The sequence below is a fragment of the Haloarcula sp. 1CSR25-25 genome, assembly GCF_032027985.1.
Lineage (GTDB): Archaea > Halobacteriota > Halobacteria > Halobacteriales > Haloarculaceae > Haloarcula.
The window spans coordinates 386,929-444,599 of the sequence record NZ_JAHYBW010000003.1 but is presented as its reverse complement, the minus strand read 5'-3'; the positions used below and the strand labels follow the sequence as shown (position 1 = coordinate 444,599).

Genomic DNA, 57,671 nt, shown 5'->3' with positions numbered 1-57,671 from the left:
TATCACGGCCTCTTAGTCAATTTTGCTGGCTATTCCATGTCTGAACTTACATGGCACTCCCACTGTCTGGCGAGCAATGATACCCCGTCAAATAGCTCTTCCATAGACTTAAAGTGAACTGTAACCAAGAAGGGTTCTATGTGGTGGAAGCTTTGGGACAGACGAACGGATGTTTTTCTTTTATTCGCATCCTCTCTCGCTGTGATTGGTGCGGTAGGACTCTACACACTTAGCCGCAGCTCCCCAAGCTTGGCAATCAATGGCTCATATACTGTTTCTGGAATAGTTATCGGGACTGCATTCTCTTGGGCTTACTCAGTCAAGAAGGAGTCACTAACAAGCGTTGCCGAGGCTGATGTCTCGAAGCAGTTCCCAAAACTAGTTTATATACTTGTGTCAGGTACCATTGTCGGGAGTACATTTGGATCATCTCGATCAGTTCTACTGCTAACCCTGCTACCGATTTGTTCCCTTTTAGTCGTAATTCAGGTCGTTAAGGATGCTCCAATTGCTTGGGTCATTCCACAACTTATGGCACTCTTCATTGTGAATCCACTTACTCGATTTCTGAATACCGGATATTTTTTCGGAAATGGTGATCTGCTTGTCCACACGCCGAATATTCAGAGGGTAATGGAAACTGGCACTACAGGCCAGTATCTCGTGTTATATCAACAATATCCCGGGTATTTTTTTGAAATAGCAACCGTTGGGCATATACTGGGGATAAGTGGATACTCTGCTCTTGAACTAACAGGAGCTATCATTTATACTGTCGGTCTCTTGCTTGTGTACACATTAGCTAATCGCCTATCTCAGAGTCGCCTATTCGGAGTATCGGTCGCGCTTGCATTCTTGGCTATACGACAATTCCACTGGTATGCGAATTACCTTTTCCCTCAAGCATATGTAGTAATATTAATTCTGGTATTTTTGACTGCCGCAAGAATTCAAAACGAGATCCATTTTTCATCTGCTTCCCGTCTTAAAGCAATACTTGGGGGAGCGTTACTGATTGTCACTATAGTTTCTGCAATGTATATTCATCATTTAGGAATCCTTGTTAGTCTATTTGTCCTCTTTTTTCTTGTTATTTCAGAGAAGGTCACGCTCTGGCAAATTCCCAATCACCGCAATATTGGGATCTTGGGTCGGGGGTATGCTGCGTTGCTATTTTTGATTGGACTGTCCAGGTGGACTACTACCGGTTCTGGATTTTTATTCCCTCTTTCGGAATATACTTTCCTCTTGTTCGGAATTGGATCTAGGGTGTCTCTTTTTTTCTCTGATGGGGGAACAGGAGGAAGCGCTCTCACAGAGATAGGTTCTGCATCTCTCTCATCGGGGGTCCTAAATATGATTGTTTATCCGCCATTCATATATTTCATATCTCTCGTCAGTGTGTTGGTAATTGGGGTGTGTGTACTATTAGTCAGTTATCGAGATCTGAGTGATGCACTTCCCTATATTCTCACAGGGGCTATTCTCTCCCCGTTAGTTCTCCCAACACCTATTTCAATCAAGTCGATAAACCGACTGCGATTAGTGTTTTTACTTGCTTTCGTGTTTTTCCTTGGATGTGGAGTCTATGGACTCATTCAGCTCAGCCGTTCAAATCACTCATCATTACGAGTGGCCAGTATTGTGTTACTTGTAGGGTTGATTGTAGCAGGGCCTATCGCGAGTAGCAGTATTACGCTTATGGGGCCAATCCAGTCACAATCCGAATTCAGTACAACAGAATACAAACAAATAGAAGCGACATCAGAATTCGTTGGAGAGACTGATATCCGTACTGACTGGCTCACTGGGGTTACAATAAATCATTTCCGCGAGAGAGACTTGGCATATAGCGGGATCAATGTTAGTGCTGAAGGATTGTCATTCGATTCTGGCACTCTAATATTTCGTGAAACCTGGACAGACTATCGCGTATCATACAGAGATACTAATTCAAAGTTATTTAGTAGATTCGTAATCACAAGGGGATATATACACGAACTTGAACAGAGAAAAAATAAGATCTATTCCTCTGGAGGCGTAGGTGCTCTGAAGAATACAGACGCCAATAATACAAATTCTAGCTAACTGAGCCAATTACGAAGTTAGCTGATATATCGAATAGTGGATTAAGAACTCGGTTAATCCACATATCCTAGATGCTTAAGCCGTGAAGCGACTTTATCATCTTGCCATCCAACGGTATGTTCACCAATTCGCTCATTTTTTATTGAGGGAGAAGAAACAAAAGATTCTACAGCTTTCTCTAACTCTGCTCTTTTTTTGGTATTGGTGGACTCAGATTTCTCCTCAGGATCTTCAGCGATATTATACAATTCTTTGTCATAATCGCCATGTCTCTCATAAGTCTGGATGTATTTCCATTTTTCATCTCTATATCCGATATAGGTCTCATCAATCTGAGGAACATAATTTATAATAAAGGATTTATTTTCTGTTAGTGATCCCCGCCACTCTGATGGTAGCAACTCACCAATTTGGTCCAAAAATAGCAAGGGTATATCCAAATGTCGAATTAGGTTCCCCTCATTATTTTTAAGAGAGCTACTATATAAGAATGGAACTTTCACTACTTCGTCATAGAGCTGAGCATGGCCCCAGACATCATGATTAAATCCTTCTCCATGGTCACCAGTCATAACAATACTGGCGCTGTTTGGAAGGAAATTAAAAAGATCCTCAAGAAAGGAATCGAAGTATGCTACACAGTCATTATATAGGTTGCGATATGTGTCTTGGTATTTTGGAGCGGGTTTCCGAGAATCGGACCAATCATGATTGAGCGTCCGTATCGATTTGATCGGCCCCCTTCGTAAAACACGTCGAATGCCGGGCAGATACGGTGCATGTAAATCCATAAAGTGAAGCCAGAGGAATCTTGGCGACGGAGCTTCATTCCACCATTTTTTTGCTCGACTCAATAGATCTGGTGCTGGCACTCGGCTTTCCATCCGAGACAGTCGAACGAGATTTTCAATTGTCCCACCTTTCTTGAAGTTATCATCAGGAGCTAGTCCATCGTTCCAGAATGTGTCAAATTCATCTCTCCACTTCGACAGATACGGGTTAGAAGCTACAAATCCTCCTGTAGAGTACCCATTATCGCTTAGGATGGAAGGAAGAGTAGGACAGTCAGATTTGACTGCACCAGTTTCATCGTAGACTTCCGGATAATACTGACTGGCCAGAATAGAGGGGAAAACACCGTTAGTCGCTGCTCCCTGAGCAATAGCAAAATCCTGAGATAGACTAGAAGATTGAACAGAGTCCATTCGGTCTACTGTATCCGACCGCCAACAATCAACCGTAATGAGAATGGCATCTTTGCTAGTCATAGAGTCTAGTCTTTCCCCCCGTCTATTAAATTCCGGCTATATTCGAGTATCTCGATTAGTCGGGTGAGTTCAGAAAGCCGCACAGGATGTGAGCCATCAAAGAGCACGGCTTCGAGACCGCGCTCTTCAAACCGACTCAACCAGTTGTAGACTGTCTGGCAATCCCAGCCGTACTTTGCTTCAATCGCATCAGGCGAGAGATCTTCTAAGTGTTCACGAGTAGAAGTAAAGCATTTGATCACCCTCGGATCAGTCTCGTCCGCGAGTTGGTCGCGGACTTGACTCTTGGTGAGGTCGGAGATCCTGTCCCCTTCCTTCGTCATACCAAGTCTCGTCTCTGGACACTAAAAATAGCTGACCGGCATTATAAAATACCGGAGTTGAGGGGCAGTCCGGTTTCATTGAGATAGGTTTTACTGGTCCCATTACGAAGTTGGTAGCATGTCGTCTTGGTTAGAGAGAAAAAAAACCGACATTCAAGAGACAGGGCCAGTTGGTGTGAAACGAGCAATCAATGATTTATGGACATATTTCTTATCTGAAGGGGTCGCCCCTTTTGCCCCAAATGGGAAGCACATATTCGATGAGGAATGGGATCTTCTAATAATTCTAGATGCTTGCAGGTATGATTTAATGGAGGATGTAGAAGATGACTACGAATTTATTGGATCTCTTGAAAAGGTCTGGAGTGTAGCAAGTAGTTCAGTCGGATGGATGACCGAAACCTTCGATAACGCCCATCAAGATAAAATCTCAAAAACCTCAATTATAACGGCGAACCCGTATAGTGACGAACTCATAAACCCGAATGATGTCTTCTACTTAGACGAGGTCTGGACATATGGCTGGGATGATGATATGTCTACGACACCAGCTGATGCCGTTACCGACCGTACAATTGAATTTCTCCGTGGAAACAACTCTAAATATACGATTTCCCATTATATGCAACCACATGCTTCATTTGTAAACTATCCTGATATAAAGCCCGAGAATACTACTACAGAGAGCGTCTGGAAATCGGTTCTGTATGGAGAAAATAGTAAATCAGAGATTTGGGAAGCCTATCAGGATAATCTACATTATGTGTTGGAGTCTATCCAGGTGTTACTTGAGAATGTCGATGCAGAGAAGGTAGTGATAACCGCTGACCACGGAAATGCGCTTGGAGAGTGGTGGACCTATGGACACGATGGGTATGTTCCAATTGACGCGCAAAGGGCAGTTCCATGGATTCAAACACATGCTGAAGACAAAAACACCCATACTCCCGAAACCCGCCACAGTTCTTCCACGGAACCTGAGGTAAACGACCGCCTTAGACAGTTAGGATATGTAGAATGAAGACGATCTCAATCGGCGGTGCCAACCAGGATGAACGGCGTTGTCCTCCCAAACTCCTACGCGACAGGGGTAGGCATAGGCACCGGCCAGTGGCTTGGGGTACTCGGTATAAGTCCCTGACCTACGCTGAAGGCTGAAATCACTCGACTCAACACACTGCTTCACCGTAGAACTCGATCAGCGTGAAGTAACTCCGAAAATATAGCGGTGATCACCAGAGAGTTTTGATTCTGAGATTCGTTAATAACATGATTGGATAGTGCCGAATTTACAGTGGTTACATATCACGAGCAATCCTGTATAGCTTGTTCAAACTGTGCAGTTGCATTTTCCCAAGTGTAGTCTTTGACACTCTCGTAACCTTGTTGTTGTAGATGCGCTCGCTTTTCATCGTCCTCTATTAGCTCACCCACAGCTTCAATCAATGCCCCACTTTTACGGGGTGGAACAATAGATGCTGTCTCCCCATCTTCTGCATAATCTGGCACACCGCCTACATTCGTAGCCACTACTGCACATTTACAAGCCATTGCTTCCAGAGGTGGCAGTTGACAGCCTTCTACCCAACTCGGGAGAACGAAAATATCTGCTTTGGAGTAGAGGTGCCGAAGTTCCTGATCTGAAATATTTGAATGTTGAATAGTACCGTCGATATAGTCCCCTTCTTCTAGATTGTTTCCATACAGATGAATCTCTACATCATATGATGTCCTAATCTCTTTGATGAGTTTTTTTACCTCTCGTTCGCCTTTCCAGGGTATGTTCCTCGACGGGATTAATAGAGAGATCACCTGACTCTCGATTGTATCTTCCGGATAGAAGACTGAATGATTCACACTATTAGTGACTACACCCGCGACAGTTTGATTGAATTTTAATTCCAACAATTTTTTTAGCCAAGATGATATAGTTATCTTAGTCAGAGGCAATTCATAGGCTCGGTCAACTAACTCCTTTTGCCGCTTTGCTTTAGAATCTACAGGAGTGACTTCGTACATCTTTATTGGGTATGACGATGGATCCTCAGCTATTGAGGAAACCTGTGACCAAGCTTCATCACTATTCCAAGTATCCCATATCTCATAGTGCTGAACAAAATGTACTTTCTCACCCTTTGAATCATCAAGAGCAGAGACAGTATATGCAGTTTGCCATGCTGTCGCAATCGTCACATCTGCGTCCGGTATCCCATGTTCGAAATACTTGATGAAATTGGGTGATAACGTGGGGATCTGCTGAACAGGAACATTGAGCTCAAACCAATCAACTTCGTTAGATGTGAATGAGCGACTGAGTGTTTTCGAAACTTGTCTTATCCTTGGTTTTGGTGCTGTCCACTTCTCCGACATCCTAGATGGAATAGTAGGATATATGATATTTATTCTATGACCACGTTTGGTGAGCCGGTTCGCATATTCGAAGACGACACGATTTCCGCCTGTTAACCCGACACCAGGGAGAATGAAATTAACTTTCATTGGTTTGACCTCGTAGAATCCGTTGGCACTGACTAAGAATAGTTGACCGGAGTGAGGGAAATAGAGGTATCGATACTGTATAGATTATAGCCCCAAGACAAATTACGAATAGCAACTCAACGAGTGAATTCACGCTGATTAACCATCTGACTGGGACTAATAAAAGTGTCATACTTACCGCAGCGAGAACACAGGCAAACAATTCACTATATGGTATCTGTACCGAAAGACGTCGTGATAAATATATCCAGTGAAGGAACAAACCACTGATAAAGGAAGCTATCATCGTGGCAATAGCAGCACCAGTAATTCCGAATTCCCACACTAGTACGATATTTAGAATTAAATTCAGCATTACCCCCACTATAGTCGCCCGAGCCGCTAAATCTGGCCGATCAATTGCCTGGAGCGACCGACCGAAAACCACCTGTGGTGCTTCTGTAACCTGATCAAACATTAGTATAATGAGTGCAAGCCACGCCATCGTATACTCAGTTCCAAAGACCAGTCCAAGGATCTCCTTTGAAAACAACAGTGTACCAAAGAAAGCGGGAATCACCAGTATTAAAGATGGGGTGAGAACTTGAGGAATGAGATCCTCAATTCGATCTTTGGCCCCTTCACCACTCCATTCACTAAATTGAGGGAAAACCGCAGTAGCAATTGATCGGCTGAGAAGGATTACAATTGTCGTCACCCGCCATGCGACTTCGTAAGCTCCAACATGTGCTTGTGTGAGAAACAGCCCAATAATCGCTACATCCATCCAGTTATAAAAATATCCGCCGATTGAGGAGACGACATTGTATTTCCCATAATCGTATAATGAACGGGCGTGTTCACGAGAAGGTTTATTTGGAATTACTGATACTTTAAACCAACCCCATATTATTACTAAGAATATTCCAGACAATAGTCCGTAAATCAGGGCAAGTGCTTCAAATCCTTGGCTTACAAATATTCCACCGACACCAAGCCAAGTTGCTTGCCGCGCTACTTGTAGAACTGCAGTTTCACCAACGCGGAGCTCACCCTTCAATACGACAATGGCGAGTTGCGCAGCTTCCTGGAGGATGAGAGCAATTGCAAGAAGGATAGCGATCTCCGCGCCTAAGTAACTATTAATCCAGGACTGTAAGAGAACAATTCCTAGGACTACTGCAGATATCGGTATGAGTTTGAGAGCAAGTGCACTTGATAGAAATTTTCCTTGGGAATCACCTTCACTAATGCGTTTCTCAACAGCACCGCGAATCCCAAAATCAGCTGGAATGGCAAACAAACCTAACATTGCTTGAAATAAGAAAAATGTGCCCATTGGCGAAGGACCCAGTACTCGGGCAAAGTAGACAATTCCGACGAACTGTAGCACTGAACCAGTGATATTCGCAGCAAACAGTTTTAAACTAGATCGAGCTAAATTCATATAATATTGTAGATTTGTGCTCTTCTAACTGTTAGGCTATACGGTAAATAAGTAAATAGCCACAGTTATGAGTGTCGATGGAACCCCGCTATACTTTAGAAAGGGACGAAAGTAACGTTCAACTCAATCTCTATTCGTCAGAAATAAGCGATTCAAAATCAGACACCTAAGCGAATGACTAAGATTCATGATGTAGAGGCCCGCGACCTGCAATCAAATGCCGACGAACGTGGCCACCTCGTAGAAGTTTTCCGGGAAGATTGGGATGAATACGACACTGATCCCGCAATGTCCTATTTTTCCATGACGTATCCAGGCATTATCCGAGCTTGGCACCGCCATCTTAAGGGCCAGATTGACCACTTCGTCTGCCCACAGGGACGAATCAAGGTGGGCATCTATGATGAACGCGAAAGTTCCCCAACTGAGGGTGAATTAAATACGTTTATTATAGGCGAACATAACCAGAAGGTCATCCGCATTCCTGGCGAATGCTGGCACGGATTCAAGGCAATTGGTGATAAGCCCTCAATCTTGATTAACTATCCGACAGAACTTTACGATTATGAGAATCCCGATGAAGAGCGAATCCCGTACGATACTGATCGAATACCTCTCGATTGGGAAGCACCACCACACGAGTAGTTGATTTATTCTGCATAACCAAGATCCGAGAGCCGGTCTTGGACGTCTTGTGAGATATCTACTTTAGAGCCTGTTGTTCGTTCTCGCGGAATGTAGTCTAGTAGTTGCTCTTTTAGTTCTGAATTATTAATGGTCTCACCAGTATTAAAATTTAATAATACAGATTCCTCGCTTACAGGGGTATAAATCAAGTGTTTATTGCCATCAGTGACACTAATTTGGTTCGGCCCGTACGCGATTTCTTGTGAAAGGACCGGTTCTTTGATGGGCTTCTGGAGTGGATACCCGTCGAAATCAAAGGATCGATCTGTCCCCAGCTCATCAAGAATCGTTGGGACAATATCTGTCAAACTCCGTCGAGTTTCAGAGATAGGAGTATTTTCGATATTAGTCACGATAGGGACATCAATAACTGGGGGTACAAGCGCATGGCCATGACCAACGCCGATAATCTCGCGAGGATCCGCAAAATGGGTTTCCTCAAAGTCTCTATACTCCCAAAATTCCTCACCATGATCGCTGGTTACGATAATGATGGTGTCGTTGAGTTCTGCTAACTCATCAAGTGTACGTTCGATTTCTTCATCGATATATCGGACAAGCGTGTCGTATAGGAGTTCCCGAGCGTAGCGGTATTCCTCAAACTTTTGATTGTTGACTCTCCCGGAGGTAAATCGCCATCGGTTAATCCCTTCCACGTCAGGGATGTCGCCGAAATAATTATCATCAGGTTCCTGAAGAGGTTCGTGAAGATCTCCTAGTTGTACGTATCCGAATTTCGGGTCTGATTTGCTATTCCACCACTCCTGTATTTCGGACAGCAGTGTTTCAGCGTCCGCATTGTGGCGTTGCTCCATGGACTTAAATCTCCCTTCAATTGGGACCGCAGCAGTTCCGATGGCTGTTATGAACTTTGTCTCATAGCCGTCGTCATCAAGTAAATCGGCAATCGTGAAGATATCGTCACGAACTCCGTTTGGAGGATTGCTAAGATCCTGATTTCTTGCTGAATCATCTGAATATGCAGCACCATGACTATTGGGGTAAAGTCCAGTTAGAATGGAGGGAACAGAACTGAAAGTCCATGGTGCGGCTGCTATTGCCGGTGTATATGATGCGAGTGTATCAATAAAAGGCGTAGTGTTACGTTGATATCCATTTCTGGAGATCCGATCATTACGAAGGCAGTCAACCGTAATGATAAGAACATTCTTAGAATCCTCTAACGTAATCGACGGCACATCGGTGTCCCCTGTCTCGTATACAATCCGATTCTTGAGTCCATAGAAGGTATCTAGGGTCTGTTTGGCTATTTTCTCAATCATCGTGCAAATGCTGTTGAGGAAGATTAATAACGCTTTGCTATACAGTGTATCATAAGTTCGAACAAATATGAAAGGTGTTCTTCTTTCAGGGGGCACAGGATCCCGCCTCCGTCCTATAACCCATACTGGGCCAAAGCAGCTTGTCCCTGTCGCAAATAAGCCTGTCCTCGAATACGCAATTGAGGATCTCAAGGAAGCCGGAATCACGGAGATTGGGGTTATCCTCGGTAATAAAGGCCGAGATGAGATCCAAGAACTCCTTGGTGACGGCTCAGACTATGACGTGGATATCACGTACATCGTCCAAGGGAACCCACTTGGACTCGCACACGCTGCCGGCTGTGCAAAAGACTTCGTCGGTGACGATGATTTCGTGATGTACCTCGGCGATAACATCCTCAAATCAGGTGTTACCGAACTCGTAGAGAGCTTCAAAGCGGGTGACTACGGCGCAGGTATCGCACTCCAGGAAGTAGACGATCCGCAGGCCTTCGGCATCGCGGATGTCGATGATGAGGGCAACGTCACGGAACTCATTGAGAAACCCGACGAGCCACCGACGAACCTCGCACTCATCGGGATGTACGTCTTCTCACCCGCGGTCTTCGACGCTATCGACGATCTCGAACCGTCGTGGCGTGGCGAACTCGAAATCACGGATGCCATCCAAGATCTTCTCGAAGACGGCTTCGAAATCGACTCCCACGTCGTCACAGGCTGGTGGAAGGACACCGGAAAACCCGAAGACATTCTGGAAGCAAACCGTCTCGTCCTCGAAGACAAGGAACTGAACACAGAAGGTGTCGTTGAGGACGGCGCGGAGACCGACGGCCGCATTGAACTCGCGGACTCTGCAGTTATCGAAGAGGGTGCTGTTGTACGGGGCCCCGTCTCCATCGCGGCGAACACGACTATCAAGAGTGGGACGTACGTTGGTCCATATACGTCAATTGGCGCGAACTCCACACTGGAGGATATCCACATCGAGAATAGCGTCGTCATCGGCGACTCTGAAATAACTGCCAACGGCCGTATCGTCGATAGCTTACTTGGACGCAACGCCAACGTCGAGAGCGCGGACGGCCTCCTTCCGGAGGGCCGCCGACTCGTCGTCGGTGAGAACTCCCAACTCAAACTCTAACGATGCGCATCATCACTCACACCTGTCCGGCCTGTGGCACCGTCGTTGCAGCGAACGAACTCGAAAATGACCGCGTAATGAAGTGTCCGGGACTCGGCTGTCAGGAAGTTCTTCGCTTCGAGCATCTCCCCGAGGACGCACGCGACCACTTCCTCGAAAACCGGGACCGCTACCAAATCTAACGGAGCGCGTCCTGGACAGTTTCGACGTCCTCGCGCAACGGTGGCTGGGGACGACCAAGCTCTGATTCCACCTTTTCAACGTCAAGGCAGCTGTACGTCGGTCGCGTCGCATCTCGTTCGACGTCGTCCATCGATCCCTTACTGAGTAATTCCTCGCTATTGCCGACGTGATCGGCAATCACTTCCCCGAACTCGAAGGGGGTAACACACGATGAACACGTGATATGGAAGAGGCCAGTAGCATCCTGCTCGATCAGATCCAGTAGTGTTTCGGCGGCCTGGCCGGCGCGTGTCGGGGTTACCCATTGATCCGTGAACAAGGGTACGTCTTGGCCTGACTGGAGTTGGCTGCGAACCCACGCCGGGAACCCCGTGAGATCATCGCTACTTCGGTGGATACCCCAGACGAACGAGAGCCGAGCCACGAGCGCGTCCGTGGTTTCTTCGGTGACCGCCTGTTCGCCTGCTAGCTTCGACTCGCCGTACACCTGTACCGGGTTCGTATCCGCCGACTCACTGTAGGGATCACGTTCCGTCCCGTCGAAGACGTAGTCCGTCGAAACGTGGACGAACTCAATACCGTTCGCGTCACATTGAGCGGCCAGCCCACCTGGTGCGTCGCCGTTGAGCACATGGGCTTGTTCCGGATTCGTTTCGCAGTCATTGACATCCGTCATCGCGGCACAATTAACGACCACGTCTGGGTCGTGGTTGCTGAGGACGTCGTCGAACGAGTCGTATTCCCGGAGATCGAATTGCGTGAGTGGAATGTCGAACCCTGGTCGTGTTGAGTGATAAGTTCCAGAGACGTTCCAACCGCGTTGCTGACCTGCACGTACGACGTTGCTACCGAGGAGACCGTTCGCACCGACGACGAGGAGTTGCATACTGTAGTGTTCCGACAGTAATGTAAATAGGTACTGCGAACACGGTCATAACATGCGAATTCTCGTCACTGGCGGTGCTGGATTCATCGGGTCAAACTTCGTCCATTATGTCCTTGACGAACACGAGGACGACGAAGTGATCACACTGGACGCGTTGACGTATGCGGGTTCGAAGGATAACCTCAATGGCGTTCTTGACGACCCACAACACGAGTTCGTCGAAGGTGATATCCGCGACCGCGAACTCGTCACGGACCTCGTTTCCGACGTCGATGCAATCGTCAACTTCGCAGCGGAATCACACGTAGACCGGTCAATCGAGGGTGCGAAACCCTTCGTCACGACGAACGTCCAGGGCACTCAGACCCTCCTCGACGCTGCCAAAGAGGCAAATATCGAGCGCTTCCTCCAGATCTCGACCGATGAGGTGTACGGCCAGATCCTCGACGGGAAGTTCTCCGAGGACGACCCACTCAACCCCCGGAACCCCTATTCGGCGACGAAGGCAGGTGCAGACCTCCTCGCACAGAGCTTTCAGACGACTCACGACCTTCCTGTCCTCATTACGCGGACATGCAATAACTTCGGTCCTCGTCAGCATCCCGAGAAACTCATCCCGAAATTCATCCATAACGCGGCCCACGGCCAGGACCTGCCCGTCTACGGTGACGGGTCGAACGTCCGCGAGTGGATCTACGTAGAGGATAACTGCCGAGCACTCGACGTGGTCCTACGGGAGGGGGAAGTGGGAGAGATCTATAACATTGGGAGTCACGCGGAGAAGACGAACCTCGAAGTCACCGAAGCAATTCTGGATGCTGTCGGGGCAGACGACGACCTGATTAAGTTCGTCGAGGACCGCGCCGGCCACGACCAGCGCTACGCACTCGAAACCGAGAAAATCGAATCCCTCGGCTGGGAACCGGACTACTCATTCGAAGATGGTCTCGAACGAACCGTCGAGTACTACTTGGACTGACGATGCCTGCCGAAAAAAACCGATCCCGCCGCCCGGGTGGCAGGCAATCGTAGAGAACGTTCCACTCGTCTCCGTTGACCTCGTCGTCGAACATGATGCCGTATTCTCTTTAGCAAACGCGAAAACGAGCCCGCCAAAGGAGACTGGTTCGTGCCAGGTGGAACGGTATTGAAGAATGAAGCCCAGACTGAGGCTGTCCACCGCGTCGCCAAGGAAGAACTCGGAGAACCTATCGTCATTGATGAGTGCCTATGCACGTATGAGCACTTCTACGAGGCATATGGGATTATGGGTGTTGACTCAAAACAATATGGGGCAACCGCGTATTGTTGCGATCTTGACCACGACAAGCCCGGTCTCTTTGGAGACGAACAACACAGCGCGCTAAATCTCTTTCATCCGCCGTTAAACAACCTCAATCAAAATATCTTGACCTCTAAGATAGTACTTGGACTGCCAAGCAACATCGCTCACGAACCACCCTCCTAATCTAGTCCCAGTCTATCGAGATGTACCTCATTGTCGCATCCGGCTTCAGATACTCAGAAGCCATCTGAACAGAAATCTCCGTCTCCGTTTAGATTGGCTAGATAGGACGCAAAAGCTGGGCGAGACGCTGCCGAAGTTTGTACACCCATCCATAATCATCATCGTCAGCAACTGCTGCCGGCAGTCACGTTGTCCGTAAATGAGAGTTGCGCTTCAGGTCGGCGACGAGTTCGCGCCGACAGTTCGCCAGAGGCATCCTTTGACCTGACCTACTCCTTCTCGTCAGTCGTATTTTGTCTCCTCTAACCCGCTGCTGCATATGTGTCTTTTCTGTGGTATCCCCCTATCGGCTTAGCTTTGCCGCCAATTAGGGTCCCCAACCCATTGCTTACAGCGCGTCATCGAATGAGTCTCACCCTCTTTTCTCCGCTTCGGGGTTAAGCGCAGCGGTATTCCACCTGTTCAAATGATAAAAGTAGTAAGCGAAACTGTCACCTAACAGATGGGCTGTATACGGCAAGAATCAGTTTGTATGACCGGAAGGGAGTGGAGGTCCGTCAGTACTTGGCCCCGTGACCCACATGCGCGACATAAGCAATTCAGTCGAGTATTGCTCGGCAACGGAACAAACACCCACGTATAGTACCTCTAAGCCAATACACGCAGAGACACTCCTCAAGAGAACACCATCAAGTTCACTGACGAAGCCGGAACCCGCCTCCGTGTCCGCTATTTCTCCTGCAGCTAAGACTGGTTACCCATCGAAAATGAATGGACTGGTTGGATGTGGCGCCTGTCGGCCGCGAACTCATCGATGATCTCCAGCGTTGGTCCCAGCCAGTCGTCGGTACAACGGACAACTAACCCAGCGTATCGTGACCGAAGTCGACCCACACACCCCGTAACGAGTGAAGCATCGTCATGGGTCTCAGCCTTTCGCTGGGCTATCAACGGCTTGGAAGACAACTGCTGGATCCCGAAGCAATCGATGTTTCCAGGTAGCTCCCTTCGCCTTCTCCACCCCCTGTGTGATGTATACACTAACTCCGAATCGGGGGTGTGTCTCATAGTTCAATGGATATGCTTAGCGCAATTCCATCTGAGGAACATCAGTCACTCACTGAGTTCGGAGAATCGAAAGCAAATTCGAAATTCCGGATTAGAGCACCGTCTATGATCGGGGGGAACGGATCTCTCAGGTAGCTCAGCCGCCAATCACCGATGCTTCGTACTCACTGGCGCGAATCCGAATCAGGAACCACCCCTCCTCATCAACCCCAACCAGGGCTTCGGAGTACCCGTCAGCGGCGTTACCAGCTTTCGCAGAGCGGACCCAATCAATTTCGCGGTCACTGAGGTCGAACCAGTCAGCCAGTTCGTCCGACGCTTTGTCAACCCGGTGAACCACCGTCATCGAACAGAGGTTGGCGATCGTCCGCGCCTCCGGTGTGAGTGCGAACTCGCCACCTGTCTGGGTGATGAACTGCAGCGAGATATTGTAGTGACGACTGTGACGCACGGCTGTTTCGAGGAAATCCAGCGACGTCGAGTCATGCAGCAGGTAGTGGGCTTCGTCGATTGCGAACACGACCCGCTGGTCCGTCTGTTTGGCGCGTTCGTACACCGCGTTGAACAACACCTGCATCATCAGACTCGTCTCTGATCGGCCGCGTGTCCCTTCCTCCTGGTGCAAGTCGAGATACACCACATCGTTCGAGATATCGAACTCCGTCGGTTCAGCCAAGTTTTCGAGGTCGCCACCGTCCCGGAACGATGGGCGGAGGTCGATCAACAGTGACTCCGCGTCCGCTCTGACGCTCTCCTGTTCACCCTCGGTGGCGTAGCCGAACCCGTCGGGGTCGTCCAACAACTGCTCGAGCACGTCGATTACATCGCGAACAGTCGGCGACGGATTGTCATGTGTCGCCGGGTCGCGGGTAATGCCCTGCTGTTCGTACGCTTCTTGGACACACCGCCGCAAGGTCTGCTTCCGTTTACCCAGTGGATTCCCCGCAACGTGCTCGAAGAACGTCTCGAAGAACGTGAGCACCCACGCGATCTGCTCGGACCACGGATCCAGATCGGGAACAGCGTCCAGTACCGACGGGGGAGTTGGCTGCATCTCAAGCGGATTGAATGAACGCGACCCGCCAACGGTCACGCGCTCACCACCCAGTGCCTCGTTGAGTGAGGCGAACCCTTCGAGCGGGTCAAGCATTACCAACACCGTATCTTGGTCGTGCATCGCACGCCGGAGAAGTTGCAGTTTCGTCGAGAACGATTTTCCCGCACCGAGCTTTCCGATTACCATTGCACAGTAGCCAGTCTCCCTGGCAAAGCGGTCAAGTAACAGTGGACTCTCGTTGAGCGCGTACGTCCCGTATTCAATGCCGTGTTCGGCCAGGGCACCCGCTACGAAGGGGAACATCGCTCCCAGCGCGCCGCCCAGCATCGGCGTCTGTGTGTCCTGTTCGAGATTCATTTTGTCCATGCCGACCGGGCTCGCCGAAACCAGGGCGTCCAGTTGCGCCCACCGCGGCGTTACCGGTGTCAAATTTGCCGGCGCCCGCCTGGCCGCGTTCGCGACCGCGTCACTCGTCACGTCCTCCCGTGAGTCGCCGTGCTCGGTGAGATACATCGAGACGTCGAACGCTTCCATCGACGTGTTCCGTAGCACGTCGTATAGTTCCTGATAGTCCTGCAGGTCCTTGCTGACGCCACGTGCCCCGGCCCGGCGTTTCTCCGAGAGGTACTCCATCTCCGCTTCCAGATCCTCGATCTGATTCTCCAGGGAGTCAAGCGTCGCCTCCGTATCTCTGGGTGTGATGTGCAGCGAGATATCCGTCGTCCGTGTGTCGGCTGTCGAGTACAGCTTCTCGAAGAGTCCATCCTGCGGTGCATCCGGGAACTGCCCGACCCAGTGCGTGCGCGCCCACCGTTCACCAGTTCGGAGCGCCGTCGGTGTCCGTTCGAGTTCCGACGGCGCGACCAGCGACTTGTGGATCGCTTCCGGTGTGTCCAGCGACTGGTCACTCTCCATCTCGACAACCGTAACGGAAGGATCCTCAGCAGTCGTCGAATCGACTGTTGTGTCCGTCTCGGTGGTACCGACGAACGGCAGCCATTGCCAGGTCATGGCTGGTCCCCCACGAGTGGGCGTGTCCGAAGCGTCCGCTCGAAGTCCCCATACTCCAGCGTCTGGCCGGCCCAGAACTCGCCGATGAGCTGTGTTGCGTCACTTGCATCGACGATCCTGGCCTCACACCCGTCGAGGTCACGGAGGCCGGACTGAACGCGTGACAGTCGGTCGTCGAGTTCTGTGAACAGTTCTCGGCGCTGGACCGCAAGCGGTGGCGCAGTGACCGCCCGAACGAACACACCGAGTACGGGCAAATCGCTGACCTTCGCCAGCACGCTCTCTCGCTCGAACTGGACCTCTTCCGGCGTGACTGTGACGACCACGTAGTGATCGCGGATCGTCATCTGGCGGGCGGCCAGATCCCGCTCGTACCAGTCGATATAGCGTTCGATAAGCGTCCGCAGCTGCGGGTTCGCCTTCACGTCGGGATCGTCCAGTCGGTCACGATAGTGGTCGAGATACGTCTCGACGGGGAACGGCTGGGTCGTCGAGTAAATCTGTATCGGGAACGTCACGGTCGTGTTCAGGAAGTCCTGAAAGCCATCCGCCATCGCTCCCCATTCCTCGTCTGTTGCCAGTGCCATCGACGGCGGCGACACCCGAACGAGACCGATGACTGCGCCGTCCCGCCGCTCGATCGCGTCATGGGTTGGATACACACGCGCAAGCTGGTGGTGTTCCAGCGCCTCCGAATGTGGTTCCTCAGTCGCAGTCGTGTGAAAGCGAACCATCGTCACCAGCCAGTCGAGACTCGACGTGTACGCTGGCGTTACGTACACGAACACCGTGCCAAGGCACGCTGCGACAGCGGCGACTGGGAGCAAGAGCGTCTGTATCGTGTACCCGGCTACCCGTGTCGACGACGGGACGACCAGCTGTGTGAGTAAAACGACAGCAACCGCTGGCAACAGCGCCACGCCGATGTCTCCGAGCGTGTACGAACCCAGGAGTTTCGTTTCCGTGCCGAGCGACTTCGGGATTCGTTTTGCAGGAGTTCTTTCAACCATTGTCAGTAGATGTACCGTGGTGGATCGTCGTCGTCCGAGTCAGCGTCAGTTTCCTCGGACTCGTTCGATTCGTCGTCAGACTCGCGGTCGTCCGATGGCTCCGAATCGGTCGATTCAATCTCGGGCTGGTCGGCCAACGGGTCAGCATCGTCTCGGTCGGCACTGTCTCTCGATTCACCAGATGGAACGCGATCGCCACGCTCGCCGTCTGCTGAGCTCTCAGTCGTCGACGTGTCGAGCCGGGAGCGGAGTGTTCGCTTCGTCTGTGAGGCCCTCCGCCCGACAGCGTGTGCTTTGGACGACCCTGACCCAAGCACTTCCTGGCCACTGGCTCTGATCGCAGACTGGCCTGTGAGTCCACGACGTAGGTTCGTCACGCCCAGTGCACCCTGTTCGCCCGCGTTCTCCACCGTCGCTTTCCGGTCGCGTACACGACGGCGTGACCCGTGCTGTGCCGCCCGGTCGGCCATGAAGAACAGCGCACCGGCCTGCCAGAACAGCACGAACGGGACGATGGCTGCAATCAGTGGCGTCCCGATAGCCAGGAGCCACTGTCCGAATCCGCCAATCGACAGCGTGACTGACTCTCCGAGCAACTCGCCGAGGCGAAACAGCACCGCCACCGGCACGGTCATGAACAGGAACGGGACGTAAAATCCCGCGAGCCGCGACATCAATCGCGCCACTGGGGCGAACGGGCCGACGCCGGGCACCCAGAAGACGATCAACAGCGGCACCAACAGCACGTAGAGGTACAGCACCAGCTGCCGGACGAGGTAGATGAGCGCGAGCACGAGGAAGATCGCTATGTCGAGTGACGCAGCAAGCGTCAGCCCCGCAACCCCCATCGCACCGAACGACACCGTCTCGAACAGTCCGATACTGTCCAGCGACGGCACGAGAAACTCGACCAGGCCGTCGACGAACCGCAACGAGATCGCGGCCAGCCACCACCACGACAGGATGCCCAGCAGGCCGGCAAACGCCCGCTTTTTCAGCTTCGTCCGGTGGTAGCCGCTGAACAGGTGGCTCGTCGATTCCAGGAATATAACCACGCCCAGCGAGAGCCCCCACAGCAGGAGCGACAGCGGGACCATCGTCTCCCAGTAGTACGTGTACAGTGACGGCCAGGCCCCGTTCGCCGGCGCGCTGAACACTGCATCCGGGCGCGGTGTCGTCACGATGAGATCAACCAGCGCCTCGACGTTGTCCCCGACGAAGCCGAAGACTGAGTTGGCCAGCTTCTCGAGAAACCGTTCCAGTGAATCGACGAGAATGTCACCCAGCGTCTGCATCATCTCCTCCGTGAATTCGCAGTGGTTGTCGACCCCGTCCGATCCGCCGACCTGCCATTCACCGTCCGTGCTGACTGGACCTGCTTCATCACAGATCCCTCCACGGTGGCCAGACCCCCCAGCCGGTAATGCGATCGATGAGGAACCCGGCCAGCAGGAGCGTCCCGACCTTGACTCCGAGTGTGAACAGCAAGTGGACGTATCGCAGGACCGTCCCCGCTACGTGGACGGACGACGAATCGCCGACGTATCCAGGTGTATTCCGCCACCAGTCGCCTGGTATGTATTCCGCGGTAACGGCGTCACCCTCCCGCGATATCGTCGCCTGGACAGTCCCGTTGGCGGTTGTGTTGACTCGCTGACCGGCCACTTGTATGTATCCGTCACGTGACGCCGTTTCGATTGGTGCGCCTGTGTTTGCGTCTCTGAGTGTCACCCCGACGGTGACGGTATTCGCGGTCCTGTTCTGGATGGTGAGATCGATTTCGCTGCGATTGACTGTGATGGTCGCCGTCGACTCCGATGGTAGCCGCGTCCCTGACCCCCGAACGAGCCCCGTGGCTCGAAGGGACTGGTCGTTCTCCTCGGCCGGCGCTCTGGCGGCGATCCCGAAGCTCCCGACGTAGGGTCCGGATACGCTATCCAGCGCGATCGCCGAACCGAGATCGGGTGCCTGGAACTCGCGGCCGTACGAATCGAGGATTGTCATCTCCCGATAGCTGTCCTGTGTCGTCCCAGTTCGAACGGGATAGGCGTACACCTGGACCGGATGCACTGGCGAGTGGCGTGTTGTCGTCGTCTCCTCGTCGGTTCTGACGAGTGTATCCCACTGCTGGTCGCGTGCGACGTAGAACCGCCAGATGCCACGGATGTCTCCCGCTGGGAACTCGAGCCCGTACCATGGCTGGCTCCGAAAGACCACGACACCCAGATCCCCGTTCGGGTACGTTGTCCGATAGCCCGAGAGCGTTGGCTCGTACACACTCACCTGCCTCGTTTGTGTGATCGTGACCGTCTCGTTGTGCGTCTTGACGCGTCGTGTCCAGTACTCTCGACAGGTCCTGTTGCCATCGATGGGCTCGCAGACGGTTTTCTCTCTGTAGATCGTTTCAGCCAGTGCAACCGTGACCGTCGCTCGAAGCGTCAGTGACTGGTTCCCGGTGACCTTCCGAGATTGGTTCCGGTAGTCTAGACGGACGACATTGTCCGTCGTCGCGTTCGCGACCGGGTCGCCATCCAGCAGGAGCGTCACAGATTCCATGTCGTGACTGCTCACGCTCCACTCCGTGCGACGCGTCGGTGTGTCCGTCTCGTCCGGGACGGCCACCCGATAGTCGACTGTTCCGAGGACCGTCCCGTTCGGTGCGATGTACAGGGGTTGGTGTCGCTCCGACAACCTGACCTTCGTCGACGGTGTGACTCCGGCAATCGCGACCCCCACGTCCTTGAGATACCTGCCATCGGTCCGAGTCGCCGCAGTCGGATGGATCGCTGTCGACCGGGTCGTCCGTGGCATCTCCTCGATATCGCGTCGGTTCCACGTCTCGGCAGTTTTCGGTGGTGCGTCGAGTGGGACATCGCTCGCGATTCTGAGCGCCTCTCGTGCGGTCGCGTTATCAGCATCCACGACCTGTCGCTCCTCATCGCCACTCCAGAGGTCCCAGAACGACGAGTCGGTCACGCCGTGGTCCGGTTCCGCTGGTGGATGCCCCGCGACCGGAAGGGCCGTCCCGAGGATGGCCCAGAGGCAGACGAGTCCGAACAGCGTGTGTCGAGCCATCTGCTCAGAAGCTGCAACTGGTCCCACCCGAGACGACCGATGACAGCAGGAACTGGATGATTGTCGTCGCCAGCGGGGCGACGATGACTCCCCACACCAATCCCTGTGTTCGGATCTGTTTGAGCTCCATCTTCATGTCGGCCTGTCGCACCATCGGTGTCGCGACTGCGGCTCCGAGTGCGAGCGTCCCGCCAACGAGCGGGCCGCCGAACTGGATCAGCGTGAAGATGTTCTTGATCGTCACCGCCATCTCCGTCTGGCAGAACTCCTCACCGATATCCTGTGCCGCGGCCGGCTCGACGAACAACAGCGCCAGCGCCACCACCCCAACGGATGCCTGCAGGCCGTACTGTTTCACCAGTGCGATGCGACTCCGTGCGTTCGCCGAATCGTCGGCGTTTGACCTGACCCCCATCATGTCTCGATAGTCGTCACTGAAGCAGTGGATCCCCCCCAGGGAACCCCTCTCCTCAGCAACCAATCTATAGTAAAATAGTCATCAATTATAAATTTAATCATTGAATTTACATGAGGCGTACATACTAGTGGTCGGCAAATGTTCGCCGACCCAGCCGGTAGCACTCCCAGCAGGGTACGTCTGGAAGACAGTCCTCACAGTCGTCGGGATCGTCTTTATTTGTATGTTGCTGTAGGTCGCCCGCTACGTCTGCTTGCTCAGTGTCCGAGTCCATCGCGGGGCCACCATCACGACGGATGTTGGGCGTGTCTGTGGGCTGGCACTGTGTCAGGCCACGATCCGGTCGGCGAATAGCGATCGCGACCCGGTGTTTACACGCGCCGTCGAATCGCTCGTCGGCTGGACAGGTACACGCTGTCGGGACCGACCCGTCCATCGTAATCAGATACTCATGTTCGGCCGGATTCGCATGGCTCTCATTGCGAACACGAACCCCGGATTCGACCGGCGTGATATCGAACCGTTCGTACTGTGCGCGCTTTGCGACTCGTGATGAAAACGTGAGTGCTTCGAGTGGGTGCATACTCGATTCCGCGGCGCACCGCAGTGCGCCCGCACGCCTCAGGGCGCACAAAAAACACCATGGAGAGCTTGTATAGGGAAAGTACCTCCGTGGGATATGGAGGTGGTCGTGCTGTCAACATTCTCAACGGATACCGCTTCGAGTACACCGATGAAGTCAGATCGATCCTCAAGCAGTTCGGTACTGACGAAGCGAACGTCGATCGGACGGAGTCGTCGAATACCTTCGATCTCACACCGAGGAAATTGACCTGATGGGCGAGATCGAAGAATGGCGTGACGACTTCATCAGATATGGACTGGACGAACTAACTGATGACTCGTCGGACCCGAATCATTAATCCCGCTCGGCACGACAGTGCACGTATGGCAACCGAAGAAGGTGCAGAGTCCGGTTCTCCGCTCGACGAAGTGATGGAAGACATCCGGAGCGAACTCGTCCGACGAGTTGCGGCGAGCGACCGGGACGCGAACCGAGATGTCTACGACGCTCTCGAAAGCGAGTGACGGTCACGGCTATCTTGATTCAGCGAGAGAGTCCCGCCCTTTCTGTGAGGTGTCATGCATGATAGTCTTTCCACACCGCCGGCACTCCCGATACACTATCTTATCGCGCTTGAACACCCTCCGAAGCCAGTCACCGATCATTCGTCCGCCGCGAGAAACGCCATAACCCGCTCGCGGTGATTGCGCACTGTCGCCGCCGCCACGTCTGCCGCGTCAGCGAGTGCCAGTTGCGTCGGTGGGTCTGCCATGGACGATGCGGCAACCGCGAGACAGGCCGCCGCAAAGCCTGCGGGATGGGTCCCGCTACTCACTCCGTCGTCGTGAGCACGGGCGGCGAACGCCCGTGCTCGCTGTTCCACCTGTGCAGGCAGTTCGAACTCGTCGGCAATCGACGGAATGAACGCGATCGGGGATTGCGGTGGCACGGGAAGTTCGAGTTCCGTGTTGAGCGTTCGATAGCCGTTCTCGACGCACTCCAGGTCAACAGGTGTAACGGCTGCGACCTCCGCCAGGGTTCGTGTCGTTTCGTTCAGTCGGCAGATCGCATACACGCTCGCCGCCGCGATTGATTCGATTGACCGCCCTATGAGCAGACCGTTGTCTTGGGCCGTCCGGAACAGGGAACTGGCCTGTTCGCGAAGTGAGTCTGCTAACTCCAGATCCGAAGCAATCCGTGCGATCTCACTGAGCCCAGTGGCGAGATTCCGTTCGGCTTTCGAGCGCCACCGTGCTCTGGTGTGTTCGCGACGGAGGCGATTGAGTTGGCGTTGTTTCTTCCCCGAGAGGGTGTTCCCGTTGCCGTCCCGCTTGTAGCCGATCTCCGTCGAGAGCCCCCGGTCGTGTCTCGTGTTCGTGAGCGGGGCTCCGGTTCGTGCTTTCGAGGTGTCATCCTCGGAGACTAGCCGCGGGCCACGACGGTCCAAGCGACAACTCTCGAGGACAATACCGCACTCCCGACAAGTGATTTCACCGCCGTCCGTATCGAGGCGACCACTGCACTCCGGGCAGGTGTCTGCCGCAATCGTTCGACCGCTCGATTCGTCGAAACCATGCTCGTAGATATCTCTCGAAGCCATCTGTGAGTACGAGGCCATGTCTGTCTGGCCCCGCACCCTTCAGGGGGTGAAAAAACTCTGCGGTGGCTGTTACCCATCTCGATAGCCAGCAACGGCTGCCATTCGACGGACCGCCGTTTCAGTCACACTTTCTGTAACCCGAGCAACCGATTGTTCGATATTGCTGCTTCTGAGCGAGACGACTGCCCACGGAGCAATGAACGACTCTCGGTCGAGTCGTCCCTCGACGAATGAATCCGCAAGCGGTATCGACTCAGCGTACTCTTTCGTCGAGAGTCCCAGGGCGATGTACTGCTCGCCAGCAAACGGATGGGATTCATCACTCACGACGAGATACGGTCGGTGTGGGGTGTTCCCAAACGGGTCCGACGCGACGACGATGGTGCCTCGTCGACGCATCACTCGTCGGTTTGCTCGGCGTCGAGATCAGGAAGTTCCGAATCCCAATTCGGATTCCGGTCGTAGTAGTCACCCTCGAACTGCTCTGCGACGGCTTGCAGTCCAATCTCACTGGCTGTGTGCGCATCGTATGCCTCGACGTTGATAGCCCAGTACGTGCCTTTGTGCCGGACGAGCCCACGCTGTTCGAGTCTGCGAAGCGTCGTTCCAACGCTCCCACGGGGGATATCCAGTTCCTCAGCGAGTTCACTCGCCCGGAACCCGAGTTCGGGATGGCCCGCGAGAAACTCGAGGATACGACGTCCATTGGTGTCCTCATCCGGCAAATCGTTCGGGTGGTAACTCTCGAAATCGACGGGCATTGTAACGGTATGTAACAGTACGTCACTAAACGTAATAACAGTGCGGGATGATACAACAGAATCGAAGTTTGGGTTCGACACCGATGATGGGTTCCTTTCGATGGGCAGTGCTCACCTGCGTTGACACGCTCTGATTGCTTCGATTATCTCGGTCGCGGTTCGACTGATCCGGTCAAGACGGTCCAGAATCGTGTCAGGTTCGTCGGACTGCCACGCGGCGAGATACAGCGCTGACCCGCTCATGTCTAGGCCGAAGTGACGACCAACGACGTAGGCGACCGCCTCGGCTTCGACTTCCCGTTTCTCCCGTTCCGGGTTGTCGGTGACGCCGCTGTGAAGCAGTGCATGTGCGAACTCGTGGATCAAGACTGCAGCCATCGCGGCAGTGCTTTCCCGAGCTCTGATCTCGATGGCAGTGTCGTACTCGTCTTCATCGTCGACCGGTCGACAGATGCCTTCTGCGGGGCCGTGGTCCCATTCCGCAGGATCAACGACTGCCACTTGCACCCCCAGCGTGTCCGCAGCTCCAGTGACTGCTGGAAACAGGTCGGTGGCATTTCCACGCGCCTCCGTGTCCAGCTCTGGAAGGGGCTCGCCTTCGGTCTGAGAGATATCAAAGACGGGTACCGGTTTGAACGCGACAGGCCCTTCCGACCACTCTTCGGGTGGCATCTCGTCGTAGGCACAGTCACTGTCAGCATGGTAGTTGGGTGAGTTCCCACAGCCCGGACACTGCTTGGCGATGATTGGTGCCCAGATCCAGATGGCCGATTCGCCGTCCTGGACCTGTCTGTCGAACTCTTCTTGCCACGTCCGGTACCCGGCGACTTTCGTCGCTTCTGGACACTGTCTGGCGATCAGCAGTGTGTTCCGATACGAGTAATCGTGGAACCGACTCTGGACGTCGAGCCATGCCTGGAACTGCTCGCTTGTTTTCGCCTCCGCAACGTCGTCGACCAGCTCTTCGGCCCACTGTTCGATTGTGCGATGCATCTCGTCGGTGCGAGTGTCACTGGAGGAAAACTGCACTCGCGAGGTCGTGTTCGAAGCCATCTCGAATCCTGCGAGACACTGTGTGTGGCCCCGCACCCTTCAGGGGGCAAAAAAACAGTCCGCGGGAACGGTTCTACAGGACAGAGTGCTGGACACCAGCACTCCAGTTTCGTTTGCGGCTTCTCGATATCAAAACCCTCCAGCACATATATGCGGGTCAGAAAAATATATCTGTGTCTGCGGCATAGTGTATTGTATGACTGGCGACCCATCTCCCGACGGCCCCGACGAGTTCCCCTCTGAAGAGGAAATCCCGGACGAACCGGTGACAGTGGATGATATTGATCCATTCAGTGTTGATGACGATGACTTTGCGGACATCGATGACTTCGCCGCCGCAGAGTGGAAAACCCAGAGCACTGCGGACGAACGAATTCGCACGGTGATCAACAGAACGACGACTCCGAAATCGGCGTCCGACATCTCAGACACAGCTCTCGTCTCAGAAACAAAAGCCAGAACGACACTCAACAAGCTTGCTGAAGACGGCATCGTTAGAAGTCATCAGACCGACTCTGGAAAGCTATACAGTCGAGATCCAGAGTGGCAGCTTCTCAAACAGATCAGGAAACTCGCCAGCAGTGAAACGCTTGTCAATCAAATCCAGCGAATAAAACAGGAACTCACAGAGTACAAATCCAAATATGACGTGAATGGCCCAGAGGAACTTCTGATTTCAGACACGGAACTCGACCAGAATGAACTCGACGACATCTCTCACTGGCGGACAGCAGAACGAGAATTAAGCCACCTCAGAGCAGCATATCGCTTCAAAGAAGCAAAAGAACAGGCGTCAATCGTAGTTGAACCGGAAGATAGGCGCACGGGTAATCACACAACGACCTCCCGTAACAATCAGACCCCACACGAATAATGGGGATGGGGAACGGCTCTCCAATCGATTCAGCAGCGATTGATGAGAGCGTGACTCAGATGCACCAACAACTCGGGAGAGGAGTTGTTAAAGTGCGATTCCGATACCAGAAAGGGAAACCGTTCGAACCGCGTGACGGAAAGGACGTTAGAACAGCACGAGTCACTATTACCCCTGGAATCCACACGCAGGCTGGATATTTTGATATCCAGTGGTGGGAAAATGGAGACTACAAATACCATTATCGCGAAGAAGGACTCGAATTTAGATTCGGACGCGAGGCAGCGAACAAGAGCACCCAGAAACCAGTACGGCATTTTCACCCACCTAATAATCTCGACGCACACAAGCAATCTTGTATCGGGACTGAACAACCACCAAAACGCGTTACGATTGCTGTACTGAAGACGTGGTGGACAGCGGTCGAGAATAATGATGAGAGCTTGTTGAACGCGCAGAATGACTTGCCGTAGTCTCGAAAGCCCACGCCCTCTGTGGAATTCTATACATACGCACGCGTACTGACTGGGTAATCCAATCCGCTCTCGGTGAAACAAATTTCGTGAGGAAGTTTCTATGACAGACTCAACAGGAGCAGATATTGGGTGTCGTCCCTGTCTTGGCATAATATGATACTTTGAAGTATCATACTCTAAAGTACGATTATCAGAAGCATCTGCGGGGACGCCACAGCGGCAAGACGTCCATATTTGCGGATGTCTTTTGAAACACACCGATGGGTTCCTGAATAGTCTCTTGTTTGCATTTAGACCCACTAGATTCAATTATATGAGAGTGGATATCGTTTTTTTTTTATCAAAGGCGTTGCGCAACAAATCGAGGAATCTGTTGATCGGATGCTAGCACTGGATGCACTACGGCGCCAGTACGAACGTGAGTACGGCGATGCCCAGTATGCGAAAAACCGGTTAGCATGTACACTCTTCGAACAACCCTACGTGACGACCAAGGCAGTTGCAACCCTGCTCAACGTTGAGCGGTCAACCGCGTATCGCGCAATTGACACACTGGAAGACGAAGGCGTTCTGGAGGAAGTCACGGGGAACCAGCGCAACAAGGAGTATCGTGCGAAGGAGATATTCGAGATTCTCGAACGGCCGCCCCAGACGTATTGAGTCCTGTTTTCGACTCGCTTCATCATTGCCGACACAGGAACCATCTTGTGGAGCATTCATATTTTGGTCGTGGCTGCGGGCGCAGCGTAGCGAGCACGGAGCGGAGGGTGGGGCGGTGGGCTGAGGGTGGTTGGTTGTGTAAAAAAGAAAGCGAGTGCATTACTGCCTTATTCGGACCACCACTGGCCGCGTTCGGGGAACTCGATCCGGCTCCAAGACGTCACCGCGACCGAACAGCGTCCGTCGTACCAGTTCTTGGCCACGGTCCGCAACACGATGTGGTCCCCTTCTTCGACAAGCGGGGCTTCGCTTTTCGCCCAGACCGTGAACTTCGTCCGGCCGCTTTCGTCTTCGATCAACCCGACATTCTGGATGGCACTACTCCGTGGGTCCCACAACTGGACGACTGTTCCCTCGATGCTCACTTCGCCGCGATTGACATTCTCAATCTTTTCAATGGGGATGACCGTCCCGGCCGCCCGATCTAGTTCGTCATAGACATCGACGACCGCATCCGTTATTTCACGGCCGTCTGCAACCCGCTCGGCCAGCCGCCGGCTGATCGCTGCCCGCGTCCAGCCATCGAGTTGCTCTTCCAACCGTGCCGCCTGCCTGTTGACCGTTGCGAGTTCTGACTGTGAGAGCAGCGCTCGTGGATCGTCTTTGTCTGGATCCCGCCATCGGTCCACGCTCGCGGCCCGCTCGTCGAACCGCGCCCGTGCCTGCTGCCTCGCCTCCTGCACTGCCTGTCGCGACCCGGCTTCCCGCGTTTCAATCTGCTCGCCAACTCGGACCCGAGTTCGTGCAATCTCGATGTCCCGCGCTATCGCTTCTTCTTCCTGTTCTAGGGTCATACTCGCCCGGCAACTGTCCGGGTGATTCGTATCGACCTTTCCCTGGATCTCCTGGTCGACCGACCGCCGCAGCTCGGGTGTCTCGTTGACGACCCACCCGCGCTTCTCGTCTGTTCGCTTCTGTGCGACCGTACGCTTATCACGAATGACCTTCTTACCTGACATTGGAACTCACAGGTTCCTGAAGGCGCTCACGCGCCGACACCGCGATGCTCCACCATCGCGGTTTTCACGACGACAACTGCCCGACAGTCCCGACTGCGCTCTCGCTCGCGCCTTCGCGAGCGCCCCTGTGGGCGCGAGTGAGAGCGCTTTCGTGGGCTTACAAAACCAGCCACGCGCGCCGATCCGGCCGTCGCAAACGTCCAGCAGAGAAAGCGTGATGGGGTGAGCAGCGACGGCAGCGCAACCCCTCGCGCTTTCCTGCTGGCGGCAAACCGGACGCCCGGCAGGACCCGCACCCACTGGAGCGGAAGCCCGCCCGGAACGGTCGGTGCCGAGTGCTGCAACGGCCGGTAAGCGGCGAGCGGGGCGGGCGGAAGAACGGCTGCTGACACACCCGACATGGGTGGGATTGTAAGGGGCCGTGGGCTCGACAGCCGAGACGATGCAAGCACCAACGGCGCGCAGCGAGTCGCAGGCGGCGAGCCCACGGGGGCTTTCACTGTGACTCAACGGTCGGCGCAGGTCCCACAGCAATCGGGGATGGAACGGCCAGTCTCAACGGAGCGACCATGCCAGGTGGGGACGATATCGAGTTCCAGCCAGGGAGTCTCTCACAGCCACCAGTCACCTCGCCACTGCATCAGGCCTGGGATCAATAGACGAGCAAGACAGATCTCCAAACGAGCGTTCGTGCTGTCCTCAGCGATCCGACGAGCCCTTGGACGGCAGTCGCTGTGTAAGCAGGTACCCAGCCCCGCCGAGACCGCTTAGCGCACCGAGGAGACCGAAACTAGGACCAGCAGCACTGGCCCCTCTATGCGCTGTCGAGCTGTCGCCAGCAGATGACTCGGTGCAAACCAAGTCGTCAGTCTATTCAGCTGCCGTTCAGTACGTCTTCAAAACACGTCGGGCACTGGTTGACCAGTCCTGGCAAGCGTTGTATCTCGCGGTACGGGTCGCCACACTGAACGCAGTACTTCGGACGGCCGTCGCCGGTCCGAGTATGCTCGTCATCACCCATCGTCCCTGCTATGTGCTGAGGACATAAATCACTGTGTTAACCGATCCCAACCGGCTGAGGATCGAAGCGGTGGTGGATGCTAGAAACGACCTTGCAGCACGAATGAGCCTGCAGACTGGTGAGAGCTGAAATCATGTAACCTGAGTTGCCTGCGCACTCTAACCGGTGATACCAATTTTACCTGAATTTAGGTGCTAAGGCCCCTTCCTCCATCCGTATTCGGTTAACACTGCCAGTAATATTCCGGAGGGAGTCGCATTCCCGGGGCTACTGCTGATGGCCCAATCTCGGCCTTTTGAGCCAATAGAGCTAATTCCTGATGCTCGAAAATTCGGCACTTATAGCCTTAACCGAACACCGATGCCCCTCCCTCAAGGAGCGATCGACAGGAGCGAGTAGGGAGGGATACAGCGCCGCACAGTTCTCACACACTGCTCGGTAGCAGTCCCACAGGCCCATCGCCACTTTTATGTTTCAACATTGTATATACAGGAGTGATGGATAGGCACAAAATAGAAGGCCACGAAGTCATCACCGGGACAGCCAAAGCAACCGGTAACGGCGCTCACGTTCTCGTCCCGAAGGACTGGCGTGGTGCAGACGTGAAAATCGTCCGAACAAGCGAACCCACCGACGAATAGCCCGATACATGAACTACAATTACAGGTATCGTCTCCGACCATCCGACGCTCTTGAAGACCAGTTAGCGTGGACTGTCGATACCTGTAGACAGGTCTACAACCACTTCCTCCACCGACTCAACCGAAGCGACGACACATCGGCCTACTCCGAACAGAAGCTCCTGCCAAGCCTCAAGAAGTGGTGGACCGATCTGAAACAAGTTCACTCGAAGGTTCTTCAGAAAGTCGTTCAACGGCTGTACGACAACCTCTCGACGCTTCGTGGTCGCAAAGAGAATGAGCACCACGTCGGCACTCTCAACTGGAAGGCACCGGACGAGTACCGCAGTTTCACCTACAGTCAATCCGGCTTCAAGCTCAAAAACACGAGCGGTCGGACGCGGCTGTGGCTCTCGAAACTCGGTGAAATTCCGCTTACCTTCCACCGTGACCTCCCCGACAACGCCGAAATCAAGACGGTCACAATCAAGAAGGAACCGACCGGGAAGTGGTATGCCATCCTCGGTATCGAGACACCGGACGACCCACCCACGAAGCCTGAGAATCCCGAGAAGTGCATCGGTATCGACGTAGGGATTCTCAAGTACGCTCACGACACGGAAGGCACCGCCGTCGAATCACCCGACCTCTCAGACGAGCGCGAGCGACTGGAGCGCGCACAGCGCGACCTCTCGCAGAAAGAACACGGGTCTGCAAATTGGGAGAAACAGCGTCGTGTAGTGGCCGAACGCCACGCTGATCTCAAGCGAAAGCGCCGGGACTTTCTCCACAAGTTGGCGAACTACTATGCCACCGAGTATGACTTGGTAGCTGTAGAGGACTTGGACGCGAAGGGCTTGGTAGAACTACCGGGCAACTCACGGAACCGAGCAGGCGCGGCGTGGGGGACGTTCCTGCGAATGCTTGAGTACAAGTGCGAACGAGAAGGAACGCACTTTGTCGCTGTTGACCCGAAAGACACGACGAAGGAGTGCGCGTCCTGCGGTGTCAAAACGGACAAACCGTTGTGGGTTCGTGAACACTCTTGTCCAGCGTGTGGGTTCGAGGCAGACAGAGACGCGAACGCGGCGTGGAATATCCTTTCTCGCGGTATCAAGAAGCGGTTAGGAGCGGGACACTCCGAATCAACGCCTGTGGAGACTGCACTCCCTACGGACACCGATTCGGTGTCTGCAAAGTGCGTCATGGAAGCAGGAAGCCCCACCCCTCAAGCGTGAGCTGTCAGGCGAGCGATAGGGTGGGGTAGTTCACAATCGTGATTCTGGCCAGGGGAACGGACAGGGAAAGAGTGACTCCGATAACTTCTCTCTCGAAGTGCTGCCATACCGGCCGTTTGATTACTCTTATCAGATCGATCCGGCCCATGTCGAGCGTGCTCTCTCTCTCGCCGAAACTGCAACCTTGGCTGATTCCGAGCAGGCTAAACAGTACCGTCAAAACTACACGGAAGAGGCTGCACAGCGGACGCCCTTTGTTGACATCGGCACGACAATCACCGGCGACGAGTACTGGCACGGTGAAACCTTCTCGAATCAGGCACAATACATCTGTGACCAGTACGACGCAGGCACATATGCGACGACAGAACAGGAGGATTTCGGCACGGCCAGTGCGCTGAGACGGCACGGCCACTTCGACCGGTACCTGTCTCTCCGTAGCGTATCGAACTTTGATCAGCCGTATCCCGGGCAGACGGTTCGAGAGAGTCTTTTTGAAGCAGACTCGGGTGGCTATATTCCAAGCATTACGAATGTCTTCCGTGTCGGTTCAGCGATCGTTGACGATATCCTCGAGCAGCCGGGCAAATGGTGAAATAACCGTCTGACACCCTCAAACAAATACAGTTCTGGACTGTTATTCGACTCTCCTCATGTTTTCGAGGATCCAGTCCAGGCTAAGCGGCAGAGTTCAGGTAGCCCAACGGGCGTTTCAACTGCGTCAAGCCAACACACCTCTGTCAATGAGTATGGCGACCGGCAGAGAGCACGTTGGAATATGAGCCCCGAGATAGGAGACAGACGCGTCCCACTCGCCGGCACAGGAGCTTTTTTCCAGTCAGTCCAAGCTCAGGCATGGAATACGTCACCACAGGGCAGGCAGAGATTCCGGCACTCGGGTTGGGAACCTATCGCCTGCGTGGCCAGGCCTGCACCGAGACAGTCAGACAGGCACTGGAACTGGGTTATCGCCATATCGACACGGCCGAGTACTACGAGAACCAGGCTGCGATCGGGCAGGCACTCACAGATACGGCTGTCAGCAGGGACGACCTGTTCATCACGACCAAGGTCTGGCGAACGAACCTCAGCTACGAGGAGACCAAACGGGTCGCCAGAGAGAGCCGGGAGAAGCTGGGTCTCGAGACAATCGATCTCCTCTTGATTCACTGGCCGAGTCGCTCCGTCCCGATTGAAGAGACGATCGAGGCGATGAACGAACTCCAGAGCGATGGCGTGGTTCGACACATCGGTGTGAGTAACTTCTCGGTCAAGCAGCTTGCAAACGCACGCGACGCCTCTGCGACACCGATCTGTACGAACCAGGTCGAATACAATCCCTACACCGACCAGTCTGACGTCCTCGAGTACTGCATCGAACACGACATTATGCTCACGGCGTACAGTCCGCTGGCGAAAGGCCGCATCGATGACGACACCACACTGGCGACGATCGGCGACCGGTATGGGAAGTCACCAGCACAGGTGGCGCTTCGCTGGCTCGTCCAGCAACCACAGGTCGCCGCGATCCCGAAGGCATCCAGCCAGGCCCATCTAAAGACCAACCTCTCGATTTTCGATTTCGAGTTGACCGACGAGGAGATGGCACAGATCTTCGATCGACAGGGTGGGCTGTTAGAACGGGTTCGGTCGATGTTGGGATTATAGCGTTCGTGGTCGCAATGCTCCAGAACTCGTGGATTATAGCGACGACGAGCACGTGTACTCGAGCGAGCGAACTCTACCCGGAGAGAACGGAACTGATCGCAGAATTCGAATTCTCTGCCGACTATTGGATTGAGAGAGACTCGGTGATGGTACTGTGTATTGCCGATTCAGCGTTATCGCGCAGGCTACAAGCCGAGTTCTCGACTGGGCTCTCATGGTTTCGAAGGTGATACGCTATGATCGTCCTGGAAGATTGTGGTCACGCACTCGGTGCCTGGTGAGTCTCTACCTGCAGGTATGGTCGAGGTTGGGGGGTAGACGTTTTAGACCCAACGTGTATATGTAATTGGTAAGTAAACGACAGTAGATGCATAAAGGACGGCTGCTCGTTATCGGCGTCAGCCTCGTGGCGTTAGCGAGCGGCGTCACTGACCTCCTGAACGGAAACATCAGCCAGGGCGTGTTCGCGGTTGGCCTGTGTGTCGTACTCGGGTACTCGTTGAAGATCTCGACGGCCGAAGACCCGGTCGCTGGTGGGATCGTGTTCGTCGTGCTCCTGGTCGTACTGGGCGGCATTGTCGGCGCTATCGGCCTTGTGCCTCCACTGGACACCGGCGACGTCTTCGGATCTGACGACACAGAAACGAGTCTGACACCTGAACCGAGTGCTATCAAGACAGACACCAGTGCTAAGTCGTCCGGATACAGCGGGGACTACGATTGCGACGATTTCTCCTCACAGTCGGCTGCCCAGGACGTGTACGAGGAGTCTGGTGGTGCCCATGGGCTAGACGGTGACGATGACGGGAAAGCGTGTGAGCATCTGCCCTGACACCGAGTAGATTTCAGCATCGCTCACCGACGTTACTGTGGCGAAAACATCCACAGGAGAAGGATGGACTGGTCGTCGTCAGGCCCGACGCGTGGCTACGAGGAGAGCGAGCGCGACGCCGAGTATGGTGACGCTCGCACCGAAGCCGGGGCTATCCTCTCCCGTTGTCTCGGTCACCTCGGTACTGGCAGTCGGCGAATCCGTGATTGCAGTGGTCGGAGATTCCGAGGCCACGTTCGTCTGAGAAGCGGTTGTGGTCCGCGGTGCGGTAGTTGGCGGTGCAGTAGTCGTTGCCGTCGACCTGTCTCGGAGTTCATCGGCTCCGTCTATCGAGAGGCGGGCGAACAGTTGGTCGCTCGTCCCGCGAGGAACGTTTGCCGATGTCACGAACCGCGGGTCCTCCTGGAACACGAGCCGCCCGTCGCCCGCTCGGTCCCAGTGGGTTTCGAGTTCTATCGGGCCGTCCGGCAGACTCGAGACGTTTCGAATGTAGACAGACTGCGAGCTCTGTCCGTCTGGTACTGAAGCCTCCTGCGTCACGAGGCCCCCATCCGTTCGCAGTTTGACCTCCAGGATTCCAGGGTCGGGGAGGCGGAATGACACGGTAACGCGGAGCGTCCAGTCTTCACCGTCCGTCCCGAGTGCCGTCGCAGACAGGTTCGACCAGCGCGGCTCGGGACCAACGATGACGTCCCGCTCCCAGACCGTCCGGTCCTGTCCTGTCGCCCGGAGCCTGAACCACTCGTACTCGTCGCTCGGCACGTCACGGAGTGTGGCAGAAAACGCCGATTGGACGGCTTCCCGGTTGGCACCTTCCGAGCGAGTCTCGCTCGTCGTCACCACTGCTGTGGCAATGGTTGCTCCGCTCGGGTCAACTGCCTCGACAGTTATCGTCGTTCCGGGACGGAGATTCGTCTGCCCCGACAGATCGAGTGTCGTCGTATTGGCGTCCACCCGGGCAGGGCCATTCCCGCCGAACCTGAGGTCAGCGGTGGTCGAGTCGACAGTTGCATCCGGGAAGTAGAACGTGAACTTGTCTTCGAAGGCGTCCGTCCGGGAGTTAGTGTGCGTCTCGACTTCGACGACGAACTCGTCGACCGATGGCTCGAACGCGATGGGGTCGCGAGTGTCGCGTTCGACAAGCGCGAGGGTTCTTGAATCGACGACGACCGAGAGCGTCGCGTTCGCGCGGTCGTGAACGACGTGGGTATCACTCTCGTTGAGAGCGATATCGTACGGCTGTCGATTCGGGCCGACGAGCGCCCGGACCGTCATGTTCGTGTCACTCTCGTCGAGCATCCGGTAGAACCGGTCGGTCGTGTTCGTGCCGGTGGTCGCCGTGAAGGTCGCATTCACTTGCTCGGAGTGGATCTGGAGGACTATCGTATCGCCTGTGACGACCGGTTCACCCTCGTCGACCACTTCGAGCGTCCCGTCACCACGCAAGGCACGGACATCGCTGTCGTCGGTGATGTCATCGGCGACGACACCCTGGGCGGCTAGTACGGTGAGGTTCCCGCTCGACGTGGTGCCGTCTGTCGGTGTCTGTCCGCTGACGGCGGCGACTGTCGCTACCCCTGTCAGGCACAGGACGAGTAGTGTCGCGACCCTGTATCTACTGGTGTGGAGAGCCATCGATTCGTAATCTTATCCGAGAGAAAAATGCCTTCTGACGGATCGGTCCGCTTGCATATTGATCCCTGGGGCTACACCAGAATCCGCCTTCTCACAGGTCCTTTACAGGCTGTCGAGGCGAATGCCCCGGGCTTGACCCCGGGGTTGAAACCGACACTCTGTAATACTAACAAATAAGTAGCAACAAACCGATAATTAAGGTATAGCGATGTGGTACGACTACCGTTTCCGCGCCTATCCTGACCGAACAGGCGTGACTGCGGAAGCGGAACGCCACATCGACATCCATCGCCAAGCCTACAATAACACCCGCTACGAATACAACACCCTCAACACCGACAAGGACAATATCGGGTCGGCGTACCAGCACCAGAAGCGCCTCACCGAGTGGAAAGACGAGTGGGCCGTGTTCTCGGAAGTCCACTCGAAGGCGTTGCAGAAAACCGTCGAACGCTTCTACGACAACCTCAGCAATCTCTCCGAAAAGAAGCAGAACGGACACAAGGTCGGGTGGCTCAAGTGGAAGTCACCGCGAGAGTACCAGAGCGTGACCTACTCGCAGTCTGGCTTCAAACTCAAAGACACGAGTGGTCGGACTGCCACACTCTGGCTCTCCAAAATCGGTGACATCCCTATCCGATACCACCGACCTATCCCCGACAACGCCACAGTCAAAGAAGTCACGTTAAAAAAGGAGACGACTGGTGAGTGGTACCTCACGTTCGGTATCGAAGTCGAGGACACCGCACTCCCCGAGAAACCCAACGTGGACGATTTAGATGCTGAGGACTGCGTTGGGGTTGACCTCGGCATCAGCAACTACATCTATACGAGTGATGGCGACAGCGTGGACTGGCTCAACCTCTCCGACGAGTACGACCGCTTGCGCCGGGAACAGCGCAGTCTCTCCCGCAAAGAACACGGAAGCAACAACTGGGAGAAACAACGCCGAGAGGTCGCCACGGTCAAGCGTCGAATCAAGCGAAAGGTCGAGGACTTCCAGCACAAACTCACGACGTGGCTCGTCTCGACGTATGACGCCGTGTTCGTAGAAGACTTGAACGTCTCAGGGATGCTTCAACAGCGCGGGAACGCTCGGAACAAGCAGGATGCGGCGTGGCGTGGGTTCATCGAGATGCTGGAGTACAAGGCTGAGTTGTACGGGACGCACGTCGTTCAAGTGGACTCTGCGGGGACGACCAAAGAGTGCGCCGAGTGTGGTGTGGCGACGGAGAAGCCGTTGTGGGTTCGTGAACACAGTTGCCCGAGTTGTGGGTTCGAGGCGGACAGAGACGCGAATGCGTCGTACAACGTGCTTTCTCGTGGTCTTCAGGAGTTAGGTCTGGGACTGGCCGAAGTCACGCCCGCGGAGACTGCGGCCGCTGTAGAAACCGACGGGGGTCAGTCTTCGTCGATTCCTGCAAGTCGCGTCATTGAAACGGGAAGCCTCGGGGCTTGACCCCGAGGCGGTTCACGAGAATAAGCTCCGTTACATCCTGCCCAGCGAGTTCAGCAATCCGTCTTTCGTGAATCTCGAAAGCGTGTTTCGCATAAAACGCTCTTCCAACGTCGTTATCCGCCATAACTGACAACCAAACGGAGTCGTGTCCGTCTGTTCGGAGCGCAGTACAGAGCCGTTCCAGAAGTGTCGTCCCGACTCCGTCTCCCCAGTTGGCCGGCGAGATATAGATCCGACTCAGGACTGCGTCGGCGGGACCGTCTTCACTCGGCCCGCCTTGCACAAATCCGACCAGATCGGCACTGATAGCGACGAACATCGGGTTCTCCGGTCGCTCGATAGACTTCTTCAGTGTGCCTACATCGTACCACTCGTCAATCATTTCATCCACGGCTTCCTCTCCGATAATCCCGTCATAGGTTTCGTGCCACGATCGGCGTGCAACCCGGCGGACTGCTGGAGCATCGTCCGGTATCGCCTCACGAATATCCATCCGTGATTGCCCACTCCATCCTCGAATTCACATAACTGTCGGCTCGATACTGCAGTGAACGGTGTGAAATAAAGTCGGCTCTCGTGCTGGACTCACGCTCTCTCTACGGCACGTCGGTTGTCTCAACTGCGGAGTTTCAACAGGACCGATTCAACTGGGCCTGTCGCATTGGTCGGACGCTGCTTCCGAGCCCACAACGGCCTTTCAATCACATCTGTCGCCACCTGCCCATCCGAATCGGGCGGGACTAAAAAGGGCCGGTCGCTCCGGGACGACGGGCGACGCAAGCACCGACTGGCGCGCAGCGAGTGTGCGGCGCCCCGCGCCGCAACCACTCGAACGGTGAGCGAAGCGAGCCGTGAGAGCCCCTCGACTGGAGCGACCGGGGGCGTTCTCAAGCAATCCGACCGCTCACCCATACATTTATAACAAATAATATATATGAAAATTGTAATGGCAGCGGAGAACAATTTACCGGTCTTGATCGAGGAGACCCGGCAGTACATTCGGATCACACCGACGGACGAACCAGTGGATCCAGACACCGTCGAGGCACAGTTCGAACGCCTCCACCAGCTGGACTCCCGCGACACCGCCACTGGCCTCCTAGACCGGGTCACCGAGTCCCCACCAACAGTCGAAGTGTATCTGGTTGCCCCGCCTGCGAACTCTCAGACGATCCAGTACTACGTGGGCGTCGACGCCGACGACCTCCATGACCCACTGGAACGCATCCTCCGGGCACTGTTCCCGGACAGCTACGAGTTCAGCACGGTCCAGTGGGCACCGACACTCCTCCCTGAGGAGCCCGCAGCGGGCGTGGGATTCGAGGGCCGACCCGACCGTCGCAGGGACTGGCAGACGCGACTCACGCCGTTACACGAGTTCCAGAACGACGGCGAGCACGTCCGCACGCCACTGGCCAGTATCGTCGAGGCGATGGCTGCCACCGAAGGCCCAGCCCTCTTGCAGATACTCATCCAACCGAAGGCAGACTGGTCGACCGACAGAGACCTCCAGCGACGCGAACTCGAAGCGGGCCGGGAATCGTGGACCGGACAGGTTATCACCGCGCTGATCGCACCGGCCGAGCCAACCCACACCGACACGCCAATCCCCGTCGAAGATCGGGCACGCCTTGAGGAACTCGCCGAGCGCGACCCCCGACGGTCCTTCGAGGTCAACGTCCGTGCCGTCCTGTGCGACGACGTCGATCAACACGTCGCCGACGACCTCGCAACGGCCTTCGCCGAGGTGAGCCACACCTGTTACGAGATTACCGGCACCGTCTGTACAGGAACGGATGCAGCCGACCTCCGAACCCGGATCTGTGACCGGATGTTCCGGCCCGCTGACTACGACCGACTGCAACACCGCCTTCCGTTCACCCGCCCGTCCAGTCCGGCGATCGTTGCCGACGCGAGCGAACTCGGGGGCCTCTGTCTCCTGGACGGCAGCGCCCTTACAGCGGAGGCCCGACGGCGGCTAAACTCGACACCTGGAGAGCGGAGAGCCTTGCCAGCGCCACCGCCGGCACAGCTCCAGACCTATCGGACGGCGGGCTTCCCCCTTGGGCAGCCACTCTCACAGGATAACACCGCCGACCTCGAGCCGATTGCACTGGCACCGTCACTCCAGCCGTTGCATCTGGGCTGGTTCGGGAAAACGGGGTCGGGGAAATCGGTCGGGCTGGTCAACGCGATTCACCGAAATTGCGACGCTACAGACGGCGCTGACATCCTCATCGACCCGAAAGGGGATGGCATGGCTCGTGCGTATCTCAGAGCCCACTACGCCGCACACGGCACGCTTGAAAACGTTCTGTACTTCGACTGCGCGAAAACCGTGCCCGCGATGTCTTTTTTCGACATTCGTGACGAACTCGCGGCTGGCGTGCCACGAACGACAGCCGTCGAGGAGACGGCTGACCACTACCTCGAAATCCTCGCCGGAATCATGGGGACCGAGCGGTTCGAACAGGCCGTCCGGTCACCCGATATCATCCGCTATCTGGTGAAAGCGCTGTTCGACCCGGTCAACGGCGACGATGCGTTCTCCCACCGTGACCTGCATTCGGCCGTCCGCCAGATGCACGAACGCCAGTCTGCTCCGGCTGTCTCGGATGACGACCTGGAACAGATGCTCGCCGGCGTCGTCGCCAACAGCGCCCGTTCCTTCGACGAGATCATGCAGGGGGTGGCCAATCGGATCGAGAAGATCCCGATGGACCGCCGCCTCGCTCGTGTGTTCAACCACGTTCCGCAGGCGGATGACCCCCACTTCGACCTGGCTGACTATCTCGATGACGACGTCGTTATCATCCTCGATATGGGCGGATTACGGCGTGATGCCCGCCAGGCGCTAACGCTCGTAATCCTCTCGAATCTCTGGACTGCGCTCCGGCGACGCGCAAAGCGAGCACCCGGTGCCGACTCCTATCAGCTTGTCAATGTATATCTCGAGGAAGCTGCAACTATCGCATCATCAAATATCTTGCAGAACCTCCTTGCACAGTCCCGAAGTTTTGGCTGTTCGGTGACGCTGGCGATGCAGTTTCCCGAGCAACTCAGAGCCGTTGACGAAGGGGCGTACCGGGAACTGCTGAACAACGTGTCGACGTACCTGATAGGGAACGTTCCGATCGACCGTCGGCTGGCCGAACGGCTTGCAACCGCCGACCTGTCTGGGACAGACATTGGTGCAGTGCTGCGAGCGATCCGGCGAGGGGAGTGGCTTGTACGCCTCCCAGCCCCCTTCGGCGAGCCCGAGCCACGACCGTTTCGGGTGGCGTCACTCCCACTGCCACCAGGCCATCCTGACGGGACTGGCGAGACGATTTCGACTGAGACGGTCGATGACCTCGTACAGACTGTGACCCAGCGGACGCGTGACGGGGCCGGACTCAGACTCGAGTCGCCCAGTACACCTGCCGACACCGATGGGGAAGCCGACACACAGCGGCCAGCCATCGATCGCCTCGACAGTGTCCTGCCGTTCACGAACCGGCTGCCACCGACCGTGGGGTATGCCGGCGATGTCCATGCCCTCTACTGCCAGTCCTGTGAGAACCGGTATGACACGCATATCGAGGGAATGAAGCGTGCGATCTCCTGTTGTTCGTCGCTTGACGCAGTCGACCGTGACGATATCCCCGTCTGTTCGGTCCAGCTCAAACTCACAGCTGAGGAACGCGAGGCATCCGACTGGTCGGACCAGAGGCTTCTGTTCCTGCAGGCGGTATACAACGCCCAGCAACTCCGGTACGATCCGATAGAGTACGACCTGTTGTCCGACTCCATGCTCCGGTTACAGGAATATGCCGGTCTCGACAGCGAAGCGGTCCAGGATCTGCTGGATGCGGATCTCTTGCGCCATGATACGGACCATCCACATCGCCTCTATACCGTGACACCGACCGGTCGGTCGGAGATCGGCGAACACTACCGCCGCGGCGTTGAGTACGGCCACGGCAAAGGCGACCTCGAAGAGTCCAGTGAACACGTCCTCGCTGTCGAGGTTGGCCGTCGCTATCTTGAAACTGCGTATCGCGAGGCTGACGATTCGCCGGTCGTCGAGGTCGTCCCGTATTACGAACCCGCAGACGAGGAGACTACCACTGTGTCCGCCGCCACTGCGATGGGCGGGGATCCAGAGGAAATCGCCGACGCGGTCGATGCGTCCGAGCGCCGGCGTCTCGACGTTGCTGGACTGGATGCCGATGGCTCGGTTGTTGTCGCTGTCGAGGCCGAACGCATGAACAACGACGTGCACCGAGCGGCCCCCGAAGATTTCGACAAGATGGCCGATTGTGACGTTGAGGAGGCGATCTGGATCGTCATGTCCCAGTCCGCCGGCCACAACCTGCTCGAGGTGCTCCGGTCCCCGGCAGATGGGACGCCTCGCATCCAAAAGAGCTACGCCGACTCGACGCCACCCCAGCAGTTCCGCCTCGACACGCCCGGGTGTACCGCGATCTATCCGGCCTCCTGGGTGCAGAAACAGCTCCCTGACCGATGATAGCGAGACGAGCGCATACCCCCGCTTTCCCGTGAACGAGGTGTGTTCCGACAGCAGTCAGAATCGAGGAGTGAACAGGCAAAGGTTGAGCGACCACTCGGGGACGGAAAACCACTAGACGTGGCAGAGCTGGATGACTGATCGATTCTTTTTGTTGTAGCCCGACATGCTGGGACCGCTATGGAATCGGTGAGCTGACGGCCCCAATAGACAAGCGGCAGTGACGGACGGGGTCTGTTCGTCACACGGCAATGACTTCGATTCCGATGGGCCCCTGCGTGACCGGGGCCCAGTCCTGCAGACGAGGGGAACAGGGCACCCTCCCCAGTGTGTCGCTGTTTCCCGCTGAATGCGGGTCGGCACCGGAACCGTCGATCACAGCATACCGGGTAGCCGGATGCTACGGCCTGCAAGCCATGGAGGAAGTCACTGCCTTCCCGTTCAGGATATGCTTCCGTTCGCCATGTGTCATAACTATCGTCGTCGCTTCTCCAGCCAGTATATGAGTGTCTCGGTGCGCTCTGGTTGTCCCTGGCTGTTCATAATCGGCACTCACGGCCGCAAGAACTGTTGTGCGTGTCGTCTTGGGTGGCACTAGGACCGATTCGCGACTGGCTGTCGATTCAGCTGTCGCCCGGTGGGACCCATATCGTCGCTAACGGGCCTGACAACCGGGTTCTGCATGCCCGGCCCCAGCCCGATTAGACGTGCCTGTTCATACCGTCTAATCGCCAGACTGAACCCGATTATGACTCTCACAGAGGGCTGGTTTTCGGGGTATGTCTCCCAGTCTTGGGGCCTGGCCATGAACCACACATCGCTACTTCAGGCCCGCTACAGCCCGGTTGACAGCCGTTCAGGATATCAGCATCGATGTTCCTAGTTGCGAGCTAACCAGAAGATATACCGGTTCTTGCGGCCGTTGAAGCCGATTATGATGATTAGATGAGTGGTGGAGCGGAGTGTTTCGCGCCGCTCAGATTCACTCTGGCAGTGATTCCGGGTATGAAGCAAGTGTACGGCGATATTGCACTCACCACTCCGTGTGTCAGGGGTTGACCTCCTCCGCGTGACGCGGAGGAATCCCGAACGGTAGGAGTTTCAGGTTTGCAATCCAGTCATCGGACTACCCGACAAGCCACTGTGGGTACGTGAACACTCCTGTCCGGCCTGTGGTTCGAGGCGGACAGAGACGCAAACGCGGCGTGGAACATTCTTTCTCGTGGACTCACCGGACTAGAAGTGGGTCACTCCGAATGAACGCCTGTCGAGACTGCGCTCCCTGCGGTAACCACCCCAGTTCCTGCAAAGCGCGTCATGGAAGCAGGAAGGCCCTGCCTCAAGGAACGAGCGGCCACGCCGCGAGTGAGTAGGCAGGGGTAGTTCACGTGTATCATTTGAGTTGGTGGTCTGGCGGCGATACGCCGAGCGGCTACTGCCACCCCCGACCTACTCCACACAAAGCACCGATGCGTTTGTATACATTGCATGCGAAGTAAACAACATGGGAACAATCTCGACACGGGTGCCTGACGAGCTGGAAGCCGAACTCGAGGCGTATCTTGAGGACGAGAAACTCGACAAGAGCACGGCCGTCCGGAAACTCCTCTCCGAAGGACTCGAGGACTGGCGTCGCGAGCAGGCACTCAATCAGCTCGCGGCAGGTACCGTCACGTTCACCAAGGCGGCTGAGATAGCGGGGATGTCCATTTGGGACTTTGCGCAACTCGCCAAACAACGTGATATCACCTGGGTGGCGGACGATCATCTCGACGCAGATCTCGAGGCTCTGTGAATGTGGGTCTTTGACGCCACGCCGCTCATCTACCTCGCGAAAGTCGACCGTCTCACGCTCGTCCAGCAGCTAGATGCACCATGTGTCATCCCCGAGCGTGTTTACGAGGAGGTTGTCGCCACCGGCCTTGAAGAGGACTATCCGGACGCCCGTCGAGTTGAGCGTCAGGTTGATGCTGGCCATTTCGAAGTCATCTCAGTATCGCCCTCTGAACTCTACTCGCGGCTCCAGGAAAATAGTAATCTCAGTGACGCTGATGTCGCTGTCCTCGCCTGTGCAAACACTCACGACGCCGTTGCTGTGATGGACGAAACATATGGGCGTGATGTCGCTGCTGTCGAGGGAATCACTACCCGGGGCACAGCATTTCTCATCTTGACATCCACGAAAGAGGGCGTAATTAGTAGCGACGAGGCACACACTACTATTGACGCGATGATCGATGCCGGATGGTACTGTTCGCCCAGCGTGTACATGAAGATCGTACAGAAGCTTGAGACATTTTCCGAGTGACATCCCACCGCACTGAAGCACGAAGATTCCTCCGTGGGTAGAACAGGCAGCACCTCCATCCTACACAAGGAATTTACTCGCACACCCTCTTGTCCTCACTACCAAGCCAGAGCATGGTCCTCCCAATCGAACATTTCATCATCGCCCTCCTCCCCGTCGCAGTATACGCTCTGCTCCGGGACCAACAACTCCCATCACTCCAGTTAGTCGCAGTCACGTTCTTCGGCAGTCAGTTCCCGGACCTGGTGGACAAGCCCCTGGCCCACGAACTGTTTCTCATCCCGTCCGGGCGAGTGTTCATGCATTCGCTCCCGTTCGCAATCCCGCTCTCGATTATTGTCATCGCCTACGGAATCCGGACAGAGCGGGTCAGACTCGCCGCAGCGTTCGTCTTCGCCCATCTCTCACATTTGGTCGCCGATAATCAACAGCTTCTGCCGCCGGACCCACAGGTTTCTCCGGACCTGCTCTGGCCGCTCCAGCCCCCCGTCGCTCGGTCGGTCGTCCCACACTGGGCCGGGGAGGGGTCGGTGAACCTCCACCTCTGGACCGCCTTTTCAGTCGTCGTTCTCACACTGGTGGCGTACATACTGGTCGTGGACCTGAAAACCCAGTTTGATGTGTGACTGAGACGGTCTGGTCCGCAGCTCAGAGCCGGGGCAGTCGGTACTACAAGAGAGTGGCTCTGTTGAAACCCTCAATCAGTGATATGTTTCACCGGTTGTGCTGAATACAGAGCGCGTATGCAGCACTGGAGCCACTGGACACACCAGATTTATTCCGTTCCCGGACCTCCCTCGTGATATGAGTACAGATATTAACGGCCCCGGCGACGAGGAGTTCACACCGCCGGTCAACATTTCACTGTCTCTTGGCGAGAGCGGCGATATGTGGGTGGCACGTGACAAGGACACTGGTGTCACGTCACAAGGCCAGACCCGAGAAGCCGCACTCGAAAACCTTGATGAGGCCGTCGCCGGCTATCACGGTGCCGGAGAATCACCAAGCGACGAGGTCCTCCGTGAAATGGGAATCGACCCGGAACAGAACACCTCTCGGTCGCTGGATGAGTCTGACGTGTTCCAGTGACTATATGCCTCGTGGACCGTTTTCTGGCAGAGATATTGTGAAGGTAATGGTGAACAGCGGTATCTACGAGTGGGACCGGACGAACGGTGACCATGCGATCCTCCGCTGGGAACCGCCCGCAAACCACGATTCGGACGCGCGAACTGTCCCGGTGCCGCTGCATGATGAGGTTGATATGGGGACGTTGCGGAGCATTGCCGAGCAGGCTGGCGCGAAGGATTTTGACGAATTCTGCGCGTGGATTGAACGCAACAGTTAGCACATATTGGTCCATCCAGTGGTTCGGTCGGACACGGTCTGGTGATGACTAACTGCTGAACGCAGCCTCTGTATATAGCGCGCAGTTCCTATCAGTTTCTGAGGGTTTCAACAGAGCCAAGAGAGACTACCACTCGGACTCGAGCAGGACAGGAGACAAACCATCACCTCAACAGAGCTATTCTCGGGTTCTGCACAACCTGAGTGACCCACTCAGTAGCGGCCCATCTCATCGGTCCGCTTGCCGACTCAGTGGAGCATATCGAGGAGGAAGATAGCGAGGAACCCGACGAAAAAGAGGGTCGTCGACACCGGTGTCTCGGGGACCTTCCCGGCCTTCACGAGCAGTTCCTCGGTGACGAGGTACAGGAGGGCGGCAGAGCCAAAGGCGAGGATAATCGCGATGGGCGCGCCGGTCACCCCTTCCAGTGCAAGCACGCCGCCGGTCACCCCCGACGCGAGCAACAGCCCGAAGACTGTCGGGACTGCGAGTTTCCGGAGCATGCCCATATCGCGTGGCAGTGCGACGACGCCGGCGACGCCGAGAAACAGCACCTCGATGGCCAGCGCCACGGCGATGATGACGCCGGTGTCTGGATTGTCGAGAAACGTCACTCCGATGAGGACGCCGTCGATGAGCATATCGATACTGACAGTGATGAGCAGGCCGGCCGCTCCTGCGAACTGGCCCCCGATGTCGCGCTTCTCGATGGTTTTGCTCAGTTGGTGGATGCCGAGCATCGTCACGACCCCGACTGCGAACCCGAAGACGACGACCCGGGGCGCCCGACCGTGAATGTCCGGCAGCAGTTCAGCGGCGACGGCGGCCGTCACGACACCGGCCGCGAAGTGTTGGATGTTGCTTTCCATCTGAGGGCCCGGGGGGCGGTAGACGGCAATCACGCCACCGACCAGGGCAGCCACGACAGCGAGCGCCGTGTACGACAGCGCCTGAACGAGCACCATGGGGTTCCATCCCGACCGGAGCGCAAAGAATCTTGAGTGAGCCCCGGGCTACAGCCAGATTGCACGACCGGACGGAGATCCGGGGTCCCGGCATCACCATCCTACATTTTTAAACATGAAACATATGTTCCCGGCGCGTTTCGGGCTGTCAGTCCGGGTTCTCGTAGTTCGTGGTAACGATTAACCTACAATGGTCAATTGAGCATCGTGATGGCAAGTTCAGAAGACGACCCCTCGGCCCACCACAACGCAGAGATACTGTCGATCGACGCTGGCGGGACGATGACAGATACCTTCCTCATGGACTCAAACGGGGAGTTCACTGTCGGGAAGGCCAAGACCACACCGGACGACGAGTCCCGGGGGTTCATCAAGTCCTCACAGGACGCCCTCGAGGACTGGGACCTGACCGTCGAGGAGGGGTTCCCGAACCTCGTCTCGACGGTGTATTCGGGCACCGCGATGTTGAACCGGCTCGTCGAACGCGAGAGCGAGGTCGACGTGGGGATTCTCATCACCGGCGGGATGGAAGACACGCTCCGGATGGGGCGTGGCCGGCAGTCCTACACCGGCTACTCCTACTCGGACAGGCTCCACGTCAACACCCACAAACACCCCGAGCCGCTGATTCCGCGGAACCAGATCCGCGGCGTCAGAGAGCGCATTGACGTCAAGGGGAACACACTGGTTCCGTTGTACGAAGACGACGTTCGGGAGGGGGTCAACGACCTGCTCGACCAGGACGTCGACCACATCGTCGTGATGTATCTCCACTCCTACAAGAACGGCGACCACGAACACCGGACCCAGGAGATCGCCGAGGAGATAATCGACGAACGGGGGATGGACACGACGGTGATGCTGTCGAGCGAATACTACCCGACACTGAAAGAGTCCGAGCGGCTGAACACGGTCACCGCGGAGGCGTTCGCCGCCGAGCCGTCCAGAGACCAGCTCACGAACATCCAAGACTCCGTCGACGAGCAGGGCGGAAACGTCGGCGTTCGCGTGATGGCGAGTCACGGCGGGACCATCGACATCCACGCGAACGAACTGGCCCGGACGCTCATCTCGGGCCCGATCGGCGGGATGATCGGTGCCAACTATTTCGGGGAGAAACTCGACTACGAGAACCTGGTCTGTACCGACATCGGCGGGACCAGCTTCGACATGGGCATCATCATCGGGAACGACTGGCAGATCGACTACAGCCCGGAGATGGCCCGCCTCCTGCTGTCCCTGCCGATGGTCAACATGGAGAGTGTCGGCGCGGGAACGGGCAGCTACGTGCGGGTCAATCCGACCTTCGACAAGATCGAACTGGGCCCCGAAAGCGCCGGCGACCAGGTCGGCGTCAGCGCGGTCGAAACGGACGTCGAGACGGTCACCGTGACGGACTGTCACGTCGCGATGGGCTGGATCAACCCCGAGAACTTCCTCGGCGGGGACATGCCCATCGACCGCGAGGTGGCCGAGCGGGAGATCAAAGAGCAGATCGCCGACCCGCTCGGGATGGGGGTCTACGAAGCCGCACAGGGAGTCATCGACATCCTGGAGAGCAAGCTCCGGAACGACCTCGAAGCGGTCGTGACCGGCGAGGGGTACGCCCCGTCGAACTTCAAGTGCCTCTCGTACGGCGGGGGCGGCCCCGTCCACACCGCCGGCTACACCAAGGACCTGGGTTTCGACGAAGTGCTCATCCCCGAGTGGGCGGCCGGCTTCTCGGCGTTTGGCTGTGGCGCCGCCGACTACGAGTACCGCTACGACCAGACGACGAGTATCGACATCGACCCCGACCTCTCGATGGAGGACGCGGCCGAAACCGCCGGCCAGGAACTCACCGAGGTCTGGAAGAACCTCGAACAGAAGGTCGAAGACGAGTTCGAGAACAGCAACATCGGCCGGAGCGAGATCGAGTTCCAGTACAACATTCTCGGCCAGTACCAGGGACAGCTCAACAGCATCGACATCGAGTCACCGGTCAGCCGCGTCGACACGCCCGAGAAGCTCGAACGGCTGCTCGACACCTTCGAGGAGGAGTACCGGCGCACCTACTCCGAGGAGGCCCGGTCTCCGGAGCTCGGACACACTGTGACGCAGGCGTCGGTCCGCGGCGTCCGGGACGTCGTCAAGCCGGAGATACCGACCGAGGAGACCCAGGGTCCGGAGCCGCCCGAGGGGGCGTTCAAGGAGACCCGGGAGGCGTACTGGGACGGCGAGTGGATGGAGACGGAGATCTACGACCTCCACGCGCTCCAGCCCGGGAACGAACTCACTGGTCCGGCCGTGATGGAGGGCGCCGCGACGACCTACGCGCTCCCGCCGGACTGTGAGACCTACCTCGACGAGCACCGTGTCCACCACCTGACCAGAACCGAGTGAGAGCGGGATTCCGCTCTTGTACAGCGATGCATCTATCCCGCCGTTCGGACTCCGGCGGTGAGGTAGGTGCACTGTACGAGCCCGCATCTGGCTCCGAACAGATGCCCGCAGTACAACACCACATCATGAGCTCAGAACACGACTCCGGGGAGAGCTTCCCCCGCATGCGACGCGAGAAAGAGAAGGTTCACGAGAAACAGGCACAGGGCGACGGAATCGGCTGGGACGGCAAGACGCTCCGAGAACAGTTCGAAGAACTCGAACGGAAGACGGAGGAGACGGACCACTACGCCGGCTTCGAGAGACTCGAGTTCAAAAACGAGGAACCGATAAAGTATGAACAGATGTTCGCCCAGTTGCGGGGCGACCTCGTGACTGCACGCGAGACCTCGAAAGAGGTGGCCGCGACACCGATTGTCGAGCAGGAGGGTGAGCTCTGTTATGGCCTGTTCACCCCGGAAGGCGACTCTATCGCCGTCTCGACGGGTATCATCGTGCACATCCACACGATGAGCGAGGCCATCAAATACATGATCAACCACGATTACGAGGAGAGCCCCGGTATCGAACCGGGAGACATCTTCGTCAACAACGACACGCACGTCGGGGACGTGCATCCGTGCGACATCATGACGTTGATCCCCATTTTCCACGACGGCGAACTCGTCGCCTGGGCCGGCGGCGTCAACCACGTCATCGACGCCGGAGCCATCGGTCCCGGCAGCATGAACGTCTCCCAGGCCTCCCGCTTCGGCGACGGCGCTTACTACACGGCCCGCAAAATCGGCGAGGACCTCGAGATATACAACTCCTGGAAGAACGACTTCCCGGACAAGACCCGGACGCCGGACTTCCTGAAACTCGACGAGAAGACCCGGATGACCGGCTGTCTGATGATTCGGAACGCGGTCAACGACATCATCGACGAGTACGGTATCGACCGGTTCAAACAGCTCTCCCGGGAGGCAGTCGAAGACGGGCGCCGGGGCTTCCGAAACCGCATCAGGAAGACGATGTTGCCCGGCACCTACCGCGGCGCATCGTTCGTCGACGCGCTCTACGAGGGTCAGGGGAACCTCACCCGCGAGTACGCGAACGAGAACCACATCATGCACGCCCCCTCGGAGCTGCACGTCCGCGAAGACGGGTCGTTCCAGGTCTCCTTCGAGGGCGCAAACAAGTGGGGCTGGCACCCCTACAACTGTACCCCGGCCGCAATCCAGGGCGGTATCTGGGTGATGCTCACCCAAACTGTCATCCCCAACTCGAACGTCAACGACGGCGCGTACTACAGCTGTGACTTCCACCTGCCGGTCGGGTCGTGGGCGAACACGCAGAACACCGAGACTGCCCACGCCTACGCCTGGCACTTCCTGGTCTCGGCCTGGGCCCCGCTCTGGCAGCACCTGTCCAGAGGCTACTACTCGCGTGGCTTCTGGGAGGAGATCAACGCCGGCAACGCGAACACGTCGAACTGGCTGCAGGGCGGCGGTATCGACCAGTTCGACAAGCTCCACGCCGTCAACTCCTTCGAGTCGGCCTGTGAGGGCGTGGGCGCCCGGTACGTCGAGGACGGCGAACCCCACGCGGCCGCCATCTGGAACCCCGAAGGTGACATGGGCGACGCCGAAGTCTGGGAGATGACGGAGCCGCTGCCGTTCCTCGGTCGAGCCGTGAAACCGAACACCGGCGGCGCTGGGCGCCGTGCCGGCGGCGCGGGCTTCGAGTCGATGCGGACGATCAAGGACGTGAGCCGGTGGCTGCTGTACGAGATGGGCAACGGCTACATGACCAGCGACGGCGGCCTCTTCGGCGGCTACCCCGCGGCGTCAGGGTACATCCTGAACGCACAGGACACGGATCTGGAGGACCGCTTCGAGAACGGCGAGGACTACCCGCAGCACGACCTCGACCCTGAGAGCGGCGAGTTCGAGTCCAAGATCGACGGCGAGATCACCCGCCGCCCCGAAGGCATCAGCACGCCCAAGCAGTTCGACGACTACGACCTGTACCTGAACTACCTCCGCGGTGGGTCGGGACTCGGCGACCCGCTCGAACGTGACCCAGAGGACGTCCTTTCTGACATCCACGACGGGTACGTCCTCCCCCGCCACGCCAAAGACGCCTACGCTGTCGTGGTCAACAAGGTCAACGACGAGGCAAAGCACAACTCCGCCGTCCAGGGCGAGTGGGAACTCGACGAAGCGGCGACTGAAGAGCTCCGCGAGAAACGAATGGAGGAGCGCGCCGAGAAAGCCCAACCGGTGTCGGAGTGGTACGAACAGCAGCGTGACCGCATCCAGAACGAGGAGAACCTCATCGACGACGTCAAGAAGACCTACGAGAGCAGCATGCGGATGAGCAAGCAGTTCGCCGAGTTCTACCACGAGTTCTGGGACCTCCCGGACGATTTCGAGTTCGACCTCAGCGAGAAGGCGGAGCGCTCTCTGGACGGGCGCTTCAAATCCGGGACGAAAAAGAAATGGAAGAACCCGACGAAAGGCCACGAGACGTGGCTCGGCGTCGGGCGCGACGACGAACCGGAGGTGCCGTACACGTGGACGGCCGAACGGTCGATTCGCGACCTGCCGACCCCGAAAGCCTCGTTCGGCGACGGGGCGGTCGGCAAAGCAATGGACGACGACTGACACAGAGGTGACCACACATGCCAGAATCCTACCCACGCGAACACATCGAAGACCTCGTCGACGACAACCTGGAGTGGAATCAGCTGCACAACATGATGAGCGATTTCAAGGACGCCGACCGGTTCCAGCAGGTCCGTGACGTCCTGCAGGAGCGGGTCGACTGGGACGACCCCATCGTCATCCCGTACGCGGACCACCTGTACGTCGTCGCCAAATCCGAGGACCGGTGGGTCATCAAGTGCGACTGCGGCCACGAGTTCTGCGAGCACGACCAGAACTGGAAGGCGGACGCGCTCATCAACGTCCGGGACTCCGAGGAGGCGTACCTCGAGATCTACCCCGCGGACATGCACCCACACCCCGATTACATGGAGCTACGCGAGTTCTTCTGTCCGGGCTGCAAGACGCTGCTTGAAGTGACCAACGTTATGCCGGGGTACCCGCTCATCCACGAGTTCGAGCCGGACATCGAGACGTTCTACGAGGACTGGATCGACGAGCCGATCCCGACGCCAGAGGGGCAGTCGGCGTAACGCCTTGAGGAACTTCTTCGGTTCGTATTCGACCGCGAACACCCATGCTACGACAGAGTCCGCCGACGCTGAAACACCTCTACGAGTCAGTTCTCCGTCGGTACGAGCGCGCACCCGCGGTCACGTTCGGCGACGAGACGCTGACCTACGCCGACCTCGACACGGACTCCGCGCGTCTCGCCAACGCACCGCTGGAGCGTGGCCTCGAACCGGAGGACCGCGTCGGGATCCTGCTATCGAACCGTCCGGAGTACGCCGTCGCCGATATCGCACTCGCCCGTGCGGGCCTGGCGAAAGTCCCGCTGAACGACATGCTCTCGGCGGCGGACATCGAGTATATGCTGGACAACAGCGACGCCAGCGCGCTCATCGTTGGCCCGTCGTTCACCGAGACAGTCGAGACAGTCGCTCCGAACGTGCCGACGCTGGACCGGGTCGTCTCGATAGGCGCGCCGGTCAGTCCGACACTGGAGCGCACCCACCACGTCGACTCCTTTGCGGGGCTACTCGAAACGGCCGACCCGGTGGCCCCGGACGTTTCGGTCTCGAAATCCGCCCTCGCCGGCGTCTTCCACACCGGCGGGACGACCGGCGACCCGAAGGGGGTAAAACACACCCAGGAGACCCTCGCGCTGAACGCACTCGCACACGCCGTCGAACTCGACATCCAGCCCCGGGACACGCTATTGCTGATGACACCGCTCCCGCACTCGGCTGGTCTCATCATGGCCGGCGGGTTAGCACAGGGGAGCCACCACGTCGTCACGCAGGGGTTCGACGCCGAACGCGCCCTCGAACTCGTCGAGCAAGAGGACATCTCGTGGACGTTCATGGTTCCAACGATGGTGTACCGCGTCCTCGACGCACTCGAAGAGGAGACACACGACACCTCGACGCTGGAGACGCTCGTGTACGGCGCGGCACCGATGAAGCCGGACCGACTGCGCGAGGGGCTGGACAAGCTCGGACCCGTGTTCCTCCAGTTGTACGGGCAGTACGAGACGCCGGACCTCATCACCGTCCTGCCGAAGGCCGCTCACGACCCCGACGACGAGGAGCGACTGTCCTCGTGTGGCCTCCCGACCACGATGTGTGAGGTGAAAGTCGTCGACGAGAGCGGCGAGACGGTCCCGCCCGGCCAGCCGGGCGAGATTCTGGCACGCGCCGCCTACTCCATGGCGGGGTACTACGAGATGCCCGAAAAGACCGCAGCGACGGTCGAAGACGGCTGGATCCACACCGGTGACATCGGGAAGACGGACGAAGACGGCTACCTCTACATCGTCGACCGGGACTCGGACGTCATCGTCAGCGGCGGGATGAACGTCTACTCCGTCGCCGTCGAGGAAGTCGTCCAGGGACACGACCAGGTGGCGAACGTCGCCGTCATCGGCGTCCCCGACGACGAGTGGGGCGAGGCGGTAAAGGCCGTCGTCGTCCCGGAGAGCGACACCGTCGACCCGGCGGATATCAGGTCGTTCTGTCGGGACCGTCTGGCCGACTACGAAGTGCCGAAATCCGTCGACGTCGTCGACACGCTCCCGACGACGCCCTACGGCAAGCTCGACAAGAAGCGACTCCGGGAACCGTACTGGCAGGACCAGTCACGCCGGATCAACTGAGCCATGATCTCGAAGATCGACCACATCGGTATCCTCGTCGACGACATCGAAACCAACAGGGAACTGTTCGAACTGCTCGGCCTCGGGGTCGGGAACGTGGAACACGTCCCGGCGTTCGGGGTCGACATCGCGTTCATCCGCGTCGGTGAGAGTCTGATCGAACTCGTCGAACCAGTCGACCGGGATTCGGGGCTCGCTGCCACCCTCGACGCAACGCAGCAGTCGGCACTGATACACCACGTCGCGTTCCGCGTCGACGATATCGAGACGGAACTACAGCACCTCCGGGACGCCGGCGTGCCACTCGCGGACGAGGAATCCCGCCCGGGCGCTGGTGATGCCTGCGTCGCGTTTCTCGACCGACGGGCCGGCAACGGCGTTCGCATCGAACTCGTCGAGCGGGAGACAGACGTAGTCTTCGGCTAACAACTGGCACGAAGCCAATCACGTTATAAGAGCAAAACATATGCCAGTATCGTTCGTGACAATTCTTAATGAGGGGAGCAACCTCGGGTACCGGTACTAGTCACCGAGCGGACAGGTGACGCTGGCTGTCACGGGCTTTCACACGGCAGCGCTTCCACAACGGCGGATATCAGCGGAGAACGACACGGTATGATACCAGGCTGGACACACAGACCGACACGCTGAACTGATGCTCAGAATCGAATTTCAGATACGCCTGGCCGGGATTCCATCGCGGATAGCCGACATCGACAGTCAGGTCAGTAGCGTCGAGATAGACAACGCTCTGCCAGTTGCCGGAGATTCGGTCTTTCTCTCCCTGACTGCCCAGTTCGGCTCCGACATCTCGCAGGACACGCTCGCGGAGAAGTTGCCCGGTGTACAGATCATAGATATGTCGAAGGCGGACGTGAACCAGCATACGTACTATCTCGGCGTGATTGCAGCGCTTTCGGACGCATCCGTCCTCTCTCTCCTGACGGAAAACCAGGCGATTCCACACAGAATCGTCGGGCGGAACGCGCACCTCAACGTGGTCGCATCCGTCCGCGACTGGAACCATCTCAAGGAAGTGGCAAGCACTGTCGAGGACGAACACGGCTCACTGGAGCTGGTCGGGACGACACAGACCGAGACCATCGGGTTCCCGCTCGGCGGCAACAAAATAAAACAGAGCATGACGGGCAAACTGTCCGACAAACAACTCGAGGTGCTGGAGACGGCCTACAAGATGGGCTATTTCAAGGTCCCACAGGAGGTGACAGCCGAGGAGATCGCGAGCGAACTGGACATCAGCAGGTCGACGCTGAGCGAACGGCTCCGCCGGGTCGAGCACAACTTCTGTGAGTTGCTTTTCGGGCCACAAGAATGACGACGATCATCATCATCAACTCGGTCGAGCAACAGCCCACTGTCAGGGAGGTCCTGAGCTCAGTCGTCGAGGCGGGCGAGACGATCTACTTCCTCCGATTGCCGACCGTTCGCTGTCTCGGCCCGCTCATTCAGGACATCAATCCCATGATCGAGTACGACGTCGAGTACACGATTAGCTACCTCCCGGAGGGGTACGACGTCGCCGACCTCGTCGAGTTCGCGGTCGAAACCGACGCCGACCGGATCTGCATCGGGATCTCCGAACGGACAGTGACCGGCAAAGCTCGAATCGACGACCTGACGGAGTCAGTGCTGCTCCACGACCGAATCTCCGGCGACTTCGTCGTCGGCGAGCACGTCATCATCCTGGAGGAACTCGACTATGCGGAGTAACGCCTCAGTCGACAGCTGCGGCCACCTGTCAGGACCACACCCACCGAAAGAGGAGACCAGCGATGAGTCAAACTGACCAGAACAAGACCGAAGAACGCCGGCAGGAAGCGAAACGACAGAAAGATATCGTTCGAGAGAAACGGCAGCGAAACGAGGGTATCGGCTGGGACGGCAGGACGCTCCGCGAGCAATTGGCCGAGCTCGAGGACAAGACGGAGGCGACGGGCCACTACTCCGGAATCACAGAGCTCTCACTCAAAGAAGGCGACCCGATACGGTTCGAACAGCTCTATTCGCGGCTCCGTGGCGACCTCGTAACTGCACGCGAAATCTCGAAAGAAGTCTCCGCGACCCCCATCGTCGAGCAGGAAGGGGAACTCTGCTACGGCCTGTTCACCCCCGAGGGCGACTCTATCGCCGTTTCGACGGGCATCATCGTCCATGTCCACACGATGAGCGAAGCTATCAAGTTCATGATCAACCACGATTACGAGGAAAGTCCCGGTATCGAACCGGGGGACATCTTCGTCAACAACGACCCCCATGTCGGGGACGTCCACCCGTGTGACCTGATGACGCTCATCCCAATCTTCCACGACGGCGAACTCGTCGCCTGGGCCGGCGGCGTCAACCACGTCATCGATACCGGTGCGATCGGTCCCGGCAGCATGAACGTCTCACAGGCCTCCCGCTTCGGCGACGGCGCCTACTACACGGCCCGCAAAATCGGTGAAGAGTTTCAATTGTACAACTCCTGGAAAAAGGAGTATCCCGCCAAGACGCGGACGCCGAACTTCCTGAAGCTCGACGAACGAACCCGTATTACCGGCTGTCTCATGATCCGGGACTCGGTCAAGGAGATGATCGAGCGAACGGGGGTCGAGACGTTCAAACAGCTCTCCCGGGAAGCGATCGAGTACGGCCGACGCGGCTTTCGCAACAGGATCAAGAAGACGATGCTGCCCGGCACCTACCGCGGTGCATCGTTCGTCGACGCGCTCTACGAGGGGCAACAGAACGTCACACGCGAATACGCAAACGAAAATCATCTTATGCACGCCCCGTCGGAGCTCCACATCCGCGACGACGGGTCGTTCCAGGTCTCCTTCGAGGGCGCGAACAAGTGGGGCTGGCATCCCTACAACTGTACCCCAGCCGCCATTCAGGGCGGCATCTGGGTGATGCTCACCCAAACTGTGATACCGAATGAGCTGGTCAACGACGGCGCATACTACGCCTGTGATTTCCATCTCCCTGTCGGGTCGTGGGCGAACACGCAGAACACGGAAACTGCCCACGCCTACGCCTGGCACTTCCTGGTCTCGGCCTGGGCCCCGCTCTGGCAGCATCTCTCTCGGGGTTACTACGCACGCGGCTTCTGGGAGGAGATCAACGCCGGCAACGCGAACACGTCGAACTGGCTCCAGGGCGGCGGCATCGACCAGTTCGACAAACTCCACGCCGTCAACTCGTTTGAAGCCGCCTGTGAAGGGGTCGGTGCCCGCTACGTCGCGGACGGTGAGCCCCATGCATCAGCTATCTGGAACCCCGAAGGCGACATGGGCGACGCCGAGGCGTGGGAACAGGTCGAACCGCTCCCGTTCCTTGGACGCGCAGTCAAGCCCAATACGGGTGGTGCTGGACGCCGTGCCGGCGGGGCGGGCTTCGAGTCGATGCGAACGATCAAGGACGTGAGCCGGTGGCTGCTGTACGAGATGGGTAACGGCTACATGACAAGTGACGGCGGTCTCTTCGGCGGTTATCCCGCTGCCTCGGGGTATATTCTGAACGCCCAGGAGACGGACCTGGAAGAACGCTTCGAGAACGGCGAGGACTACCCACAGCACGACCTCGACCCGGAAAGCGGTGAGTTCGAGTCCAAGATAGACGGCGACGTGACACGGCGGCCAGAGGGTATCAGCACGCCCAAAGAGTTCGACGACTACGACATGTACCTGAACTACCTCCGCGGTGGGTCGGGACTGGGGGACCCGCTCGAGCGTGATCCAGAAGACGTCCTTTCTGACATCCACGACGGGTACGTCCTCCCCCGACACGCCGAAGACGCGTATGCGGTTGTGGTCGACAAAGTCAACGACGAGGCAAAGCACAACTCAGCCGTTCAGGGCGAATGGGAACTCCACGAGGAAGCGACCGAACAACTCCGCGAGGAGCGCATGGACGAACGCGCCGAGAAAGCACAACCGGTGTCGGAGTGGTACGACCAGCAACGCGACCGTATTCGGAACGAGGAGGACCTCATCGACGACGTGAAGAAGACCTACGAGAGCAGCATGCGGATGAGCGAACAGTTCGCGAGGTTCTTCCGTAACTTCTGGGACCTCCCGGAGGACTTCGCGTTCGATCTCAGCTATCAGGCCGAGCAGTCGCTGGATAACCGGTTCGACTCCGGGCTCCGGCCGATGTGGGACAACTACACGCGGCGACACAAAACCTGGCTCGACGTGGACGACGAGCCGTACGTCCCGTACACGTGGACCGACCGGTCGCTTCAGGACCTCCCGGACTCGGTGTCGACGTTCAAGCACATAGAGCAAACAGGTGACGACGATTGAGACAAGCGGCTCTGTTGAAACCCTCCAGAACTGATAGAACCGGCGTGCGAGATACAGAGGGTCTAGTCAATAGGGGTCTATCGAAAAGCTGCTACTATTCACGTCTCGTGATCAGATACCTCCCGGATCAGACAGATCAGCGTTCCGTCCTCGGTATAGGTAAGAGCGTGATCTACCTGAATTCGGTCGCCGTCCTTCCGAACGTACGTCGTGACACCTGACCAGCGCCCCTCTACAGGAACCGTTGGCAAAATCTCGTCGTAGATGATATCGACGTCGTCCTCCGGATATAGGAATTCCCAGTGGTTGTCCAAGAGGTCATCCCGTGAATATCCCGCTGTTTTAGCGAAGGCTTCGTTGACGTAGAGAAAGTATCCGTCTTCATCGAGGAGACTGATGCCTTCACGGGCGGTTTCAATTGCCTTGAACGCGTGAACCATCTGCTGATTTGCGTGATACCGATCGATTGCATTCAGTAGCCGATTTGCAAGGAGCGAATAGCAATCAGAACTCCCACGTTTCTGTAGGTAGTCAGTCACGCCCGCAGAAATCGCCTCACTCGCGATCTCTTCGCTCCCCTTCCCTGTGAAGAGGATGAACGGAAGATCAGGGTACTGTTTGCGTACGTCACTCAGGAACTCTAATCCATCAACCTCCGGCATCTCGTAGTCACTGA

51 protein-coding genes and 2 pseudogenes (1 of these 53 running past the window's edge) are annotated in these 57,671 nt (G+C 56.7%); 31 read left to right on the top strand and 22 right to left on the bottom strand.

The genetic code is table 11. The features are described 5' to 3' along the window. Positions 1 to 201 precede the first annotated feature (201 nt). On the top strand, positions 202 to 2,088 hold the full coding sequence (locus KZ498_RS12005) for a hypothetical protein (protein ID WP_312619102.1): 1,887 nt from the start codon (positions 202 to 204) through the stop codon (positions 2,086 to 2,088). 53 nt (positions 2,089 to 2,141) lie between these two features. Here the strand turns inward: KZ498_RS12005 and KZ498_RS12000 are convergent, their stop codons facing one another. Both KZ498_RS12000 and KZ498_RS11995 read right to left on the bottom strand, forming a co-directional pair. After that, positions 2,142 to 3,356: a sulfatase-like hydrolase/transferase gene (locus KZ498_RS12000; protein WP_312619100.1), complete on the bottom strand. Its 1,215-nt coding sequence runs from the start codon at positions 3,354 to 3,356 to the stop codon at positions 2,142 to 2,144. Positions 3,357 to 3,361: 5 nt separating this feature from the next. Then, positions 3,362 to 3,679 (bottom strand): hypothetical protein, encoded by a 318-nt coding sequence (locus tag KZ498_RS11995; protein WP_312619098.1) that lies wholly within the window; start codon positions 3,677 to 3,679, stop codon positions 3,362 to 3,364. 118 nt (positions 3,680 to 3,797) lie between these two features. On the opposite strand from KZ498_RS11995, the gene KZ498_RS11990 reads away from it, so the two are divergent. Then, a complete protein-coding gene (locus KZ498_RS11990; RefSeq protein WP_312619096.1) occupies positions 3,798 to 4,700 on the top strand; it encodes a sulfatase-like hydrolase/transferase in 903 nt (300 codons plus the stop codon). A 284-nt stretch (positions 4,701 to 4,984) separates the two neighbouring features. On the opposite strand, the gene KZ498_RS11985 is transcribed toward KZ498_RS11990, so the two are convergent. Both KZ498_RS11985 and KZ498_RS11980 read right to left on the bottom strand, forming a co-directional pair. Next, a complete protein-coding gene (locus tag KZ498_RS11985; RefSeq protein ID WP_312619094.1) occupies positions 4,985 to 6,178 on the bottom strand; it encodes a glycosyltransferase family 4 protein in 1,194 nt (397 codons plus the stop codon). Further along, positions 6,168 to 7,604 (bottom strand): flippase, encoded by a 1,437-nt coding sequence (locus KZ498_RS11980; protein WP_312619092.1) that lies wholly within the window; start codon positions 7,602 to 7,604, stop codon positions 6,168 to 6,170. Before KZ498_RS11980 ends, KZ498_RS11985 begins: the two co-directional genes overlap by 11 nt. Before the next feature lie 174 nt (positions 7,605 to 7,778). Here KZ498_RS11980 and KZ498_RS11975 point away from each other — a divergent pair, with 174 nt between their 5' ends. After that, the gene (locus KZ498_RS11975) at positions 7,779 to 8,249 is read left to right on the top strand and encodes a dTDP-4-dehydrorhamnose 3,5-epimerase family protein (protein WP_312619090.1); all 471 of its coding nucleotides are present in this window, start codon (positions 7,779 to 7,781) and stop codon (positions 8,247 to 8,249) included. Positions 8,250 to 8,254: 5 nt separating this feature from the next. On the opposite strand, the gene KZ498_RS11970 is transcribed toward KZ498_RS11975, so the two are convergent. Continuing rightward, positions 8,255 to 9,574: a sulfatase-like hydrolase/transferase gene (locus KZ498_RS11970; RefSeq protein WP_312619088.1), complete on the bottom strand. Its 1,320-nt coding sequence runs from the start codon at positions 9,572 to 9,574 to the stop codon at positions 8,255 to 8,257. A gap of 67 nt (positions 9,575 to 9,641) precedes the next feature. On the opposite strand from KZ498_RS11970, the gene KZ498_RS11965 reads away from it, so the two are divergent. Further along, a complete protein-coding gene (locus tag KZ498_RS11965) occupies positions 9,642 to 10,715 on the top strand; it encodes a glucose-1-phosphate thymidylyltransferase (protein WP_312619086.1) in 1,074 nt (357 codons plus the stop codon). A 2-nt stretch (positions 10,716 to 10,717) separates the two neighbouring features. After that, positions 10,718 to 10,897 (top strand): hypothetical protein, encoded by a 180-nt coding sequence (locus KZ498_RS11960; RefSeq protein ID WP_312619084.1) that lies wholly within the window; start codon positions 10,718 to 10,720, stop codon positions 10,895 to 10,897. Here KZ498_RS11960 and rfbD read toward each other — a convergent pair. Beyond that, the gene (gene rfbD, locus KZ498_RS11955) at positions 10,894 to 11,784 is read right to left on the bottom strand and encodes a dTDP-4-dehydrorhamnose reductase (RefSeq protein WP_312619083.1); all 891 of its coding nucleotides are present in this window, start codon (positions 11,782 to 11,784) and stop codon (positions 10,894 to 10,896) included. The genes KZ498_RS11960 and rfbD overlap by 4 nt on opposite strands. Positions 11,785 to 11,836: 52 nt before the next feature. Between rfbD and rfbB the strand changes: the two genes are divergently transcribed. Further along, complete coding sequence (gene rfbB, locus KZ498_RS11950) at positions 11,837 to 12,763, top strand: dTDP-glucose 4,6-dehydratase (RefSeq protein WP_312619081.1); 927 nt, start codon at positions 11,837 to 11,839, stop codon at positions 12,761 to 12,763. Between the two features lie 150 nt (positions 12,764 to 12,913). After that, positions 12,914 to 13,252 (top strand): hypothetical protein, encoded by a 339-nt coding sequence (locus KZ498_RS11945; protein ID WP_312619079.1) that lies wholly within the window; start codon positions 12,914 to 12,916, stop codon positions 13,250 to 13,252. Positions 13,253 to 14,456: 1,204 nt separating this feature from the next. On the opposite strand, the gene KZ498_RS11940 is transcribed toward KZ498_RS11945, so the two are convergent. The 6 genes from KZ498_RS11940 to KZ498_RS11915 form a co-directional block, all read right to left on the bottom strand. Continuing rightward, positions 14,457 to 16,388: a transfer complex protein gene (locus tag KZ498_RS11940; RefSeq protein ID WP_312619077.1), complete on the bottom strand. Its 1,932-nt coding sequence runs from the start codon at positions 16,386 to 16,388 to the stop codon at positions 14,457 to 14,459. Further along, positions 16,385 to 17,398, bottom strand: coding sequence for a hypothetical protein (locus KZ498_RS11935; protein ID WP_312619075.1), 1,014 nt, complete (start codon positions 17,396 to 17,398; stop codon positions 16,385 to 16,387). Before KZ498_RS11935 ends, KZ498_RS11940 begins: the two co-directional genes overlap by 4 nt. A 2-nt stretch (positions 17,399 to 17,400) precedes the next feature. Further along, positions 17,401 to 18,693 (bottom strand): hypothetical protein, encoded by a 1,293-nt coding sequence (locus KZ498_RS11930; RefSeq protein WP_312619073.1) that lies wholly within the window; start codon positions 18,691 to 18,693, stop codon positions 17,401 to 17,403. 88 nt (positions 18,694 to 18,781) lie between these two features. Next, entirely contained in the window at positions 18,782 to 20,473 is a 1,692-nt protein-coding gene (locus KZ498_RS11925) for a hypothetical protein (RefSeq protein WP_312619071.1), read from the bottom strand. A gap of 4 nt (positions 20,474 to 20,477) precedes the next feature. Then, the gene (locus KZ498_RS11920) at positions 20,478 to 20,888 is read right to left on the bottom strand and encodes a hypothetical protein (protein WP_312615808.1); all 411 of its coding nucleotides are present in this window, start codon (positions 20,886 to 20,888) and stop codon (positions 20,478 to 20,480) included. Between the two features lie 127 nt (positions 20,889 to 21,015). Next, positions 21,016 to 21,474 (bottom strand): SWIM zinc finger family protein, encoded by a 459-nt coding sequence (locus KZ498_RS11915; protein WP_312619069.1) that lies wholly within the window; start codon positions 21,472 to 21,474, stop codon positions 21,016 to 21,018. Between the two features lie 365 nt (positions 21,475 to 21,839). On the opposite strand from KZ498_RS11915, the gene KZ498_RS11910 reads away from it, so the two are divergent. Then, complete coding sequence (locus KZ498_RS11910; RefSeq protein WP_312619067.1) at positions 21,840 to 21,980, top strand: hypothetical protein; 141 nt, start codon at positions 21,840 to 21,842, stop codon at positions 21,978 to 21,980. Positions 21,981 to 22,117: 137 nt separating this feature from the next. Here the strand turns inward: KZ498_RS11910 and KZ498_RS11905 are convergent, their stop codons facing one another. From KZ498_RS11905 to KZ498_RS11890, 4 genes are all read right to left on the bottom strand, one after another. Next, a complete protein-coding gene (locus tag KZ498_RS11905) occupies positions 22,118 to 23,056 on the bottom strand; it encodes a transcription initiation factor IIB family protein (RefSeq protein WP_396276124.1) in 939 nt (312 codons plus the stop codon). A 69-nt stretch (positions 23,057 to 23,125) separates the two neighbouring features. After that, complete coding sequence (locus KZ498_RS11900; RefSeq protein ID WP_312619064.1) at positions 23,126 to 23,455, bottom strand: hypothetical protein; 330 nt, start codon at positions 23,453 to 23,455, stop codon at positions 23,126 to 23,128. Continuing rightward, on the bottom strand, positions 23,455 to 23,817 hold the full coding sequence (locus tag KZ498_RS11895) for a helix-turn-helix domain-containing protein (protein ID WP_312619063.1): 363 nt from the start codon (positions 23,815 to 23,817) through the stop codon (positions 23,455 to 23,457). Before KZ498_RS11895 ends, KZ498_RS11900 begins: the two co-directional genes overlap by 1 nt. Before the next feature lie 111 nt (positions 23,818 to 23,928). Beyond that, complete coding sequence (locus tag KZ498_RS11890) at positions 23,929 to 24,870, bottom strand: ImmA/IrrE family metallo-endopeptidase (protein ID WP_312619062.1); 942 nt, start codon at positions 24,868 to 24,870, stop codon at positions 23,929 to 23,931. A 196-nt stretch (positions 24,871 to 25,066) separates the two neighbouring features. Here KZ498_RS11890 and KZ498_RS11885 point away from each other — a divergent pair, with 196 nt between their 5' ends. Then, positions 25,067 to 25,744: a winged helix-turn-helix domain-containing protein gene (locus tag KZ498_RS11885; RefSeq protein ID WP_312619061.1), complete on the top strand. Its 678-nt coding sequence runs from the start codon at positions 25,067 to 25,069 to the stop codon at positions 25,742 to 25,744. A gap of 857 nt (positions 25,745 to 26,601) precedes the next feature. Then, on the top strand, positions 26,602 to 26,880 hold the full coding sequence (locus tag KZ498_RS11880) for a helix-turn-helix domain-containing protein (protein ID WP_312619060.1): 279 nt from the start codon (positions 26,602 to 26,604) through the stop codon (positions 26,878 to 26,880). Positions 26,881 to 27,047: 167 nt separating this feature from the next. Here the strand turns inward: KZ498_RS11880 and KZ498_RS11875 are convergent, their stop codons facing one another. Both KZ498_RS11875 and KZ498_RS11870 read right to left on the bottom strand, forming a co-directional pair. After that, positions 27,048 to 27,899: a DNA-binding protein gene (locus KZ498_RS11875; protein WP_312619059.1), complete on the bottom strand. Its 852-nt coding sequence runs from the start codon at positions 27,897 to 27,899 to the stop codon at positions 27,048 to 27,050. Positions 27,900 to 28,773: 874 nt separating this feature from the next. Further along, positions 28,774 to 28,920: a hypothetical protein gene (locus KZ498_RS11870; protein WP_312619058.1), complete on the bottom strand. Its 147-nt coding sequence runs from the start codon at positions 28,918 to 28,920 to the stop codon at positions 28,774 to 28,776. Between the two features lie 497 nt (positions 28,921 to 29,417). On the opposite strand from KZ498_RS11870, the gene KZ498_RS11865 reads away from it, so the two are divergent. The 5 genes and pseudogenes from KZ498_RS11865 (at position 29,418) to KZ498_RS11845 (ending at position 33,278) form a co-directional block, all read left to right on the top strand. Beyond that, the gene (locus tag KZ498_RS11865; protein ID WP_396276120.1) at positions 29,418 to 29,561 is read left to right on the top strand and encodes a DUF2080 family transposase-associated protein; all 144 of its coding nucleotides are present in this window, start codon (positions 29,418 to 29,420) and stop codon (positions 29,559 to 29,561) included. Positions 29,562 to 29,569: 8 nt separating this feature from the next. After that, positions 29,570 to 30,797, top strand: a pseudogene (locus KZ498_RS11860) (RNA-guided endonuclease InsQ/TnpB family protein). Positions 30,798 to 30,875: 78 nt separating this feature from the next. Further along, the gene (locus KZ498_RS11855) at positions 30,876 to 31,373 is read left to right on the top strand and encodes a hypothetical protein (protein WP_312619054.1); all 498 of its coding nucleotides are present in this window, start codon (positions 30,876 to 30,878) and stop codon (positions 31,371 to 31,373) included. Between the two features lie 260 nt (positions 31,374 to 31,633). Next, the gene (locus tag KZ498_RS11850) at positions 31,634 to 32,446 is read left to right on the top strand and encodes an aldo/keto reductase (protein WP_312619053.1); all 813 of its coding nucleotides are present in this window, start codon (positions 31,634 to 31,636) and stop codon (positions 32,444 to 32,446) included. A gap of 367 nt (positions 32,447 to 32,813) precedes the next feature. Continuing rightward, positions 32,814 to 33,278, top strand: coding sequence for an excalibur calcium-binding domain-containing protein (locus KZ498_RS11845; protein WP_312619052.1), 465 nt, complete (start codon positions 32,814 to 32,816; stop codon positions 33,276 to 33,278). Positions 33,279 to 33,356: 78 nt separating this feature from the next. Here KZ498_RS11845 and KZ498_RS11840 read toward each other — a convergent pair whose 3' ends face one another. After that, a complete protein-coding gene (locus tag KZ498_RS11840) occupies positions 33,357 to 34,913 on the bottom strand; it encodes a PGF-CTERM sorting domain-containing protein (RefSeq protein ID WP_312619051.1) in 1,557 nt (518 codons plus the stop codon). Positions 34,914 to 35,121: 208 nt separating this feature from the next. On the opposite strand from KZ498_RS11840, the gene KZ498_RS11835 reads away from it, so the two are divergent. Beyond that, on the top strand, positions 35,122 to 36,372 hold the full coding sequence (locus KZ498_RS11835) for a transposase (protein WP_312619050.1): 1,251 nt from the start codon (positions 35,122 to 35,124) through the stop codon (positions 36,370 to 36,372). On the opposite strand, the gene KZ498_RS11830 is transcribed toward KZ498_RS11835, so the two are convergent. Next, positions 36,344 to 36,865, bottom strand: a complete 522-nt coding sequence (locus KZ498_RS11830; protein ID WP_312619048.1) for a GNAT family N-acetyltransferase — start codon at positions 36,863 to 36,865, stop codon at positions 36,344 to 36,346. The two genes, KZ498_RS11835 and KZ498_RS11830, sit on opposite strands and share 29 nt — an antisense overlap. Before the next feature lie 453 nt (positions 36,866 to 37,318). Here KZ498_RS11830 and KZ498_RS11825 point away from each other — a divergent pair, with 453 nt between their 5' ends. From KZ498_RS11825 to KZ498_RS11795, 7 genes and pseudogenes are all read left to right on the top strand, one after another. Next, positions 37,319 to 40,882, top strand: coding sequence for a TraM recognition domain-containing protein (locus KZ498_RS11825; RefSeq protein WP_312619046.1), 3,564 nt, complete (start codon positions 37,319 to 37,321; stop codon positions 40,880 to 40,882). A gap of 1,132 nt (positions 40,883 to 42,014) precedes the next feature. Beyond that, a pseudogene (locus tag KZ498_RS11820) lies at positions 42,015 to 42,265 on the top strand (zinc ribbon domain-containing protein); the annotation flags it as partial. Positions 42,266 to 42,386: 121 nt separating this feature from the next. Beyond that, positions 42,387 to 42,677, top strand: coding sequence for a UPF0175 family protein (locus KZ498_RS11815; RefSeq protein WP_312619045.1), 291 nt, complete (start codon positions 42,387 to 42,389; stop codon positions 42,675 to 42,677). Continuing rightward, positions 42,678 to 43,190, top strand: a complete 513-nt coding sequence (locus tag KZ498_RS11810) for a DUF3368 domain-containing protein (protein ID WP_312619044.1) — start codon at positions 42,678 to 42,680, stop codon at positions 43,188 to 43,190. A 113-nt stretch (positions 43,191 to 43,303) separates the two neighbouring features. After that, positions 43,304 to 43,816 (top strand): metal-dependent hydrolase, encoded by a 513-nt coding sequence (locus KZ498_RS11805; RefSeq protein ID WP_312619042.1) that lies wholly within the window; start codon positions 43,304 to 43,306, stop codon positions 43,814 to 43,816. A 178-nt stretch (positions 43,817 to 43,994) separates the two neighbouring features. Further along, positions 43,995 to 44,279: a type II toxin-antitoxin system HicB family antitoxin gene (locus tag KZ498_RS11800; protein ID WP_312619040.1), complete on the top strand. Its 285-nt coding sequence runs from the start codon at positions 43,995 to 43,997 to the stop codon at positions 44,277 to 44,279. Positions 44,280 to 44,283: 4 nt separating this feature from the next. Next, positions 44,284 to 44,538 carry a type II toxin-antitoxin system HicA family toxin gene (locus KZ498_RS11795; RefSeq protein WP_312619038.1) on the top strand — a complete coding sequence of 85 codons (255 nt, stop codon included), beginning with the start codon at positions 44,284 to 44,286 and terminating at the stop codon, positions 44,536 to 44,538. Positions 44,539 to 44,786: 248 nt separating this feature from the next. Here the strand turns inward: KZ498_RS11795 and KZ498_RS11790 are convergent, their stop codons facing one another. Next, complete coding sequence (locus tag KZ498_RS11790) at positions 44,787 to 45,503, bottom strand: hypothetical protein (protein ID WP_312619036.1); 717 nt, start codon at positions 45,501 to 45,503, stop codon at positions 44,787 to 44,789. A gap of 210 nt (positions 45,504 to 45,713) precedes the next feature. Here KZ498_RS11790 and KZ498_RS11785 point away from each other — a divergent pair, with 210 nt between their 5' ends. The 8 genes from KZ498_RS11785 to KZ498_RS11750 all read left to right on the top strand — a co-directional run bounded on the left by KZ498_RS11785 (position 45,714) and on the right by KZ498_RS11750 (position 56,995). Further along, a complete protein-coding gene (locus KZ498_RS11785; protein WP_312619034.1) occupies positions 45,714 to 47,885 on the top strand; it encodes a hydantoinase/oxoprolinase family protein in 2,172 nt (723 codons plus the stop codon). Between the two features lie 125 nt (positions 47,886 to 48,010). Beyond that, complete coding sequence (locus KZ498_RS11780) at positions 48,011 to 50,533, top strand: hydantoinase B/oxoprolinase family protein (RefSeq protein WP_312619032.1); 2,523 nt, start codon at positions 48,011 to 48,013, stop codon at positions 50,531 to 50,533. Between the two features lie 17 nt (positions 50,534 to 50,550). Next, complete coding sequence (locus tag KZ498_RS11775; protein WP_312619030.1) at positions 50,551 to 51,066, top strand: acetone carboxylase subunit gamma; 516 nt, start codon at positions 50,551 to 50,553, stop codon at positions 51,064 to 51,066. Positions 51,067 to 51,110: 44 nt separating this feature from the next. Next, the gene (locus KZ498_RS11770) at positions 51,111 to 52,688 is read left to right on the top strand and encodes an AMP-binding protein (protein WP_312619028.1); all 1,578 of its coding nucleotides are present in this window, start codon (positions 51,111 to 51,113) and stop codon (positions 52,686 to 52,688) included. 3 nt (positions 52,689 to 52,691) lie between these two features. Further along, positions 52,692 to 53,114, top strand: a complete 423-nt coding sequence (locus KZ498_RS11765) for a VOC family protein (RefSeq protein WP_312619026.1) — start codon at positions 52,692 to 52,694, stop codon at positions 53,112 to 53,114. Positions 53,115 to 53,343: 229 nt separating this feature from the next. Further along, complete coding sequence (locus tag KZ498_RS11760; RefSeq protein ID WP_312619025.1) at positions 53,344 to 54,024, top strand: helix-turn-helix domain-containing protein; 681 nt, start codon at positions 53,344 to 53,346, stop codon at positions 54,022 to 54,024. Next, on the top strand, positions 54,021 to 54,419 hold the full coding sequence (locus tag KZ498_RS11755) for a hypothetical protein (RefSeq protein WP_312619024.1): 399 nt from the start codon (positions 54,021 to 54,023) through the stop codon (positions 54,417 to 54,419). The genes KZ498_RS11760 and KZ498_RS11755 overlap by 4 nt, the downstream gene beginning before the upstream one ends. A gap of 62 nt (positions 54,420 to 54,481) precedes the next feature. Continuing rightward, positions 54,482 to 56,995 carry a hydantoinase B/oxoprolinase family protein gene (locus KZ498_RS11750; RefSeq protein ID WP_312619022.1) on the top strand — a complete coding sequence of 838 codons (2,514 nt, stop codon included), beginning with the start codon at positions 54,482 to 54,484 and terminating at the stop codon, positions 56,993 to 56,995. A 98-nt stretch (positions 56,996 to 57,093) separates the two neighbouring features. On the opposite strand, the gene KZ498_RS11745 is transcribed toward KZ498_RS11750, so the two are convergent. Further along, positions 57,094 to 57,671, bottom strand: the 3' portion of a protein-coding gene (locus tag KZ498_RS11745) for a response regulator (protein WP_312619020.1). 217 nt of this gene lie beyond the right edge of the window; the window shows 578 of its 795 coding nt (coding positions 218–795); its start codon lies beyond the right edge, outside the window — the gene reads right to left on this strand; the stop codon is at positions 57,094 to 57,096.

Bases quoted from the DNA above. Each gene is read 5' to 3' on its own strand.
- KZ498_RS11990 (WP_312619096.1), top strand. From the start codon at position 3,798: ATGTCGTCTTGGTTAGAGAGAAAAAAAACCGACATTCAAGAGACAGGG.
- KZ498_RS11810 (WP_312619044.1), top strand. From the start codon at position 42,678: ATGTGGGTCTTTGACGCCACGCCGCTCATCTACCTCGCGAAAGTCGAC.
- KZ498_RS11800 (WP_312619040.1), top strand. From the start codon at position 43,995: ATGAGTACAGATATTAACGGCCCCGGCGACGAGGAGTTCACACCGCCG.
- rfbB (WP_312619081.1), top strand. From the start codon at position 11,837: ATGCGAATTCTCGTCACTGGCGGTGCTGGATTCATCGGGTCAAACTTC.
- KZ498_RS11765 (WP_312619026.1), top strand. From the start codon at position 52,692: ATGATCTCGAAGATCGACCACATCGGTATCCTCGTCGACGACATCGAA.
- KZ498_RS11920 (WP_312615808.1), bottom strand. From the start codon at position 20,888: ATGGGGGTCAGGTCAAACGCCGACGATTCGGCGAACGCACGGAGTCGC.
- KZ498_RS11940 (WP_312619077.1), bottom strand. From the start codon at position 16,388: ATGACCTGGCAATGGCTGCCGTTCGTCGGTACCACCGAGACGGACACA.
- KZ498_RS11895 (WP_312619063.1), bottom strand. From the start codon at position 23,817: ATGCCCGTCGATTTCGAGAGTTACCACCCGAACGATTTGCCGGATGAG.
- KZ498_RS11995 (WP_312619098.1), bottom strand. From the start codon at position 3,679: ATGACGAAGGAAGGGGACAGGATCTCCGACCTCACCAAGAGTCAAGTC.
- KZ498_RS11870 (WP_312619058.1), bottom strand. From the start codon at position 28,920: ATGGGTGATGACGAGCATACTCGGACCGGCGACGGCCGTCCGAAGTAC.
- KZ498_RS11980 (WP_312619092.1), bottom strand. From the start codon at position 7,604: ATGAATTTAGCTCGATCTAGTTTAAAACTGTTTGCTGCGAATATCACT.
- KZ498_RS11910 (WP_312619067.1), top strand. From the start codon at position 21,840: ATGGCAACCGAAGAAGGTGCAGAGTCCGGTTCTCCGCTCGACGAAGTG.
- KZ498_RS11775 (WP_312619030.1), top strand. From the start codon at position 50,551: ATGCCAGAATCCTACCCACGCGAACACATCGAAGACCTCGTCGACGAC.
- KZ498_RS11915 (WP_312619069.1), bottom strand. From the start codon at position 21,474: ATGCACCCACTCGAAGCACTCACGTTTTCATCACGAGTCGCAAAGCGC.
- rfbD (WP_312619083.1), bottom strand. From the start codon at position 11,784: ATGCAACTCCTCGTCGTCGGTGCGAACGGTCTCCTCGGTAGCAACGTC.
- KZ498_RS11790 (WP_312619036.1), bottom strand. From the start codon at position 45,503: ATGGTGCTCGTTCAGGCGCTGTCGTACACGGCGCTCGCTGTCGTGGCT.
- KZ498_RS11840 (WP_312619051.1), bottom strand. From the start codon at position 34,913: ATGGCTCTCCACACCAGTAGATACAGGGTCGCGACACTACTCGTCCTG.
- KZ498_RS11795 (WP_312619038.1), top strand. From the start codon at position 44,284: ATGCCTCGTGGACCGTTTTCTGGCAGAGATATTGTGAAGGTAATGGTG.
- KZ498_RS11750 (WP_312619022.1), top strand. From the start codon at position 54,482: ATGAGTCAAACTGACCAGAACAAGACCGAAGAACGCCGGCAGGAAGCG.
- KZ498_RS11985 (WP_312619094.1), bottom strand. From the start codon at position 6,178: ATGAAAGTTAATTTCATTCTCCCTGGTGTCGGGTTAACAGGCGGAAAT.
- KZ498_RS11755 (WP_312619024.1), top strand. From the start codon at position 54,021: ATGACGACGATCATCATCATCAACTCGGTCGAGCAACAGCCCACTGTC.
- KZ498_RS11890 (WP_312619062.1), bottom strand. From the start codon at position 24,870: ATGGCTTCGAACACGACCTCGCGAGTGCAGTTTTCCTCCAGTGACACT.
- KZ498_RS11875 (WP_312619059.1), bottom strand. From the start codon at position 27,899: ATGTCAGGTAAGAAGGTCATTCGTGATAAGCGTACGGTCGCACAGAAG.
- KZ498_RS11785 (WP_312619034.1), top strand. From the start codon at position 45,714: ATGGCAAGTTCAGAAGACGACCCCTCGGCCCACCACAACGCAGAGATA.
- KZ498_RS11975 (WP_312619090.1), top strand. From the start codon at position 7,779: ATGACTAAGATTCATGATGTAGAGGCCCGCGACCTGCAATCAAATGCC.
- KZ498_RS11760 (WP_312619025.1), top strand. From the start codon at position 53,344: ATGCTCAGAATCGAATTTCAGATACGCCTGGCCGGGATTCCATCGCGG.
- KZ498_RS11845 (WP_312619052.1), top strand. From the start codon at position 32,814: ATGCATAAAGGACGGCTGCTCGTTATCGGCGTCAGCCTCGTGGCGTTA.
- KZ498_RS11780 (WP_312619032.1), top strand. From the start codon at position 48,011: ATGAGCTCAGAACACGACTCCGGGGAGAGCTTCCCCCGCATGCGACGC.
- KZ498_RS11865 (WP_396276120.1), top strand. From the start codon at position 29,418: ATGGATAGGCACAAAATAGAAGGCCACGAAGTCATCACCGGGACAGCC.
- KZ498_RS11925 (WP_312619071.1), bottom strand. From the start codon at position 20,473: ATGGCTCGACACACGCTGTTCGGACTCGTCTGCCTCTGGGCCATCCTC.
- KZ498_RS11850 (WP_312619053.1), top strand. From the start codon at position 31,634: ATGGAATACGTCACCACAGGGCAGGCAGAGATTCCGGCACTCGGGTTG.
- KZ498_RS11905 (WP_396276124.1), bottom strand. From the start codon at position 23,056: ATGGCTTCGAGAGATATCTACGAGCATGGTTTCGACGAATCGAGCGGT.
- KZ498_RS12000 (WP_312619100.1), bottom strand. From the start codon at position 3,356: ATGACTAGCAAAGATGCCATTCTCATTACGGTTGATTGTTGGCGGTCG.
- KZ498_RS11885 (WP_312619061.1), top strand. From the start codon at position 25,067: ATGACTGGCGACCCATCTCCCGACGGCCCCGACGAGTTCCCCTCTGAA.
- KZ498_RS11825 (WP_312619046.1), top strand. From the start codon at position 37,319: ATGGCAGCGGAGAACAATTTACCGGTCTTGATCGAGGAGACCCGGCAG.
- KZ498_RS11880 (WP_312619060.1), top strand. From the start codon at position 26,602: ATGCTAGCACTGGATGCACTACGGCGCCAGTACGAACGTGAGTACGGC.
- KZ498_RS11960 (WP_312619084.1), top strand. From the start codon at position 10,718: ATGCGCATCATCACTCACACCTGTCCGGCCTGTGGCACCGTCGTTGCA.
- KZ498_RS11900 (WP_312619064.1), bottom strand. From the start codon at position 23,455: ATGCGTCGACGAGGCACCATCGTCGTCGCGTCGGACCCGTTTGGGAAC.
- KZ498_RS11805 (WP_312619042.1), top strand. From the start codon at position 43,304: ATGGTCCTCCCAATCGAACATTTCATCATCGCCCTCCTCCCCGTCGCA.
- KZ498_RS11830 (WP_312619048.1), bottom strand. From the start codon at position 36,865: ATGGATATTCGTGAGGCGATACCGGACGATGCTCCAGCAGTCCGCCGG.
- KZ498_RS11835 (WP_312619050.1), top strand. From the start codon at position 35,122: ATGTGGTACGACTACCGTTTCCGCGCCTATCCTGACCGAACAGGCGTG.
- KZ498_RS11970 (WP_312619088.1), bottom strand. From the start codon at position 9,574: ATGATTGAGAAAATAGCCAAACAGACCCTAGATACCTTCTATGGACTC.
- KZ498_RS11815 (WP_312619045.1), top strand. From the start codon at position 42,387: ATGGGAACAATCTCGACACGGGTGCCTGACGAGCTGGAAGCCGAACTC.
- KZ498_RS11770 (WP_312619028.1), top strand. From the start codon at position 51,111: ATGCTACGACAGAGTCCGCCGACGCTGAAACACCTCTACGAGTCAGTT.
- KZ498_RS11935 (WP_312619075.1), bottom strand. From the start codon at position 17,398: ATGGTTGAAAGAACTCCTGCAAAACGAATCCCGAAGTCGCTCGGCACG.
- KZ498_RS11930 (WP_312619073.1), bottom strand. From the start codon at position 18,693: ATGCAGACGCTGGGTGACATTCTCGTCGATTCACTGGAACGGTTTCTC.
- KZ498_RS11965 (WP_312619086.1), top strand. From the start codon at position 9,642: ATGAAAGGTGTTCTTCTTTCAGGGGGCACAGGATCCCGCCTCCGTCCT.